This window comes from Lactiplantibacillus daoliensis, from assembly GCF_005405005.1.
GTDB lineage: Bacteria > Bacillota > Bacilli > Lactobacillales > Lactobacillaceae > Lactiplantibacillus > Lactiplantibacillus daoliensis.
The window spans coordinates 1-41,136 of record NZ_BJDH01000007.1 but is presented as its reverse complement, the minus strand read 5'-3'; the positions used below and the strand labels follow the sequence as shown (position 1 = coordinate 41,136).

At 44.1% G+C, this 41,136-nt stretch carries 31 protein-coding genes and 1 riboswitch; of the genes, 27 read left to right on the top strand and 4 right to left on the bottom strand.

The features are described 5' to 3' along the window. From FFM64_RS09680 to FFM64_RS09665, 4 genes are all read left to right on the top strand, one after another. A partial coding sequence (locus FFM64_RS09680) for an LPXTG cell wall anchor domain-containing protein (RefSeq protein ID WP_137607816.1) occupies positions 1-1,431 on the top strand: 1,431 nt, incomplete at its 5' end. Positions 1,432-2,119: 688 nt separating this feature from the next. Then, the gene (locus FFM64_RS09675) at positions 2,120-3,397 is read left to right on the top strand and encodes a UDP-N-acetylglucosamine 1-carboxyvinyltransferase (protein ID WP_137607815.1); all 1,278 of its coding nucleotides are present in this window, start codon (positions 2,120-2,122) and stop codon (positions 3,395-3,397) included. Between the two features lie 181 nt (positions 3,398-3,578). Next, positions 3,579-4,877 (top strand): transcription termination factor Rho, encoded by a 1,299-nt coding sequence (rho, locus tag FFM64_RS09670; RefSeq protein ID WP_137607814.1) that lies wholly within the window; start codon positions 3,579-3,581, stop codon positions 4,875-4,877. 136 nt (positions 4,878-5,013) lie between these two features. After that, entirely contained in the window at positions 5,014-5,259 is a 246-nt protein-coding gene (locus tag FFM64_RS09665) for a type B 50S ribosomal protein L31 (protein ID WP_137607813.1), read from the top strand. A 67-nt stretch (positions 5,260-5,326) separates the two neighbouring features. Here FFM64_RS09665 and FFM64_RS09660 read toward each other — a convergent pair whose 3' ends face one another. Beyond that, complete coding sequence (locus tag FFM64_RS09660) at positions 5,327-6,460, bottom strand: baeRF6 domain-containing protein (protein ID WP_137607812.1); 1,134 nt, start codon at positions 6,458-6,460, stop codon at positions 5,327-5,329. A gap of 196 nt (positions 6,461-6,656) precedes the next feature. On the opposite strand from FFM64_RS09660, the gene FFM64_RS09655 reads away from it, so the two are divergent. From FFM64_RS09655 to FFM64_RS09605, 11 genes are all read left to right on the top strand, one after another. Continuing rightward, entirely contained in the window at positions 6,657-7,361 is a 705-nt protein-coding gene (locus FFM64_RS09655; RefSeq protein ID WP_137607819.1) for a class A sortase, read from the top strand. A gap of 79 nt (positions 7,362-7,440) precedes the next feature. Next, positions 7,441-8,001 carry a LemA family protein gene (locus tag FFM64_RS09650; RefSeq protein ID WP_137607811.1) on the top strand — a complete coding sequence of 187 codons (561 nt, stop codon included), beginning with the start codon at positions 7,441-7,443 and terminating at the stop codon, positions 7,999-8,001. Between the two features lie 11 nt (positions 8,002-8,012). Further along, on the top strand, positions 8,013-8,912 hold the full coding sequence (gene htpX / locus FFM64_RS09645; protein WP_137607810.1) for a zinc metalloprotease HtpX: 900 nt from the start codon (positions 8,013-8,015) through the stop codon (positions 8,910-8,912). A 68-nt stretch (positions 8,913-8,980) separates the two neighbouring features. Then, complete coding sequence (locus tag FFM64_RS09640; RefSeq protein ID WP_137607809.1) at positions 8,981-9,760, top strand: hypothetical protein; 780 nt, start codon at positions 8,981-8,983, stop codon at positions 9,758-9,760. 696 nt (positions 9,761-10,456) lie between these two features. After that, entirely contained in the window at positions 10,457-11,833 is a 1,377-nt protein-coding gene (locus FFM64_RS09635) for a UDP-N-acetylmuramoyl-tripeptide--D-alanyl-D-alanine ligase (RefSeq protein ID WP_137607808.1), read from the top strand. Between the two features lie 269 nt (positions 11,834-12,102). After that, positions 12,103-13,725, top strand: a complete 1,623-nt coding sequence (gene cshA, locus FFM64_RS09630; protein ID WP_137607807.1) for a degradosome RNA helicase CshA — start codon at positions 12,103-12,105, stop codon at positions 13,723-13,725. A gap of 261 nt (positions 13,726-13,986) precedes the next feature. Continuing rightward, complete coding sequence (gene acpS / locus FFM64_RS09625; RefSeq protein ID WP_137607806.1) at positions 13,987-14,349, top strand: holo-ACP synthase; 363 nt, start codon at positions 13,987-13,989, stop codon at positions 14,347-14,349. Continuing rightward, complete coding sequence (alr, locus tag FFM64_RS09620) at positions 14,349-15,476, top strand: alanine racemase (protein ID WP_137607805.1); 1,128 nt, start codon at positions 14,349-14,351, stop codon at positions 15,474-15,476. The genes acpS and alr overlap by 1 nt, the downstream gene beginning before the upstream one ends. 193 nt (positions 15,477-15,669) lie before the next feature. Beyond that, a complete protein-coding gene (locus FFM64_RS09615; RefSeq protein ID WP_137607818.1) occupies positions 15,670-16,062 on the top strand; it encodes a type II toxin-antitoxin system PemK/MazF family toxin in 393 nt (130 codons plus the stop codon). Between the two features lie 341 nt (positions 16,063-16,403). Beyond that, positions 16,404-16,449: riboswitch (PreQ1 riboswitch) on the top strand. A gap of 8 nt (positions 16,450-16,457) precedes the next feature. Then, on the top strand, positions 16,458-16,967 hold the full coding sequence (locus tag FFM64_RS09610; protein WP_137607804.1) for a QueT transporter family protein: 510 nt from the start codon (positions 16,458-16,460) through the stop codon (positions 16,965-16,967). 162 nt (positions 16,968-17,129) lie between these two features. Next, positions 17,130-20,339 carry a BspA family leucine-rich repeat surface protein gene (locus tag FFM64_RS09605; protein ID WP_137607803.1) on the top strand — a complete coding sequence of 1,070 codons (3,210 nt, stop codon included), beginning with the start codon at positions 17,130-17,132 and terminating at the stop codon, positions 20,337-20,339. 85 nt (positions 20,340-20,424) lie between these two features. Here FFM64_RS09605 and cbpA read toward each other — a convergent pair whose 3' ends face one another. The 3 genes from cbpA to FFM64_RS09590 all read right to left on the bottom strand — a co-directional run bounded on the left by cbpA (position 20,425) and on the right by FFM64_RS09590 (position 23,722). Further along, positions 20,425-21,063: a cyclic di-AMP binding protein CbpA gene (gene cbpA, locus FFM64_RS09600; RefSeq protein WP_137607802.1), complete on the bottom strand. Its 639-nt coding sequence runs from the start codon at positions 21,061-21,063 to the stop codon at positions 20,425-20,427. Between the two features lie 152 nt (positions 21,064-21,215). Beyond that, on the bottom strand, positions 21,216-22,610 hold the full coding sequence (locus FFM64_RS09595; RefSeq protein ID WP_137607801.1) for a L,D-transpeptidase family protein: 1,395 nt from the start codon (positions 22,608-22,610) through the stop codon (positions 21,216-21,218). A 149-nt stretch (positions 22,611-22,759) separates the two neighbouring features. Continuing rightward, a complete protein-coding gene (locus FFM64_RS09590; protein WP_137607800.1) occupies positions 22,760-23,722 on the bottom strand; it encodes an L-lactate dehydrogenase in 963 nt (320 codons plus the stop codon). Positions 23,723-24,897: 1,175 nt separating this feature from the next. Between FFM64_RS09590 and pth the strand changes: the two genes are divergently transcribed. From pth to lysS, 12 genes are all read left to right on the top strand, one after another. Further along, a complete protein-coding gene (pth, locus tag FFM64_RS09585; protein ID WP_137607799.1) occupies positions 24,898-25,455 on the top strand; it encodes an aminoacyl-tRNA hydrolase in 558 nt (185 codons plus the stop codon). A gap of 18 nt (positions 25,456-25,473) precedes the next feature. Then, positions 25,474-29,004 carry a transcription-repair coupling factor gene (gene mfd, locus FFM64_RS09580; RefSeq protein WP_137607798.1) on the top strand — a complete coding sequence of 1,177 codons (3,531 nt, stop codon included), beginning with the start codon at positions 25,474-25,476 and terminating at the stop codon, positions 29,002-29,004. A 19-nt stretch (positions 29,005-29,023) separates the two neighbouring features. Next, positions 29,024-30,622, top strand: coding sequence for a polysaccharide biosynthesis protein (locus FFM64_RS09575; protein ID WP_137607797.1), 1,599 nt, complete (start codon positions 29,024-29,026; stop codon positions 30,620-30,622). A gap of 9 nt (positions 30,623-30,631) precedes the next feature. Beyond that, the gene (locus tag FFM64_RS09570; protein ID WP_171000377.1) at positions 30,632-30,913 is read left to right on the top strand and encodes an RNA-binding S4 domain-containing protein; all 282 of its coding nucleotides are present in this window, start codon (positions 30,632-30,634) and stop codon (positions 30,911-30,913) included. Positions 30,914-31,026: 113 nt separating this feature from the next. Continuing rightward, positions 31,027-31,425 carry an FtsB family cell division protein gene (locus tag FFM64_RS09565; protein ID WP_137607795.1) on the top strand — a complete coding sequence of 133 codons (399 nt, stop codon included), beginning with the start codon at positions 31,027-31,029 and terminating at the stop codon, positions 31,423-31,425. Positions 31,426-31,549: 124 nt separating this feature from the next. Then, positions 31,550-32,095: a S1 domain-containing RNA-binding protein gene (locus tag FFM64_RS09560; RefSeq protein ID WP_137607794.1), complete on the top strand. Its 546-nt coding sequence runs from the start codon at positions 31,550-31,552 to the stop codon at positions 32,093-32,095. A gap of 707 nt (positions 32,096-32,802) precedes the next feature. Next, complete coding sequence (gene tilS, locus FFM64_RS09555) at positions 32,803-34,179, top strand: tRNA lysidine(34) synthetase TilS (RefSeq protein ID WP_137607793.1); 1,377 nt, start codon at positions 32,803-32,805, stop codon at positions 34,177-34,179. Further along, positions 34,176-34,718, top strand: coding sequence for a hypoxanthine phosphoribosyltransferase (hpt, locus tag FFM64_RS09550; protein WP_137607792.1), 543 nt, complete (start codon positions 34,176-34,178; stop codon positions 34,716-34,718). The genes tilS and hpt overlap by 4 nt, the downstream gene beginning before the upstream one ends. 96 nt (positions 34,719-34,814) lie before the next feature. Next, positions 34,815-36,992 (top strand): ATP-dependent zinc metalloprotease FtsH, encoded by a 2,178-nt coding sequence (gene ftsH / locus FFM64_RS09545; protein WP_137607791.1) that lies wholly within the window; start codon positions 34,815-34,817, stop codon positions 36,990-36,992. A 92-nt stretch (positions 36,993-37,084) separates the two neighbouring features. After that, entirely contained in the window at positions 37,085-37,972 is an 888-nt protein-coding gene (gene hslO, locus FFM64_RS09540; protein WP_137607790.1) for an Hsp33 family molecular chaperone HslO, read from the top strand. Then, positions 37,965-38,984 (top strand): tRNA dihydrouridine synthase DusB, encoded by a 1,020-nt coding sequence (dusB, locus tag FFM64_RS09535; RefSeq protein WP_137607817.1) that lies wholly within the window; start codon positions 37,965-37,967, stop codon positions 38,982-38,984. Before hslO ends, dusB begins: the two co-directional genes overlap by 8 nt. Positions 38,985-39,089: 105 nt before the next feature. Beyond that, the gene (gene lysS / locus FFM64_RS09530; protein WP_137607789.1) at positions 39,090-40,589 is read left to right on the top strand and encodes a lysine--tRNA ligase; all 1,500 of its coding nucleotides are present in this window, start codon (positions 39,090-39,092) and stop codon (positions 40,587-40,589) included. Positions 40,590-41,136: the final 547 nt, after the last annotated feature.

The following is a 41,136-nucleotide window of genomic DNA, read 5'->3' as shown; positions in this document are numbered from 1 at the left end:
CATGATACGACGAAGACTGATGGTGACACTACTACGACGACAGATGCCAACGGCAATGTTATTAAGGTAGTTAAGCAGTGGCCTGATGATAGTCAGACGACTTATACCTACGATCCAGCTAGTGGGGACCGGACAGTGACGGAACAAAAAGACGGTAAGACAAACGAGCAGTCAATTAAAAAGGGAACCACCAAAGCAACCGTATCTGCTGTAGATGATGCTAAAACCACCGTTAACACTGGACAACCAGGGTCACAACCAACGTTTGAACACGACACGACGCAGACGACGACAGACAAGGCTGGTAACATTACCGCCACGACGAAAGATGATGCCGGCAATGTTATCAATGTCACCAAGAAGTGGACCGATGGGAGTACGACAGCTTACAAGTATGATCCAGCTACTAAGACGCAAACGGTAACGGAACAAAAGGATGGTAATACGGTCGATAAAAAGACTATTAACACTGACAATCCGACGACGGCAACGTTGAAGAGTGGTGATGGGGTTGAAACTATCGTTAATACTGGTCAACCAGGTGCAGAACCAACGTTTGAACACAAGACGACGCAGACCACTACTGATAAGTCTGGCAACGTGACTACTACGACGAAAGATGCCAATGGTAATGTTGTCAAAGTGGTTAAGCAGTGGACCGATGGCGATACGACAACTTATGCTTACGATCCAATCACTGGTAATCAGACTGTGACGGAACAAAAGGATGGTCAAACGGTTGACCAACAGACGATTGATCCCAATACAGCGAAAGCAACATTATCTGCTGGAAAAGGTGTTGAAACGATCGTTAATGCTGGGCAACCCGGTACTGAACCAACTTTTGAACATGACACGACGCAGACAGCAACTGATAAGTCTGGTAACGTCACTGCTACGACGACAGACGCCGATGGCAATGTTGTCAAAGTCGTTAAGCAGTGGACCGATGGTGATACGACGACGTACACTTACGATCCAGCCACTGGTCAACGGACGGTAACGGTACAACGAAATGGTAAGACGGTTGCTCAACAAACAATCGATCCTAATGCTTCGGAAGTCACGTTAGCAGACGGTATCGGTGGTAAAATAATCGTCAAGTTTGATAAAGCTGGGACGGAGCCTTCATTTACACGTCAACTTGCTGCTAAAGCAAGTAGTCAGCAGGTAACGTCACAGAATGATGGTGTAAACCAAGGCAATGGTGTACGTGAGCAGACTTTGGCTCAAGGTACAAACAGTGCACAGTCAGTGGCAAGTGATATTACTGCAACTGGACATGTACAGTCTCAACAGAAGGCGAAGCCAAATCAGCAGCAAACAGAGTTGCCACAAACTGGTCAAAAGAATGAGAGTTTATTGGCCGGAATCGGGGTAGCCTTGTTGGCACTGTTGGCAACACCATTTATTCGGCGTCGCTCACATTAATCTGGTTAATTAAAGATCTGAGAAACGCATAGATAGACTAAAAAGGTCGCCCTGAGTTTAGGGGCGGCCTTTTTGGGTGCTACAATTTTGGTGTTGATGGATTTTTCAGCAATGAAGTGGTCATTTAACGTGGGACACAGAATTTACGTGACTTGCTGGATGGCGAGCTCCCGGTATCTTTCGAGAACCTGTCATCCAGTTTTATTTGGGCGCTGGTTAATCCAGGACAGAACCTATTTCTAGCTACCCTTTCAGGACCGCTCTAAGCATTTTTAAGGCAAATGCTACACTGGCCTGTGGATTGATACTGGAAGCTAAGAGGTCACCTGAGAATGGGCTCATGATCGATTATGGACAAGTGTAATCACGCTGATTCATACCACCATAGCGAAAGTCATCGACGCCGATGACCTTAACCGCATTAACGTCTAAGGAAGCTAAAATTTCTGTCTAACTTTTGGGGCTCACCTCACAATGGTAAATCTTGTAGCCCCCATTTTTTCTTAGGAATAACACTAAAAAGTTGCAGTTTCTTAATGAAAGCGATTAAATTAGATGAGTTATCGATTTTCTGGTTCGAAAAGATTACAGTTTCCTGATATTGGTTGTTTTTTTGCATGACATTCTTTATTATGGTTAATGATTGTATTGTACAGTGTGACACTTATTTAGCGAGGAAAGTTATGTTATGAAAAAAATGATTATCCATGGCGGAAAAAGACTTTCTGGGGAATTAACGATCGGTGGCGCAAAAAATAGTACCGTCGCACTGATTCCTGCTGCGATTCTAGCAGACACTCCGGTCCGATTTGATACGGTTCCGCATATCTTAGACGTTCACAATTTAAAAATTATTTTGGAATCGATGAATGTTCATTCCACTTTTGAAAATGATGTTTTAACAATTGATCCAACCCAAATTATTGAATCTGAATTACCAAGTCGCGCAATTAAAAGCCTGCGTGCATCCTATTACTTTATGGGCGCGTTACTCGGCCGTTTTAACCGGGCAACGGTGACCTTTCCTGGCGGGGACAATATTGGTCCGCGTCCAATCGATCAACACATCAAGGGTTTCAAAGCCCTTGGTGCTAATGTTGTCGAAAAAAACGACTCTGTCTTTATCTCAACTGGTACGGAAGGCCTTCACGGCGCCCGCATCTTTTTAGATGTGGTGTCTGTTGGCGCAACTATTAACATTATCCTAGCTGCCGTCAAAGCACACGGGACGACGACTATCGAGAATGCAGCCAAGGAACCAGAAATTATTGATTTAGCAACTTTCTTGAACAATATGGGCGCTAAAATTCGTGGTGCTGGGACGGATGTTATTCGAATTGAAGGTGTCGAATCACTACGCTCACGGGCAACTCATACGATTATTCCTGATCGAATTGAAACGGGAACTTATTTGTCATTAGCTGCGGCTATTGGTGATGGCATTTTATTGAAAAATGTGATTCCTGAACATATGGAATCCTTCACAGCTAAAATGCTCGAAATGGGTGTCGATTTACAAATCAACGAGGACAGTATTTATGTGCCACGTGTCGGTGAATTGAGTCCAGTTCGGGTCAAAACAATGACTTATCCCGGTTTTGCAACCGACTTACAACAACCGATTACACCATTATTGTTACATGCAAATGGCAATAGTGTTGTCATTGATACGATTTATCCACAACGGACCCAACACGTTGCGCAATTACACAAGATGGGCGCCGATATTCATGTGCAAGATAACCTGATCGTGGTTGGTCATTCTGCACATCTACAAGGGGCTCACGTTGAAGCCGGTGAAATCCGTTCTGGTGCGGCCTTGATGATTGCTGGTTTAGCAGCAAGTGGGACGACTGAAATTTCACGTGCGGACAATATTTTACGCGGCTATGACCGGGTGATTGATAAATTACACACGTTAGGTGCCGATGTCGAAATTGCGACCGACGAACAAGAAAAAGTGTGAAGTCAAACGGGTTGAAGGTGCCTTAACCGCAGCCTTCAGTTTGGCTGAGTACGTTTCGACGAGCTGACAAAATTCCTGCTAATCAAAAAACGTTAGGAAGAACTTTGCAGTTAACCAAAAATTGAGCAGGATTAGACCGGTTTAGCGCTTGCCAATCACAAGCTGAGAAAGAGCAGTGATAATGGAAAAGATTTTAACGATGCACGATCTTGAGCAGAAAACACTCAAGGAAATTTATACCTATGCCCGTGACTACAAGATCCAATATTATTCACAGATGAATAAAAAGGAATTATCGCTGGCAGTTTTACGAGAACAAGACAAAAAACGTGGCTTTGTCCAAATGGAGGGTGTCCTCGAAATTATTGGACAGGAAGGCTACGGTTTTTTGCGGCCGATTAATTATGGCCCTTCACAAGAAGATATTTACATTTCCCAGTCCCAAATTCACCGTTTTGGGTTGCGAAATGGGGATTATGTTGCAGGGCAGGCCCGGCCACCTAAGCCTAATGAACGTTATTATGGCCTGATGCGTGTCGGAACTGTTAATGGCAAAGATCCTAATGAAGCCCGTCAACGGCCCCATTTTCCAGCTTTAACGCCGCTTTATCCGAATCGGCAAATTAAGCTCTCAACGACGCCCCAAACGCTATCGACGCGCTTGATCGATACGTTTGTGCCAATTGGTTTCGGTCAACGGGGCTTGATCGTGGCGCCGCCAAAAGCTGGTAAAACGACATTACTCAAAAATATTGCTAATGGCATTATGACGAACTATCCGGCTGCCAAATTGATCATGTTACTGATTGATGAACGACCCGAAGAAGTTACCGATTTGGAACGGTCGATCAAGGGTGAAGTGGTCAGCTCAACTTTTGATCAACAGCCCCAAAATCATGTTCGGGTGGCGGAATTAGTTTTAGAACGTGCTCGGCGCTTAGTTGAAGATAAGCAAGATGTCATTATTTTGTTGGATTCGATTACTCGGCTGACGCGGGCTTATAATTTAACGATGCCATCGAGTGGCCGGACGCTTTCCGGGGGACTAGATCCAACAGCCTTCTATAAGCCAAAGCGCTTCTTTGGTTCGGCTCGTAATATTGAAGAGGGCGGTAGCCTAACGATTTTAGGCACGGCCCTTGTCGAAACCGGCAGCCGGATGGACGACATGATCTATGAAGAATTTAAAGGAACCGGGAACTCTGAATTGCAGTTATCGCGTGAATTAGCGGAACGGCGGGTCTTTCCAGCTTTAGATTTGAAGCAATCCAGCACCCGAAAAGAAGAGTTATTACTCAGAAAAGCTGCGTTGGAGCCAGTTTGGCAAATTCGTCGCTCGATGGGTGGCAATTCGTTGGAGTATACGGAACAATTATTACAATTTTTGAAGCATTCCAAGACCAATACAGATTTTCTGCATGATTTAGGTAGTTTGAAAATTGGTGGTGGCTCAACCGTACGGCGGAAACCTCGTCGATAAGATTGGGCAGCCAGTTATTGCTAACTGGCAGACTCTTGACGGGCAATTAGCAGATATGATAGAATACAAAGGTTGATTTAAAACAAATGATAATCTCTGTTTCAGCAAATGATTCAGGGCAAAGGAGCGTAATATTATGCAAAAAGGAATCCATCCAGATTACCACCAAGTTGTTTTCCAAGATTCAACAACTGGTTTCAAGTTCATCTCTGGTTCAACAGCAACGTCTGACGAAACTGTTGAATGGGAAGACGGTAACACTTACCCATTAATCCGGGTCGAAGTTACTTCAGACTCACATCCATTCTACACTGGTAAACAAAAGTTCACCAAAGCCGATGGTGCGGTCGATCGTTTCAACAAAAAATACGGTCTCAAATAAGCATCGAATTAAAAAAGCCAGCCGACAATTTGTCGGCTGGCTTTTTTTGAGATAATTTTTCTAGAGTTTAGTAGCGTAGTAACGCTAATGCGGCAGTTTCGGTAGGCATCCGGTCGCTCGGAATAATCCGAATTTGACCTTGTTTGCTCATAACCACGTCGACTAAATCATCGATTAAGTTGTCAGGCAAGGCCATGCCAGTTGTTTGCAAGCCATCTGAGTTCATGGTCCCACTAACTTGAGCATCATCCGCAACAATCAACGTATCGATGCGACCGTGTAAAGCCGGTGTGATCATGTCGAATGGATCGTCGATTGCCAACTGACGTGATTTGGCGTCATCGTAACGTTCCAACAAGATATCCGCTAATTGCGTGTGCCATTTTGTCTGCACGGGTTCCGTTGCTGTCTGAATTTCAGCAGTGGTTAACCCACTCGGTGAGCGGTCGACCATTAGATGTTGTGACAGGTACGGATTTTTGCTGAGTTTGCGATACGTGGCTTGGTTAGTGGGTAAGCCCATTAAAATGAGTGGCCGCTGCGTCGCCTGCGAACATTCGCGAACATACTGGTCAACTTGTAAATAATAGTTCCGTTGATCAACAGCCCGTTCTTCGGCTTTAGCATTATGCCCGTGGTAGTTAACCCCATGCGTTGGACTACTGTTAAAGTTTAAATCACCGCCGCGTTTTTCTTCGCCTAGAGCTTGTTTCATTGTCGCGGGGGCGTCTGCTGGTAAAATGACTTCGACAAAGTCACCTTGACGTTGATGATAGAGAGCCATTGACGTTTCACTGATTGCCAGTAAGTCGAAGTCGAACTGATGCTGACGGTCGGCTAAGATTGGCCGAATTGGCGGCATACTATTAACGCTAACGTGATTTTTCGTTGGAATCTGTAAGTCAAAAATCCGTAGGGTGTCGGCATTTACGATTAGGCCAGTTTGTGGGCCAGTATGTTGCAACCAAAAAGCGTTATCGTTGGTTAAGGTATCTAGTTGCTTTTTAAAGGGAGTAAAATCGGTTTTGGGAAAGTGTTGGGCCAACTGGTTCTCGGCTTCAGTCACGAGTTGCTTGAGTTGCAAGCGGCGGTGCGTTAAGTCGTTTAAAACAGCTTCAGTATTTAGATAGATGGCGATGAATGGTCCAGCATCGCGCTGTTGCATTAATTGGTTAAGATCATTTTTTACCATGATATCCATAGGGTCCAACCTACTTTCTTTAGTTGATAATACTAGCATAACAGGTTCAATTGTATTAATCAATGATTATACTTTGCATAAGTTGTGAATAATTGATAAAAAAGTTGAGTTCGGTACTTTCTTATTCAGCCTAATTAAGGTATATTTACCGTAGACCGCAATTGTTAGAGTGGTTAAGAGTATGGGAGATGGGAAAATGCAGCCGAAACGGCATCCGGCGTTAAAGTGGTTAGGCCGCGTGGTATTTGTGCTTCTGATTGCGTTGTCTTTAGCGTTGATTTTCAATGAACAAATTAAGAGTTGGTTGGTCAGTTCGTATGCGCCAACGGTTACGACGAAGACAGTCGCTAAGAACACCAAGAAAAAAGGTAATTTTGACTTTACAAAGGTCAAGTCGTTAGACTTTCAAACAGTCGCCAAGGCTCGTTTGAATAAAAGCTCAATTAATGTGATTGGGTCCATTTCAATTCCGTCGGTTGATCTGTACTTACCGATTGGCAAAGGGGTTAGCAACGAAACGTTAGCCCTGGCTGCTGGAACGATGAAGGCAGACCAAACGATGGGGACGGGCAATTACACCTTGGCTGGTCATCATATGATTAAACATGGGGCGTTGTTCAGTCCGCTATACTATAAGAGTAAAGTTGGTCAGATGATTTACTTGTCAGATGCCAAAAAGATCTATGCTTACAAGACGAGTGAGCGGACCTTTATTAAAGCGACTGACGTCCAAGTCATTAATGATGTTCCTGGGCAGAAGTTGGTCACACTGATTACCTGTGATAAGACAGGCGCGGGCCGACTGATGATTCAGGGGAAGTACGTGCAACAATGGACTTTTGATCGTGCACCAGCTACTGTTCAAAAATCGTTTACGAGTCACTTTAATAACAAATATTAAATTTTGACGTCTGACAGCGGTTTGTATTATTTCACGTTACAATAGAAGGGTACAAGATTATTAGAGGGGGTCTCACTTGATGGTTGGATTAATTATTATCGCGGTCATCCTGATCTTGGTTGCTATTTATGTCGTTATTTATAACGGCCTGGTCAAGTCACGGATGTATACGCAAGAAGCCTGGAGCCAAATTGACGTCCAATTAAAACGTCGTAATGATTTGATTCCTAATTTGGTTAGCACGGTAAAAGGGTACGCGAAGCATGAAAAGAGTACCTTAGAACAAGTGGTTTCGTTACGTAACCAAATGACTCAGATTCCTAGTGGCGATCATGAACAAGCGATGGCCGTTTCTGATCAATTGACGAGTTCTTTAAAGAGTATCTTTGCTTTAGCTGAAAACTATCCAGATTTGAAGGCTAATCAAGAATTTAGCAAATTAATGGAAGAATTAAGTAACACCGAAAATAAGATTGCTTATTCACGGCAACTCTTCAACTCCAGTGCCGCAAGTTACAACATGAAGTTACAACAATTTCCATCTAACTTGGTTGCTGGTGTTCATCACTTTGAAAAAGTTGAATTCTTGGCCGTTCCAGAAGCAGAAAAAGAAGCACCGAAAGTGACATTCGATGATTAGAGGTTATGCCCATGTTATTTGAGCAAATTGCCCGCAACAAGCGGCACACGGTTTACGTGATGGCCGCTTTTGTCGTGTTAGTGGCTATTATTGGCGCGGCAGTGGGATATGTATTTTTTGATAGTGCGACGGCGGGGCTTGTGATGGCGGTCATTGTTGCACTCGTCTATACCGGTATCATGATTGGTCAGTCGACGGATGTGGTCATGGGGATGAATCATGCGCGTGAGTTGCATTCCGCGGATGATGATCCTGAACTTTGGCATATTGTGGAAGATATGGCTTTAGTTGCCAAAGTTCCAATGCCACGAGTTTTTATCATTGATGATGAGAGCCCGAATGCCTTTGCCACGGGAAATAATCCGGAACATGCCGCGGTTGCAGTCACAACGGGTATCCAGGCACGTTTGAATCGAGAAGAAATGGAAGGCGTCATCGGTCATGAAATGACCCACGTCCGTAATTACGACATTCGACTTCAAACGATTGCGCTGGCGTTGACGGCAGCGATTAGTTTACTGGTCAACTGGGGGCTTAACTCCTTCTGGTGGGGCGGTGGTCGTCGGCGAGATAACGATCGTGACAGTAATGGGAGTATCCAGATTCTCTTAATGCTCTTGTCCGTGATCGTGATTGTGTTGGCACCGTTAGCGGCTAGTTTGGTGCAGATGGCCTTGTCACGTAATCGTGAATATTTAGCCGATGCGGGTGGGGTTGAATTGACTCGGAACCCGAAAGGCTTAATTGATGCATTAACGAAAATTGATGATAGTCAACCCATGCAACAAGCTGATCCCAGCAGTGCAGCCTTATATATTTCGGATCCGTTTAAGGCTAAGAAAACGTGGACGCATCTGTTTGAAACACATCCACCAATGGCTGATCGCATCGCGCGTTTAGAAAAAATGTGATAAAAGCCAGCTATTTGTAAGTGGACGGCTTATAATATAAATAAATAGTTATTGAAAGAGTGAGTCCGGTGCAACGCAGATATATATACGCCAATTTAGAAAAACTTGATAATTTAGTCTTTGCTTATGGCATCGACCAGAGCGATTTTGTGCACGGCGTGAAACGCTTGCCAGAAAACCTAGTTTCACTGGTTGGTGTGGATGATGAGGATCATGCGGTTAACGCGCATACTGGTCTGAATGTCATTAATGACGAGAATGAAATTCGGCGTTATTTGTTACAGACGCATCCACTACCAGTCAAATGGCTAGACTACGATGAAGTCGGGGACCTAGACTTTTTGACTGCTTCGGAAATTGCTGAGTTACTCTACCTTGGGCATATGGATCGCCCGATTCGTTCACCTTTCAATTATAAGTTACGCAATCATTACGTCTTTTTGGAGCAACGTAATGGTGGGATTAAACTTTATTTCTATTATATTTCAGCGTTCAGTCATGTGTTGAGTGCCGCAATCGTACGACATACGTTGGCTGCGTACCGTGGTCGGCGGATGTTTACACGCTCACTGAGGGTGCCAAAAGTGCCGGAAGCCATTCTGAAACAGCTAGTTCGCTTAATGTCGGATGGGTTGTTCATCTATTTTGATCAATCGATGATTCGGCAACGGCAACTATTAGTGCCGGTACACACGGAAATGGCTAATGATGATATCGAAGTCTTCGATCCTGCCCGCACCGATGAGAATCGGCGAACCCACAATGTGGCAACGTTGCAATTCAACTTGGTTTCCGGCGAGTGGGGCTTGCAAGTTCATGATAAGCTGGCTTTTGAAGACCATCTCTAAGTTAAACGTGGGCTTTAATTAAGTTAACTAAAGATTGAAAGTTAAAAATTGCCGCTTCCGGTTGTTGCCGATAACATGCGGACGAGGGACCGGTTCAAGCCTTAGAAACGTCTTGAACCTCGCCCGAAAGCTTTGCCAAAACCGCAAATCTCCCGGGCCGTCCGTGGTGTAAGGCCGGCAAAAGAAACGCCGGTCTAACGCCACCAGCACGTCCGATGCTATCAGCAACAACCTCCAACTAATCAGTAGTTTTGAAGTTGTTTACGCTTAGCGGAGTCAGTCAAAATCAGTGTGCAGTGTCGGCAAGATTAGTCGGCGTTCTTGGCTGACCGATCTTGCGGGGCAATTCAAAGACGTGTTTTGTCGGCTTGGAATTGAGGCGGCAGACCGTACTTCGGCTGGCACCGTCCCCCACAGCACACTGGTTTTGACTGACGGAGCGCTAAATTTGTACCTTTCAAACTTAAACTAAAATACGGTTCGTCATCAGGTTATGTTCAATCAACTTGATGGCGATTTTTTGTGTCGATGAAAGTAAACTCAATTAGGCTCGTCCATAGAGTCTAATGCGCCAAAGTGGTATAATTTCAAATGCGAGTAGCTAAAATTAATCTAGCTATACGAGAAATCTACGACATATTAGTCAGTAATTTGGTAGCCAACAGATGGTTACCACGAATGGAGAGTTTAATTCATATGAAAATGCAAGTTACCGAAATTGCAAAGGCGGTTCAAGCTGATAATGCTGAACAGGCTTGGCCCGATGTTAATGTAACCGGGGTGGCTTTTGATAGTCGACAACTAACGGCCGGCGAATTGTTTATTCCATTAATTGGGGCCAATGATGGTCATCAATTTATTCAAAGTGCCATTGCAAATGGTGCCGTGGCAACACTGTGGGCAAGCGACCATGCTGACAGCGCACCAACTGACCTACCAGTGATTTTAGTGCCGGATACCCTCAAGGCATTACAACAATTGGGACAGTATTATTTGAAGAAAATCAATCCCAAGGTCGTTGCGGTGACTGGGAGTAACGGTAAAACAACGACTAAAGATATGATTGCTAGCGTTTTAAGTACACAATTTAACGTCACCAAAACGCACGCAAACTTCAACAATCAAATCGGTGTGCCGATTACCTTATTGAGTATGGAACCAAATACGGAAGTCGTTGTCGTTGAAATGGGTATGGATCATTTTGGTGAACTGGACTTTTTGAGCCGATTAGTCGAACCCGACGTCGCCGTTATTACGATGATTGGTGAAGCTCACATCGAGTTCTTTGGAACCCGGGACAAAATCGCGGATGCCAAAATGGAAATCATCCATGGCTTGAAAGAAGATGGGACCTTCATCTTTAATGGGGACGAACCATTATTACAAGATCGTAGCGCTACAGTCGAACAACGCAAACGGACTTTTGGGTTAGACGCGACGAACACATTGGCTGGTAGTGATGTTCAAACCAGTCGGGCAAAGACTAGTTTTAAGGCGAACCTTTGGCCAGATGAAACGATTACGATTCCAATGATGGGCGCTTATAATGTCAATAACGCCTTAGCAGCACTGCTAGTTGGTGATACGTTCCACATTCGTCCTGCTGCGGCACAAAAAGCGATTGCTAGCTTTGTGCCAACCGAAAACCGGACCGAATGGTTGACGGGTGCTGATGGTGAAGCGATTTTGAGTGACGTTTATAACTCAAATCCCACCGCAGCTAAGCGCGTTTTAGCAGCATTTTCCGCCGTACCAACGAACGGCAAACGCATTGCTGTCTTGGGTGATATGCTGGAATTAGGTGAACAGGCGGATGAACTACATGCCAGCTTGGCGACCGAATTAGATCCCAGCTTAATCCAAAGTGTTTATTTGAATGGCTCCCACATGGTGGCTTTAGCGAAAGTGTTAGCTGACAAGTATCCTGAAACGGCAATCCATTATTATCCCACCGCTGGGCAACCACAATTAATTGTGGATCTTAAACAAGCCATTGATTCGGATGATGAGGTATTATTAAAGGGAAGTCATGGGATTCATTTAGAGAATGTCTTGGCAGCATTAGAAGTTTAAATAAAAATTTTAATTAATTTTCACTGATTGGTTTGCAAGGCCACTGGTGATTAACTGGGAAGTGGTGACGCTAACAAAAATTAGTGACCCTATTTGTGCCGGTTAACCATCAGGGGTCTTTCTTGCTAATTTAGAATAACCGGTGTATGATAATTCAGTTGTACTATTTGAAAGTCAGGCCGTTGGCTTACATGACAGCGTGTTACGGGGAACGGATTTTTTCCTAGCTATCAGTAATCCCATGGCGTCATCCTTAGGAGGAAACATATTTGAAGTTTACAGAACTAGGCTTATCCGATAGCCTACTTAAAGCAGTTACCCGAGCAGGCTACGAAGAAGCCACCCCAATTCAAGCAGAAACCATTCCAATGGTGCTTGATGGGAAAGACGTGATTGGCCAAGCACAAACCGGTACTGGTAAAACCGCCGCGTTTGCATTGCCAATCCTACAACGTTTGGATTTTGATAATCCTAACATTCAAGCTCTAGTTATTTCACCAACGCGTGAATTAGCCATCCAAACACAGGAAGAAATCTTCCGTTTGGGTAAAGACGAACGGGCGAAAGTCCAAGTCGTCTACGGCGGTTCTGACATCCGTCGTCAAATCAGAAACCTGAAGCAACACCCACAAGTCATTGTTGGGACGCCAGGTCGTTTATTGGATCATATCCGTCGCGGCACGGTCAAATTAGATCATGTTAAGATGTTGGTCTTAGATGAAGCCGATGAAATGTTAGACATGGGATTCTTGGATGATATTGAATCAATTATCAAACAAGTCCCTTCAGAACGGCAAACAATGCTCTTCTCAGCAACGATGCCCCCTGAAATCAAACGTATCGGTGTTCAGTTCATGACTGAACCACATCATGTAAAAATTAAAGCAAAAGAATTGACCGCTGATACAGTTGATCAATACTACGTTAAAGCAAAAGAATTTGAAAAGTTCGATATTATGACACGTTTATTCGATGTTCAGGCACCTGAATTGACGATTGTCTTTGGTCGGACGAAGCGCCGTGTTGACGAATTGTCAAAAGGTCTTGAAGCTCGTGGCTATAATGCCGCTGGGATTCATGGTGACTTGAGTCAACAACGTCGGACGCAAATTATGCGTCAATTCAAGGCTGGCAAGTTAGATATCTTAGTTGCAACCGATGTGGCTGCCCGGGGACTTGATGTTTCTGGTGTGACTCATGTTTACAACTACGATATTCCACAGGATCCAGATAGTTATGTTCATCGTGTTGGCCGTACCGGTCGTGCCGGACATAAAGGGGTCTCATTAACTTTTGTCACACCTAACGAAATGGAATACTTGCGGGTCATCGAAAAGTTGACCAAGAAGCGCATGTTACCATTGAAGCCACCAACAGATGCAGAAGCTTTTGCCGGCCAAATCGCCGCTGCTGAAGCTGATGTTGACACGTTGGTTGCCAAGACTAAGACTGAAAAGTATGCCGAACAAGCTGCTGAATTATTAGCAAAATATGACGCTACTGACTTAGTCGCTGCTTTACTGAATGATTTGACGAAGGACGACGCAACTGCCGTTCCAGTTAAAATCACGCCAGAACGGCCATTACCTCGCCATAAAGGCGGCGGTGGCAATCGTCGTGGCGGTGGTTATCGTGGTGGTAACCGCAACCGTAATCGCAGCAATGGTGGCCGCGGTGGGAGTAGTGACCGTCGAGGCGGTGGCTATTCACACAATGGTCGTAGCCGTGATGATCATCGTAGTAGCGACCGTCGTAATGGCGGTAGCAGTGATCGTAAGAGTGGTGGGTATGGTAGCCGCAGTCGTGAAGACAACCGCAGCAACAACCGTAACCATGATGAAGGCCGCAAGCAAAGTAGCAAACGGAACTTCACCATCCGCACCAACGATTAAGCTAACAAATTGAAAGTACAAACTGGTCTGAGTCTTAGGGGTCAATCAGTTGAAAAGTCGAGCGTCTGCTCGGCTTTTTTTGTACCGTGAGATGCTAAAATTAATTGAGAATATGGTTAAGATGATTGCGTAGTTGGCCAGCTGAGTTGATGACGTTATCACTTTTCATGACGTGGTGAAAAGGTTGCATGTGACAGGCCTGTTATGTCGATGAAAACTGTGGTAAATTGGAAACATCAGTAGTGAAAGGTGGTCCAGTGGATGATTTATGGGACTGGAATTGACTTAACTGAATTATCACGCATTGCGGCCATGTTAAAGGCTGGGTTGAAGCTTCCTAAAAAGGTTTTAACCCCAGCTGAGTTAACTGTTTTTCAGAGCTATGGTCCCAAGCGTCAGGTGGAATTTCTGGCAGGGCGTTTTTCAGCTAAGGAATCATACAGTAAGGCTTTTGGAACTGGCATTGGGGCGCAAGTCGGATTTCAGGACATCGAAATCTTGGACAACGACCTCGGTCGACCGGAAATTACGCGGCAACCCTTTGATGGGAATGCGTGGATTTCTATTTCACATACAGATCAATTAGTAATGACACAAGTTATCTTGGAAAGAGGCAAATCGTGATGGTTGTAATTGGGGAACACCGCCACACACAAGTCAAAATTGACTTGCAGGCAATTAAACACAACATTAATGAAGAAATGACACGGAAAGATCCATTGACTGAACTCTGGGCGGTCGTGAAGGCCAACGGGTATGGTCATGGTATCATCCAAGTCGCCCAAGCAGCGAAACAGGCTGGCGCGACCGGCTTTTGTGTCGCTATTTTAGATGAGGCCTTGGCCTTACGAGCTGCTGGGATCACGGAACCGATTTTGGTTTTAGGAATTACTGAACCAGAATATGCGCCATTGATCGCTGAAAAAAACATCTCGGTGGCGGTCGGGTCACAGGCCTGGTTGGATCAAGCGGCACCAATCTTGGCAGCCAATCAAGTCAGGACACCACTGCACGTGCATTTAGCATTGGATACCGGTATGGGGCGGATTGGCTTTCAAACGCCAGCTGAGCTTGCAGTGGCAGTGAAAACGCTGAGCGTTGCCGGTTCACCATTTGACTTTGAAGGGATTTTCACTCATTTTGCCACTGCCGACCAAGCAGATGATACGTACTTTACGCATCAATTGACGAATTGGAAGGCCTTAATTGCTGTTGTGCCAGAATTACCAAAGTATGTGCATGTTTCTAACTCGGCAACGAGTTTGTGGCATCAAGCTTGCAACGGTAATATGATTCGATTCGGCGTCGCACTATATGGTCTGAACCCATCTGGGACCGAATTAAGTGCGCCCTATCATTTACAACCAGCCTTATCATTGACTGCTGAGCTGTCTTTCGTTAAGAAGTTGGCACGTGGTAAATCTATCAGTTATGGGGCGACCTATACTGCCACTGAAGATGAATGGATTGGCACGGTACCGATTGGTTACGCGGATGGCTATGAACGTCGTTTGCAAGGCTTTCATGTGCTGGTCGATGGCCAGTTTTGTGAAATTGTCGGCCGAGTTTGCATGGATCAGATGATGGTGCGGTTACCACACGAAGTTGCCGTCGGGTCAAAGGTGACCTTGGTCGGGTCAGATGGCGACAACAGTATTTCATTACAATCAGTCGCCGATTATTGCGGGACGATTCATTATGAAATTGCTTGTGGCTTAGCACCACGTTTACCAAGAGTTTATACTGAATAATAACTATTTTTATTGCCTGTTATAGAGATGTTAAAGTCCCGATTACAGGCTTTTTTGGTGGCTTTAACTAATACCGCGGTTGGTAACGGTTGCTAATAGTTGAGCGTTCATGCTATTATTATACTCAAGTATGGTTACAACTAGTGCGAGCAATGGGGAGACTAGTTGGCATAGTAAAAAGGGAGATGAGGCGATGGCCGCGGTTGACATTAAGCGTGGTGATATCTTTTATGCCGATCTTTCACCGGTCGTTGGGTCTGAACAAGGCGGCATGCGGCCAGTGTTAATCGTCCAAAATAATGTCGGCAATCACTACAGTCCGACAGTGATTGTTGCCGCCATTACGGCTAAGGTCCAGAAGGCCAAGATGCCCACGCATGTAAACATCAATGCTGCTCACACCGGGATTGAGAAGAATTCTGTCGTGCTTTTAGAACAAGTTCGCACTATCGATAAGCAACGGCTAAAAGATCGCGTCACGCACTTAGATGAACAAACCATGCAACGAGTTGATAATGCCTTGCAGGTCAGTATCGGACTGACTGATCGTGCGAAACGGCGACCGCGACGCACCATGCAACCTTAGTAATGGGGATAAGTCATTTACATAATTGATTCGTTTCGGTGTGTTTTGCCGAGCACAGCTAACAAACAGCGCCACAGGCCTAATTAGTCAGTTTGACTAGTTGGGGCTGTGGTGTTTTTTGTGGATAAGTTTCTTTTTTAAATGGGGAATTAATGCTTGTTCACAACTAATGGGTATAAATTAGCAGTTGGCGGTTAACAACTCGTCATAATTAGTCGTCGTCTGTGGATAAGATTATTCGCTGGATTAAATTAATCGGCTTATCCACAGGCAATAAGTAAACAGTGACAGATTTGCGACTGAACCGACTGCGTGCTATGATATAAGCCGCTTGTCATTTTCAAAACGTGGTTCGTAACCATCCCACGTTAAAAAAACTAGGAGGCGTTCAGTAGATGACGCAGTCAAAAATTCGGCCGTGGATTATTAATGCTTTAGTCGCGGCTATTTATATCGTGCTATCCGTCGGTCCCGCAGCGTTTAATTTAGCATCGGGAGCGATTCAATTCCGAGTTTCAGAAGGGTTGAATCATTTAGTCGTTTTTAATCGGAAATACATTTGGGGAATTGTTGCCGGGGTTGTTTTATTCGATGCCTTTGGTCCCGGTGCCAGTTTACTTAACGTGGTGTTTGGTGGGGGTCAATCCTTGCTAGCCTTGTTAGTCGTCAGCTGGCTAGGTCCCAAGCTGAAAAAAATTTGGCAACGGATGGTTTTAAACATTATTTTGTTCACGTTGTCGATGTGCATGATTGCTTGGATGCTCATGCTCGTCGGTGGTGCGACTGCCTTTTGGCCAACTTACCTTACGACCGCATTATCAGAATTGATCATTATGTCGATTACGGCACCAATCATGTATGGCTTGAACCGGGTTTTACGGTTTAGCGAACGGATTGGTAAATAGCACTTTAGTATCAGAGCACGTCTATTAAATTGGACGTGCTTTTTTGGCGGCATTAATATAATGATTATCACTGTGACATTTTAGCCGTATAATAGATTCGTAGTTTAACTAAATGGACGTAGCGTTTTAAAAGCGACGCTTGTTGTGAGGGGAAGCTTAACATTGTCAAAAAATGGGACATCAAAGTTGTATTATAAGATGTATAAAAAAGGTCGGTTCTGGGTATTCGCTGGGATATTAGCATTTGGCTGGCAAATCGCTGAGGGGACTGCCGTGCATGCGGATGAAACACCTGTCAACAATGGTAACAGTCAGGTAGCTGTGGCACCGACTGCAGTAGATTCAGATAAAAAGAGTGTGACACTGACTGCTGGAGATAGTACTAATACGAAAGCGCAACCAGATGAAACCGGTCAGTCTGACTCAAAAGTAACGCCGGAAGTTACTGGTAAATCACAAATTAGCACTGATCCTCAAAGTGATGCCGTGACTGGCAAAAGCCAACAACTTGAGAATTCGAAAAATGATAACTTAAATCAGAATGAAGAACAGGCCGATCCGATTGACGTTCAGAATCCATCATCTGAAACTGAAACAAAGGATGCTGGTACGTCTGACACACAAACAGTAAATTCAGATAATCAACAAGAAAAAACTGCGGCAACGTCTAATCAAATCTCTCAAAATCGACAAAAGATGCTGAAGGCGTCTGTTCCCACACCCGAAGTTACGACGATTAAAGGTGTCAATGGCACTGTGAACTGGTCATTCGATACTAGTACTGGTGCGATGACACTTGGTGGTGGAACGATTGGAAGTCCGATATTTTTCTATACTGATGCTAATAATGTGGTACAAATGCTGCAACGAAGTCAAATCAAATCGATGGCTGTTACAAATGAATTATATATTACGGGTAAAAACGGAACTTACAGTGGAAGTATATATATAGGCCTATTTTCATTCTTAACCAATGGCGTTACTGGACTTGATAAAGTTGATGTGAGTCAAGCTACGGATCTTAGCTATATGTTTATGGACAGCACAATGAGCAAGACAGTAGATTTAAATGGCTGGGATGTTCGTAAAGTGACTGAGATGAGGGACATGTTTTCTGGAGCGAAGGGCATTACTGATTTAGAATTGGATGACTGGCAACCAGATTCATTAATTGATCTTTTAGAGACCTTTTCCAGTATGGATGATTTAGTTACACTGAATATTGCAGATTGGAATATGAGTTCAGTATTACAAATCGTGTCACCATTTTCAAACGATAATAAATTGTCAAATTTGGATGTTAGCAAATGGAATGTTAGTAAAGTTACGTCATTCAATCAAGCTTTTTATGCCACACCACAATTGAAAAAGATCGATGTTAGTAAGTGGGATGTTAGCAATGCGACCAATATGGAGGAAATGTTCTTGGACTCAGGTGTCGAATTCCTAGATTTAAGCGGTTGGAATATGAGTAAAGTTCAGGCCACTGATCAAATTATGGGATATGCACCTGGTCAAGTTGACTTTAATATCAAAGAATTAAAAGTTAGTTCTACTTTTAAACTAATACAGATTAACCAAGACTGGTATAGTGATATTGGCCAGGTAACGGAATATCCGTATACAGGCAAGTGGATTAATGAAGACACTGGCGAAGTACTAACATATCTTGAATTAAATGCATTATACGAGAATGGTACTGGTGGCCCGGCAGCAACGTATATTGCCCAAGTTGATGAGAGTGATCGCAGTAAACTCACAGGTCAGGATATTACAATTTATCCAAATGGGGCTTTGAATCTAGCTGCAGGGGTTGCCAGTCTACAAGATTATCAGGGCAGAAATATTTCTCAACAAATAGATGCTAATCAATTGAGCTATGCTGGCAATATTGACTTTTCAACAATTGGTGTTTATCCAATTACATTAATTTATACGAGTAGTCTTGGCAATAAATTTTCAGTTTCAATCAATGTTAATATTGTCAAACATAATAGTACGGCCACTCTAGGTGGACAAGACGTTACAATTGTTTTAGGACCAAGTGCAGAGGATAACGCAGCGATGGTTCAACAAAAAATGAGCTTGTTGGTTGATGGCTTGTCGGATGATGGTCAAAAGTTAGACATGTCTAATTTGGGCTCTGGTAAATTCCAACCTATTTACGAAGGTTACGCTGACGGTCGTCCGGTTACTGGTCCAATTAGTTATATGGAGCCAGCAGTTTTGAAATTTGTTTTTGGTTATTTGAATAACGATGGTGTTTTGTTAACCCATACTAGTTTTCTTACGCTGGCTAAGACCAAGGCAGCCATCAATCTCAAAGAGCCTACGATTGTGGCAGGTCCAACGGCTAAATTGAACTTAGCAGATTACTTTGACAGCCTCGATGATGCTTTAGGTAATCAAATGACTGACGCAAGTGCGGTGACTTTTACTGGCGTTGACCAAGTTGATTTGACTAAAGCTGGTGACTACTCCATCGACGCGGCGTATACTGATTCAGCGAATAATCCAATTACCGCAACCACCACCGTGCATGTCATTAAAAATACGGCAACATTGGAACTCGTTACACCAACACCATTAATCGCAGGTCCAGCGACTAAGTTTGATCCAGCAAGTGTGATTAAAACGGCGGTAACCGCAACTGGGGACGAGATGAGCACGACTAACGGTCTGAAAATTAACAGTCAAGTTGATCCACAAAAAGTTGGGACTTACATGGTGACGGTTAGTTATCAGGATGGTTCTGGTAATAAACTCATAAAATCAGTCACTGTCAACGTTGTACCAACGAAATTAGCCTTAGCAGTTGAACCGACTGTTAATGTGAAATCTGGTCAAAGCTATGATCCGACAACGAGTGTACTCACAGCGCTTGATGCGTTTGGTCAAAACGTATCGGCTGATCAGTTGACTTATACAGGATCTGTTAATACGGCTATTCCAGGCGTTTATCAGTTAAAAATGACTAATCAAGATACCTTTGGCAATACGGTCACGAAGTCAATTACCGTGACGGTTGTTGCTGAAGAAGCTGGCGAGGGTAACTTGTCAACGCCAACACCAGATACGGATACTGGAACTAGTGCTGACACCGTGATGGCCAACCACGATGACCCAATCAGAAATTCAGGTGCTGCTAATGTGTCAACGACCACGTCACAACAGACAACCCGACAACAGTCAGCGATTAAACCAACTGCGATTGCATTGCAATCGCAGTCACAGTCGTCTGCGACCAAGCAGGCTAAAACCACAACTCTGCCACAAACGGATGACCAACGTTCGGCATTATCCTTGTTGGGACTAGGATTGCTCGCAGCCACGGCATTAGTGGGCTTGACGCACAAGCGGCGTCGCGATTAACGTTTGAGGTTTGATAAATTATCGAAATAATAAAAATGGTTGGCAACTCGAATTTGAGCTGCCAGCCATTTTAATTTTCAATCTGTTATTCGGTTTGTAAGTCTTCAACTTCGATGACTTTGAATTGTTTCCGGTTCAAGTTATCGGTAATACGCTTGAGCTTTTCGGTATCGACATCTTCAGGTAAAGTGAAGAGCGTCCGGTGACCCAGTGTACCGTTTTGAACATCTAAAGTCATACAACTTGCGATTGAAGTGTATTTCGTAATGATCTTAGCCATCGCAGCCAAGTCGCCACGTTCACCAATTGAAACGACCGTGAGCACATAACTACCAACATTGACGTTCCAAGATTGTGACAGCATGTCGAGCAAACGGGTATGTGTCAAAATACCATAGAAGTAGCCATGTTCGTCTAATACTGCGATATAAGGTAAATCCTTGATGGAGAAGAAAACGTTATAGAAGGCAGAGTCGACTTGAATCGTCTTGGTCGCATTTTTAAGCAATGAAGTAACGGGTAGTGACATGTCGCCGCCACGCGATTTATGACGATAGATATGCATTTTATAGATATTACCACGGAAGATATGCCCAGTTTCGTCTAAAATCGGTACACAACGGAAGCCAGAATCTTCAAGCACTTGTAAAGCTTCTTCTAAAGTGGCATCGGCGTTCACCGTAGTTAAACGTTCTTTAGGTTTAACGAGAGTTTTTAATAACATAACGAATGATCCCCCAGATTTATTAGTTTGTTTTAATAAATGATACCATAAAATGATAACTGATAGGGACGTTTTATGCGCGGAGTCATGCCTACTAACTAAAAAAGTCAGTGACCGTATTCGGCACACTGACTTTTTAAATTAAATTTAAATTAGAAAATAACCACGGGCGTTCCAACTGGAATCGCATCGTAAACTTTAGCGACTTCGGTTGGTGGGGTGTTCACGCAGCCGTGCGAACCATGGGTCTTATACCAGGTGCCACCGTACTGTTTTTGCCAAGGCGAATCGTGAATCCCTTGACCAGTATCACCGAAAGGCATCCAATAGGCGACCGGTTGCGCATAGTCGGAGCCATCATCATTGTCACCCTTTAAGGTACTGTTACGTTGTTTACTCCAAACGCTCCAAACACCGGTAGTTGTTTCGTGTTGACCAGGTTTCCCAGTGACAACATCCGTTGAAACCTTAACTTGGCCGTCAACGTAAACCCACATGTGTTGGGCCTGCTTATCGACTTCAATATAGGTGGATCCAATATCTTGCCGATTGTTATGGTAGCCAGAGCCAGTCGTCACTGGGGAACGATTGAAGTCTTTCCCAGCGAGGACGTCTTTAGACAACGCCTTGGTTTCATCGGCAGATTTGATGGTCCAACCGTAGAGACCGCCATCAATTTTGACGTCACCACGTTGCGTACTTTTAAAGGTACGAGTCGTATGATAGGTATGATACTTATCATTCAACTGGTCAACGTAAGTCTTGACGGCTACTTGGTCCAAACTGACTTTACCAGCCTTATCAACCTTGAGCCAACTCAAAATCGTATCGTGTGGAATTTGAAATTTATTCCCATTGATATTGTATGTGGCTTTTTCGCTCGCATATTTTTGCGTACGCTTTTTAGCCGTCTTTAGGTTTTGGCTAGTACTAGTAACAGTTGGTGTCACATAAGCCTTTTTCAGATCAATGTTTGTTTGACCGGTATCAATGGCTTGAGCAACCGTTTGCTTGAGCTTCGCCTGACTGATTTCAGTTCCTTGAATTTCTTTTTTGATTTCAACGTGATCGTTCAAATAAACTAATTTTGCATTCTCAGTCGACGTCCGCTTGGTTTGCGTCGTTGTTTTGGTAATGTTGGCTAACAACTTGGACATGTTAGCTTGACTGACATGTAGTTGACCGATGCTAGCTGTTTTTGAGCGACTGGCAGATTGCATTAAGGCTAATGGCCAGCGCCAGTAATTCTGTTGGTGAACTAACTGAGTCAGTTCTTTTTTGGTATTAACGGTGATTCCAGCCGACTTACTCGTAAATGAATAGCGCGTTTGGCCGTTTTCTGTGACGTGATAGGTCCGATGTTCGAGTACATGACTAACTTTAGGTGCGGCTTGCGTCGCAGTTTGACCGCTGACGTTGATGCCAGCAACTTGAGTATTGGAAAGAAAGGTTTGCTGATGCTGCCAAACTAAACTGGTGGCAATATAACCGATGGCGAGTAGTCCAACGATCCCCCCAGCAATGCTTAGGCCGCGTTTGTGTTCCATGTGAATTGCCCCCGAGAAATGTGTCGTAATAATCTCACCTTATTACACTTTCATGTTAAGTGCAAATGCTAGGCTGGCTATAGGGGTGGTTGCACAAAAAAGCACTTACCAGTAGTTACCAGTAAGTGCTCGCAATCATTTAAGCAAGTTTATTTGTTTTCTAGGGCAGCTAAGCCGTCGTTAAGCACCTTTTTCAAGGTTGCGGCAGAGTCTTGCATCTTTTGTAATTCATCAGCTGAAAGTGGTGATTCAATGATTTGCTTCAAACCACTAGCACCAATAACGGCTGGTGTTCCGATGTAGATATCGTTCAAGCCATATTGACCGTCCATATAAGCGCCAACTGGTAAGACAGCATTTTCATCCCGCAAGATTGCTTTGGAGATGCGCATTAACGCTGTCCCGATACCGTAGAAAGTTGCACCCTTTAAGTTGATGATGTCGTAAGCTTTGTTACGAACGCCATCTTCAAGTTTAGCTAAGTCTTCGTCAGAAACGCCTTGTTCCTTGGCGATGTCCTTAACTGGGCGTGTCCCGATCGTCGCAGTTGAGTAAGCGGCAAATTCAGAGTCACCATGTTCACCCATGATATAAGCATCAACGGAACGAGGGTCCACGTTAAATTGCTTACCAAGCGCCACACGTAACCGAGATGAATCGAGGGAAGTTCCGGAACCAATCACACGTTCCTTTGGAAAACCTGAGAACTTCCAAGTAGCATAAGTTAAAATGTCGACTGGGTTAGCGGCAACTAAGAAAATGCCGTTAAAGCCAGAGTCAACGACTGGTTTAACAATTGAAGATAAAATGTTTAAGTTCTTATTTACTAAGTCTAAACGTGATTCGCCTGGTTTTTGAGGTGCACCAGCAGTAATCACAACTAAGTCGGCGTCTTTGCAATCAGCATATTCGCCTGAGTAAATCTTTTTGGGAGCGGTGAAAGCTTGGGCGTCTTCAAGATCTAGGGCATCACCCTTAGTCCGATCTTTAACAACATCGACAATTACAAATTCTTCAGCAATTCCTTGTTGTGCCATGGCGAAAGCGTAACTAGAACCAACGGCGCCGTCTCCAACTAACACAACTTTTTGATGATTTGGCATGCTTGACAAAATAAGTCATCCTCTCATAACGAAAATTTGTTTTTCAACGATTTGAGTATACCATGACTATCCCTGTTAAGTCGCTAAAACGGCTGTGCTTTTAATGGAAGTATCATTAAGCTTACCAAGGCTTGAAACGTGCATTTTATTGGACGCAATTTGTGTTTGATGAGAACTGTTAGATAGTGAGTAGTTTGCCGCCTACCGGTCGCGTTCATTTAGGGCTAGAACGTGGTGGGCTGTTTTCGAGCCAAAAAGCGGTCTCGAAAGCCAGCCTTTTACTAACTAGCCAGAAGCCCACCGCCTGCTAAGTAAAATTTCACCACTGAGCCCTAAATGAGCGCGACCTCACGGCTATACTAGCTGTTCAATTGTTTGGAATGTTTAAACCATCAGTGTCATAACTTCTTGTTGTGTAACCACTCTGAAGCTAGTAAGAACAAAAGTAAATTTTTGTGTGCTTTATCAATTCTGAGCGCAGATAAAGTGATTTCTGCGGCTTAATCGTAATTTCAAAGTCGAAGTTTCACGGTTAGTAAATAAAGCCCTGTTCTATCTAAGCGTAAAAAATGACTCTTTTTCTTGCTAGGGAGTTAAGTGCAGGGTTTATGATGAATACATCAATTAATGAAGCAAGTAAGTGTCCATGAATCGAAAAGGTGTCTCAAATTTAATTGGCGTGATTCCACCAATCAAACGTGATAAAAATGGTTATCGGGAAATCGTCATCCAACGGGCAGCATAAATTTGTGTCCAACAAAGAGGGCTCACTTCAACCAGATGCTTTTTTATAAAGTCCATTTTCCGCAAATTGCAACTTTTAGTTGTGCTATCAATATTTAGTGTTTTATTCCAGCTTCAAAATAGTTCAGGTAACATAGCCGTGAGGTCCAGCCCTAAACGACCCGACCGGTAGGCGGCAATTAAGCGCAATCTGCTAGTCCACAAACCGCATACCAACAGGCGCTTCAAATAGGCATTGCAGGCCGGTTTGTGGTATACTGGTTGAACTAAAAATGTGATTTCCACGCTCCAGCGTCAGTCAGACCAATCGGAGCGGAAAGTTATTGTCACATCTAAAACTAAAAACGTTAATTAATCGTGCAAGTAATGCTGCCGAATCAGTTTGACTCTGGTTCGGCCTGTTTTGCATGTCAACGAGACTATGGGAGTTATCACTTAAAATGAAAATGATTGTTGGATTAGGAAATATTGGACAAAAGTATGCGCAGACACGACATAATGTTGGGTTCATGGTTGTTGATGAAATTGCCGCTAAGTTAAATGCGGACTTTAAAACAAGTAAATTTGAAGCCGAAGTGGCGACTGCCTTTGTAGATGGTGAAAAGCTTTTGATTGTAAAGCCATCGACTTATATGAATGAGTCCGGTCGTGCGGTTGGGCCTTTGATGGCGTATTACAATATTGAACCGGCCGATCTATTGGTGGTTCATGATGATCTGGATCTGCCATTGGGCAAAGTGCGTTTAAAACAGAAAGGGTCCGCTGGTGGTCATAATGGGATTAAGAGTATCATCGCCCACGTTGGTGATCAGCAGTTTAAGCGGGTCAAAGTGGGCATTGAACATCCTCAAAAGATGAGTGTTGTCGATTATGTCTTGGGCAAGTTCACACCGGCACAGTTGCCACTTTTTAATGATGCAAAAATAACCGCGGTGGCGGCCATCGAAGCTTGGATCGCGACTGACGATTTTGCTGCCTTGATGAATCAATATAACTGATAGGAGGAAAAAGTCGCTATGGATATTGAAGCGATTGTTGAACAAACGCCAGATTTTCAGACGATCTTAGCCGGCATTAGCCCGGCAAGTCGTCAGTTAATTACGGGGTTAAACGGCTCAGCCCGCACCGTTTATGTGAGTGCCTTATTCCGCCAACTCAAGCATTCCTTATTGATTGTGACGGATAATCTCTTTCATGCGAGCCAAATGGTCGATGATTTAAGCGGTTTGTTAGCTGAAGATCAAGTCTTTTTGTTTCCGGCCGAAGAAATGGTCGCGTCAGAAATTGCGACGAGTTCCCCAGAGTATCGCTCACAACGGGTGCAAGCGCTGAACGCATTACTCAGTGATCAACCAGCGATTGTGGTGACGTCGGTTTCTGGTGCCCGGCGCTTTTTGCCGCCAGTTGACCAGTTTAAAGCCGCCCGCTTGCCGTTAACCGTTGGCAATGATGTTGATTTAGAAAAATTACAAGTTCAGTTACACGATATGGGCTATATCAAAGAAAAATTAGTAGCTCGTCCGGGTGACTTTGCGGTTCGGGGGTCAATTGTCGATATTTATCCGTTAGATGCAGATTATCCAATTCGATTAGATCTGTTTGATACGGAAATCGATACCTTGAAGTATTTTGATCCGGAAACCCAACGGTCGGTCGATAATCTTGAGACGTTTACTGTTTTGCCAGCCACGGATTTCATTTTGACACAGGCGATGATGACTGCTGGGGCCGAACGATTGACGAAGGCGATGGCAGCTGAGTCTAAAAAGCTTAAGGCACCGGATCGACAAACGTTGGCCGATAATTTAGCTCAGCCATTAGCTGATATGCAAAAAGGGCTCATTGGGAACGATTTACTGTTATACGGTGAATATTTCTATAGTAGTAAAACGAGTATTTTTGATTACGTGCAAGCGGATGGCGTGGTGATTTTTGATGAATACTCACGCATCTTAGATAGTGAACAACAGTTACTTCAAGGAGAAGCTGATTGGATTACGGATCAGTTAGCGCATCATAAAGTTTTATCGACTGCCAACTACGGGAATGATATGCGGGACCTGTTGAAGGCCGACGACCATGCCCAGATCCTCGTTTCGCTTTTTCAAAAAGGAATTGGTAACGTGCGGCTCGCACAGATTACAGCGGTGCGAACACGACCAATGCAAGAATTTTTTGGCCAATTACCAGCTTTGAAAACGGAACTAGATCGCTGGCATAAACTGAAACAGACTGTTGTTTTGATGGTGTCGGAAGCTGAACGGTTAACCAAGGTTAGCAATACGCTGGATGACTTCGAGATCGAAGCCATCATGACGAAAGCGGAGAATCTGCAACCGGGAGCCGTTCAAATTGTTCAAGGCACTTTGCAAAATGGGTTTGAATTTCCAGATGGACATTTAGTCATTGTGACCGAACAGGAAATGTTCAAGAAAGTTGCTAAAAAGCGACCGCGCCGGCAGACCTTAGCGAATGCGGAACGGCTGAAAAGTTATACTGACCTCAAACCAGGGGACTTTGTCGTCCATGTGAACCATGGGATTGGGAAATATGTGGGTATGCAGACGATGGAAGTCGACGGTGTCCATCAAGATTACATCACCATTGCTTACCAAAATAATGCGAAGATTTTCATTCCAGTGACCCAGTTAAATCTGGTTCAAAAGTACGTTTCTTCAGAGTCTAAGACGCCACACATTAACAAATTGGGCGGGACTGAATGGACGAAGGCTAAACGAAAAGTTGCCGCTAAGATTGAAGATATTGCGGATGAACTGGTTGAGCTATACGCGCAACGTGAAGCAGAGAAAGGCTTCCCATTTCCACCGGACGACAGCTATCAGCATGATTTTGACAATGAATTCCCATATCCTGAAACACCGGATCAGTTGCGGAGTATTGACGAAATTAAGCATGATATGGAACGGCCGAAACCAATGGATCGGTTGCTGGTTGGTGATGTCGGTTATGGGAAAACGGAAGTGGCTTTACGAGCTGCGTTTAAAGCCATTGAAGCTGGTAAGCAGGTCGCTTTTTTAGTGCCGACCACGATTTTGGCACAACAACATTACGAAACGATGCTCAATCGGTTTGAAGGTTATCCGGTGAATGTTGGGATGTTGTCGCGTTTCCGGACTGGCAAGGAAATGAAGGAGACTGTTAAACAGCTGGCGGATGGCGATATTGATATTGTCGTTGGGACCCACCGCTTGTTATCCAAAGATGTGAAATTTGCGGATCTCGGTCTGCTAATCATCGATGAAGAACAACGATTTGGTGTGAAGCATAAGGAACGGCTAAAGGAAATGAAAGCCAGCGTGGACGTCTTAACTTTGACCGCCACACCAATTCCAAGAACGTTACACATGTCGATGTTGGGTGTCCGGGATTTATCAGTCATCGAAACGCCACCAACTAACCGTTATCCGATTCAGACCTATGTCATGGAACAGAATTTCGGGGTCGTTAAAGAAGGTATTGAGCGTGAGATGCAACGGAATGGGCAGGTCTTCTATCTGCATAATCGCGTGCATGATATTGAAAAAGTTGTGGCGCAGATTAAGGACTTGGTTCCTGATGCCGCGGTTGCGCATATTGATGGGCAAATGCCAGAGTCACAATTAGAAGGTATTTTATACGACTTTATTCGTGGTGAGTATGATGTCTTGGTGACGACGACGATTATTGAAACCGGGGTCGATATTCCAAATGTGAACACGTTATTTGTTGAAAATGCGGATCATATGGGCCTATCGCAGCTGTATCAATTACGAGGTCGAATTGGTCGTAGTAGTCGTGTCGCTTATTCATACTTCACGTATCAACAAAATAAAGTGTTGACCGAAGTCGGTGAAAAACGGCTGCAAGCGATTAAGGACTTTACTGAATTGGGTTCTGGTTTCAAGATTGCGATGCGCGATCTATCCATTCGTGGTGCTGGGAACTTATTGGGTAAACAACAACACGGTTTTATTGATTCAGTTGGGTACGATTTATATACGCAAATGTTATCTGAAGCTGTGGCTAAGAAACGTGGTAAGCAAGCAAAAGTCAAAACAGATGCCACGATTGAGTTGGGTATTGAAGCTTATTTACCAACCACCTATATTGAAGATGAACGTCAAAAAATTGAAATCTACAAGCGGATTCGCCAGTTGGAAAATAATGATCAGTTCTTGGAAGTTCAAGCTGATTTAATTGACCGTTTCGGGGATTATCCGGCCGAAGTTGCTGGTTTATTGGCGGTTGGTAAGCTAAAACTCTTAGCGGATGAAGCCTTAATTGAGAAAATTCAACGTTTAGACAGTGATCTCCATTTGACCTTGTCGAAGCAGGGGACCGCCAAGCTAGATACTAAAGATATCTTTAAGGCATTGGCAAAAACGAAATTACGAGCGACAGTTGGTATTGATGATGATAAAATGAAGGTTAAATTAGTGATTCAGCCGAAAATGTCCGAGTCAGCTTGGTTAGAACAGCTGACGTTATTCGTACAACAGTTGGGCGCCGTCTTGGCACCAGCCGAAACGGCGACACCGAGTAAGTAATCGGTAGAAGGGAATTGTTATGCCAAAAGATCACCTGAACACCATGTTTCGGGGGGCTTTGATACTTTCAATTTCGTCGTTAGTGGCGAAGATTTTAAGTGCGGTCTACCGGATTCCATTTCAAAATATGGTGGGCAATACCGGCTTTTACGTTTATCAGCAGATTTATCCCATTTACGGGATTGGCATGACTTTTGCATTGAACGGTTTTCCAACGTTTATTTCTAAACTAGTTGCGGAACAGCCAGATGAGACCAGCAAGTCATTAGTCACGCGACGAGCATTTCACATTCTAAGTGTGTTGTCGTTAATCATCTTTTTGGTGCTTCAGTTGGGTGCCAACTGGATTGCCTTGCGGATGGGCGATATTAAATTAGCACCTATTATTGGCGCCGTTGCCTGGATGTTTGTGTTTATGCCATGGCTAGCGACCGGTCGGGGATATTATCAAGGTAATTTCTTGATGGGGCCAACCGCCGTTTCGCAGTTAATCGAACAAACGGTACGAGTCGGTGTGATTATCATGGCCGCTTATTTCAGTCTTAATCGCGGGTGGGACGATTACCACATGGGTGCTTGGGCCATGAGCTCAGCCCCAATTGCGGCCGTCTGCTCGTCGTTGATTTTTGTGAGCTTTGGGTTACATCATTTATTGGCGCCAGCACCGGTTGCGACCCATCCGTTACCGAGCTATCGCAAATTAGCGCATCGTTTCATTGTTGAAGGTGGCACGTTATGTCTCGTGGCAGCGGTGGTCATCTTGTTACAGTTAGTCGATTCATTTTCAGTTATGCGCGGGCTGGTACGGCAAGGCTTACCAATTGAAATCGCCAAATCGATCAAAGGGGTCTATGACCGTGGCCAACCGTTAGTCCAACTAGGACTAGTGGTCGCAACCTCATTTTCCGCAACGCTATTACCAGCTTTGACCAATGCGTTAGCCAAACGACAAGTGATTGAGTTTAAACGTCATACCCGGGCCATGGTGCATGTTAGTTTGGCCTTATCGATGGCGGCGACGGTTGGACTAGTCGCTTTAATGCCACAAATTAACCGGCTGCTATTTGGTTCGATGGAAGGCACAACCGCGTTACGAGTTTACGTTTTTAGTATTCTCTTTGCAGCATTGATCACAACGTATACTAGTGTCCTACAGAGTTTGGATCAGTATACGGCGATGATCGTTGGGATTATCGCGGGCTTAGTGACTAAGGTTGGTCTTAATTATTTAATGGTCGTCCACTTTGGCATCAACGGGGCTAGTTTAACGACGGTGGCCAGTTTAGGTGTGATGTTTGCAATCATGTGGGTTGGCTCACCAGAAGATTTACAACAAGTTTTATTAGAGAGTGGTTATTTAGTTAAATTGGTTTCTGTCAGTGGCATCATGGGGGTGGCCGTCTTATTGACGAGTCATGAAATCCAAGCACTAGTGGGTCCCGTTTTGGCCACAGATCGGCGGATGGCGGGTTTAATTACATTAGTCGGTGTGATTGTCGGCGTTTTAGTGTTTGTCGTGGGCGCCATCGCGGTTCGGTTGTTTACGATTCGGGAGTGGTTGGTTTTACCCTATGGTAAGCGAGTGATGAAGTCAGTTTTAAAAGGAAAGGAACACTAAATTATGAGTATGCGTTTAGATAAATTTTTGAAGGTTTCACGTATTATCAAACGGCGGACAGTTGCCAAGGAAATCGCCGACAAAGGTCGGATTCAAATCAATGGTAAAGTTGCCAAGTCTTCCAGTAGTGTGAGTGTCGGTGACGAATTAATTATTGGTTTTGGGAATAAGACCTTAACGATTAAAATCAATCAATTGTTGGAAACAACGAAGAAAAACGACGCTGAATTAATGTATGATATTGTCAGCGAAGATTACAAGACTGATTATCGTCAGCCATTCAGTGATTAATTAGTTCATTAGAATGACCATAAACATTGGTCTAATCATCATGATGTCGTTTACACCATCGGTTGAAGTTGTTATAATTTAGTCAACACAATTTGAAAGGACTGGCACAGAACATGACAAATGGGTCACGTAATAATGTTAAACACTTGAATAATGATTATTCGCGACAAAAAGCGTCTGACCTGCAAGGCTATGGTGAACGAATTAGCCAAGTTCGGCGGCGACGCTTCATCTTAATCGTGGCCATTTTTGGAGCGTTACTATTATTTTTTGGGTGTCAGTTGATCAATACGCGTGCAAACCTAAGTCAAGTCAATCATCAAGTTGCGACGAGTCAAGTTAATTTGAAACAGGAACAGCGAAAAAATGCCAAGCTCAATAGCCAAATCAAGCAGCTCAATAATGAGGACTATCTCCAGAAATTATTGCGGTCGAAGTATGATTATACGAAGCGTGGCGAAACGGTCTATAGCTTACCAAATGACAACGCGTCAGATGTAACTGCTAATTAATCAATCTTTAGCAAGGTTATTTGAAGGTAGACCATTTTCGATAGGACCCGTGAGAATTTAACTCAACATTTCACAAAGTATGCTATACTAAAACCATTATTTCATAGGAGGAACAACTTTTTTTATGGCAATTGAAGTAGGTACGAAAGTCACTGGTAAAGTTTCTGGGATCACTAATTTTGGTGCGTTCGTGAACCTGGGTAACAATCAAACGGGGCTGGTGCACATCAGTGAAGTTTCCGATGGATTTGTTAAAGACATCCATGATGTTTTGAGTGTTGGCGATGAAGTGACCGTCAAAGTGTTAACTGTTGGCAATGATGGTAAAATCGGTTTGTCCATTCGGAAAGCCGTTGATCATCCTCAAGGTGAACACGAACATGACCATCATAATAGTCATCAAGGTGGCAATGGTCGTCCAAGCAATAATCATGGTCGTTCTGATCATAATGAACACCAAAGCAATGGTGGTGGCAACCATCGTTCAAACAATTTCCATAGTCGTGGCGGTAACGGCGGTGGCCGTTTCCAATCACGGCAACATGAGCCTAAGAAGGATGACTTTGATTCATTGATGTCTGGCTTCTTAAAGGATAGTGAAGATCGCCTAGCAACCTTGAAGCGTAATACTGAAGGTAAGCGTGGCGGCCGTGGTGGTCGTCGGAGCTAAGTGTGAAGCTACTCGCCATTTAATTTAGTTAAATTCAAGCACCCGTGCGAGACTATTGTGGTCTGTGCGGGTGTTTTTTTAGTTTAAGAACTAAAGGTTGCAAGACTTAAAAACATCACAAATGTCACATTACCAGTAACCATGACGTCTAAAGTAGACTTGCCAAAGTTCAGCACTCCGTCTGTCAAAATCGGTGTGCTGTGGGGGACGGTGCCAGCCAAAGGACGGTCTGGCACCTCAATTCAAAGCCGACGAAACACGTCTTTGAATTGCCCCGCGAGATTAGTCAACTAAGAACGCTGACTAATCTCGCCGACACTGCACACCGATTTTGACTGACTCCGCCAAGATAAATAACTGATTTATCCAAAAAAGGGGCACTGATTAGTTGGAGACTGTTACTGATGGCATCGGACGTGCAGGTGGCGTTTGACCGGCGTTTTTTTCCGGTCTTACACCACGGACGGTTCGGGAAATTTACGGGTTTGGCAAAGCTTCCGGGCGAGGGTCAAGACGTTTCCAAGGCTTGAACCGGTCTCTCGTCCGCATGTTATCAGCAACAATCGGAAGCGGCAGTCATCGACTAGTTTTGACTAAGTAATTTGTGACCAGCGAATAGATTGAGTGACTGAATTCAGTGTCTTACGCCACACGGTCGTAGAATCATATTTAAAATGAAATTAATTTAATGAAGGGGGCTGCTACCAATGACGCTAATCCAACGATTTAATCGGGCTTTAGCACAACAGAATTTATTATCACCAGATCAGACAATTGTTGTTGCTGTTTCGACCGGTGTGGATTCAATGGTGCTACTGGACTTGTTACAACGAGTGCCCGTACAGCAACGGCCTCAAATTTTGGTGGCACATGTCAATCATCATTTACGCGCACAGTCGGCCGAAGAAGCGGCATTCTTAACAGACTATTGTGCGACCCGCTCAATCAGCCTAAAAATAGCCGAGTGGTCAGCTGATCAGCATCCCCAAAATGGTGTTGAAGCTGCCGGTCGTCAGTTTCGATATGATTTTTTTGCCAAGGTCATGGCAACGTCTGGGGCGACAGCGGTGTTAACTGGCCATCATGCGAATGATCAGGCAGAAACCTATTTAATGAAACTGGCCCGTGGCGGTGATCTGGCACAATTACGAGGAATCCAAGCGAGTCGCCCTTTCCAGACGGGGCAGTTAGTTCGACCGTTATTGACGTTTTCAAAACAACAGTTACGCGACTACGCGTCCGAACATCAATTAACGTTCTATGAAGACGTTACTAATCAGGATGTGACGCTAACGCGGAATCGGTTGCGACAACGGGTCGTCCCAGAATTAATGCAAGTTAATCCGGAATTCTTAAGTCATGTTGCGACCTATGAACAACAGTTGTCAACGCTGCTTAGCGCTAAAGCACAGATGGTTGCGACCTTGTTACCAACTGTTCAAGTGCAGCAACAATTGGATTTGCAACAGTTGTCAAAGCTGCCCAGTCAATGGCGGTTACCGGTGTTGCAAGCGTGGCTGCAAAAGCACACCCGGCAGTTAGTTAGTGAAACCAAGCTAGTGCCAACTTATCATTGGGCCATCAACTCACAATCAGCTTCAAGCCGTCTGCCACTGACGGCGACACTTGAATTGGTGAAAGCCGCCGGTATGCTTGCTGTTTTACCTGTTAAAAAAAGGGTCAAAAAGTTAAGGCCCAGTGAAAAAATTATGGTAGACTTAGACCAATGGCAGAAAATTACTGCGACCCAATCAGTGGGTGTTTTTAGGACATCGCCAACTGTTGCTAGTCAGCCGTTTCCATTACTGAATAGTGACATGCCGCTGGTTTTACGACCGTGGCAACCTGGTGATCAGTTAAAGTTGAAGCACGGTGGGCAACAATTAGTTCGCCGGGTTTTAATTGATCAAAAGGTTCCGCGGTCTGAACGTACGGCCGTGCAGGTCTTAGTGAATGCTCACGGAACGGTGTTGTGGTTAGTGGGTCATAAGTTTAGTTACCGCGATCCGAACATTGCTAGGGCACAAACAGTATTTTTAGCCTTAAAACATACGGAGTTGAAAGGAGTACATCTGAAACGATGAACAACGACATTGAACGAGTACTTTATAGTCGCGAGGATATCCATCAGGTTGCGCAGAAATTGGGTCAGGAATTAACAGCGGAATATGCTGATAAAAATCCATTAATTATTTGTGTACTCAAGGGTGCCGTCTTATTTACTACGGATATTATCCGGGAAATGGATGTTTACGCAGACTTAGACTTTATTAATTTATCCAGTTACGGGAACGAAACCATTTCAAGTGGGGAAGTCCAATTAACGAAGGATTTAGATGATGATGTTGAAGGTCGCGATGTCTTGGTGATTGAAGACATTATTGATACTGGTCGGACCTTGAAGTTTATGGTAGATCTGTTGAAGCGGCGCAACGTTAAGTCGGTCAAAGTCTGTACCTTGTTGGATAAACCAGCTGGTCGACTAGTTGATATTAAGGCTGATTATATCGGATTTGAAGTGCCAAATGAATTTGTGGTCGGTTACGGTTTGGATTATGCCGAACGCTATCGGAACCTGCCTTACGTTGGAATTTTGAAGCCAGCAATTTACGAGCATAAATAATTGGTCAATGATAGTCAAATGTGCTATTATTTAGACTATCGAAGAATAGTACCGTGCTTTTAATAGGTTATAAAAGTTTCGATGAAGGAGGCACATATGAACAACAACAACAATCGACGTAATGGACTCTTTCGTAATAGCTTATTTTATATTTTGATCTTTCTAAGCTTAATGGGGATTATTTACTTCTTCTTTGGAAATAATTCCGGCTCACAAACCCAAAATATCCGCTATAGCGAATTTGTCACGCAATTAGACAAGGATAACGTCAAAAACGTTAGTATCCAGCCTAGTGGCGGCGTCTACAAGGTGACTGGTCAATACCGGAAAGCACAAAAAGTTTCTTCAACAAATGCCTTGGGAATTAGCAGTTCGTCAAGTAAGACGACATCTTTCTCAACCACAATGTTGGAAAACAACTCAACGGTGGATCAGGTTTCCAAGTTGGCTGCCAAGAAAAACGTTAAATTAACGGCGAAAGCTGAAGAATCTAGCGGGATCTGGGTCACGTTATTGATGTATATCGCACCATTGATCTTATTTGTGTTCCTATTCTATATGATGATGGGACAATCAGGTCAAGGCGGCGGGAACAACCGTGTGATGAACTTTGGTAAAACTAAGGCAAAACCTGCCGATAGTAAGCAAAACAAAGTTCGTTTCTCAGATGTTGCCGGTGAAGAAGAAGAAAAACAAGAATTGGTCGAAGTTGTCGAATTCTTGAAAGATCCGCGTAAGTTTGTTTCCTTAGGCGCGCGGATTCCATCGGGTGTCTTGCTCGAGGGGCCTCCGGGTACTGGTAAAACGTTATTGGCCAAGGCGGTCGCTGGTGAAGCGGGCGTGCCATTCTTCTCAATCTCTGGTTCAGACTTCGTTGAAATGTTCGTCGGGGTCGGGGCTAGTCGTGTTCGGGACTTGTTTGAACAAGCCAAGAAGAATGCCCCATCAATCATCTTTATTGATGAAATTGATGCGGTTGGTCGGCAACGTGGTAACGGTATGGGCGGCGGTCATGATGAACGTGAACAAACCTTAAACCAATTATTGGTTGAAATGGATGGGTTTACGGGTAACGAAGGTGTTATCGTCATGGCAGCTACCAACCGTTCCGATGTTTTGGATCCTGCCTTGCTACGTCCAGGTCGTTTTGACCGGAAGATCTTAGTTGGTCGTCCAGACGTTAAGGGTCGGGAAGCCATTTTGAAAGTCCATGCTAAGAACAAGCCTTTAGCAGCGGATGTTGATTTGAAAGAAATTGCTAAGCAAACGCCTGGGTTCGTTGGGGCTGATTTGGAAAACTTATTGAACGAAGCGGCTTTACTCGCTGCTCGTCGTAATAAGAAACAAGTCGAAGCGTCGGACTTGGATGAAGCGGAAGACCGGGTTATCGCCGGGCCAGCTAAACACGATCGGGTTGTCAGCAAGCATGAACGGGAAACCGTGGCTTACCATGAAGCTGGACATACGATTGTTGGGTTAGTCTTGAACGATGCGCGGGTCGTGCATAAAGTTACGATCGTGCCACGGGGTCGTGCTGGCGGTTACGCCATCATGTTGCCACGTGAAGATCAAATGTTGATGTCAAAACGTGATGCCAAGGAACAGATGGCTGGTTTAATGGGTGGTCGTGCAGCTGAAGAAGTCATCTTCGACGCACAATCATCCGGTGCTTCTAATGACTTCGAACAAGCAACTCAAATTGCGCGTGCGATGGTTACTCAATATGGGATGAGTGAAAAACTTGGCCCAGTTGAATTAGAAAATGCCAACCAGCAAGCTGCTTATCAACAAGGCATGGGCGCTAGCGCCTTTTCACAACATACGGCTCAATTGATTGATGACGAAGTTCGTCGTTTGGCCGAGGAAGCTCACCAAACTGCAACCGACATTATTCAGTCACACCGTGAACAACATAAGTTAATCGCGGAAGCCTTGCTGAAGTATGAAACGTTGGATGAAAAGCAGATTCTCAGCTTATTTAACACTGGGAAGATGCCTGAGAAGACTGGCAGTGAATTTCCTAGCGAAAAAGCTGCCTCCTTCGAAGAATCTAAACGTGAATTGGAACGCCGTGAAGCTGAAAAGCAAGCAGACGCCCAAGCAACTAATACGGATGCAACTAGTGAAACCACTTTCCCAAGTGAATCTGCTGCTGGTTCTGAAGCAACTTCAATCGCAACGAGCGAAGCTGACTCAGCCACAAGTGCAACGAGCGCGGCAAGTGAAGCCGATAGTGCAGCGTCATCAGCTGATGATTCTGACAGTCAAGCTTAATAAGAAATCACGAAAAGAGCTGAGACTTTGTCTCGGCTCTTTTTATGCGTTATGATTAATCGAAAGTTTAAAACAGAGATAGGAGCATATTGATGGCAGATTATTTAGTTAAAAGTGTGGCCGGCAACGAAATGTTTCGGGCGTATGCGGTGAATGCGACGGATATTGTTGCTGAAGCTCAACGTCGACATGATACTTGGAGTGCCGCGTCAGCTGCGTTAGGTCGGAGCTTGGTTGGGACGTTATTGTTAGCTTCTTCCATTTTAAAGGGGGATGAACAGCTAACTGTCAAGATTAATGGTGATGGTCCCGTTGGTGGGATCGTGGTTGATGGTAATGCTAAGGGGACAGTTAAAGGGTATCTTCAAAATCCGCACGTCCATTTACCGTTGAATGAAAAGCATAAAATTGATGTTAAGGCCGCAGTTGGGTCCAATGGTTTCTTAGCAGTCACTAAGTCTCAAGGTGTCGGTGATCCATTTACCGGACAAGTGCCGTTGGTTTCAGGTGAACTAGGCGAAGACTTTACCTACTATCTTGCACAATCCGAACAGATTCCATCAGCGGTTGGCTTGTCGGTATTTGTTAATGAAGATAATACGATTGGTGTGGCTGGGGGATTCTTAGTCCAAGTGCTACCAAATGCGACGGATGAAGCGATTAGTTCATTAGAAGGTAAACTGAAAGACTTACCATTAGTGTCGCAATTGTTACGAGATGGTAAGACACCAGAAGACATTTTGAATTTGCTGTTTGATGGCGATGTGAAAGTGCTTGATAAGATGCCAGTGGCTTTCAAGTGTGACTGTTCGAAGGAACGGTTTGCTGAATCTTTGATGGCATTACCCAAGCATGAAGTGCAAGCAATGATCGATGAAGATCACGGGGCAGAAGCCGTTTGTCATTTTTGTGGTGATAAGTATCAATTCTCTGTAGCGGAATTACAAGCTGTTCTGAGCCGTTCACATGGCGATGCGTAAGCAACTCAGTAGCTCGTGGCAAATTGGTGATGTGACGATTCCTAATCGAGTCGTCGTCGCACCAATGGCTGGAGTAACTAATGCGGCCTTTCGACTCATTTGCAAAAACTTTGGGGCGGGACTAGTTGTTTGTGAGATGATTTCCGATAAGGGGATTATGTATCAGAACCAGAAGACCCTTCGGATGTTGTTTGTGGATCCTAAAGAGCACCCAATGAGCATCCAGATTTATGGCGGAACTAAGGAAACCCTAGTTCAGGCTGCCCAATTTGTCGATCAACAGACTGCCGCCGATATCATTGATATTAATATGGGGTGTCCGGTGAATAAGGTCACTAAGACGGATGCTGGGGCAAAATGGCTGTTGGATCCTGACAAAGTTTATGAGATGGTCGCAGCGGTTACGGCGGCTGTACGTAAGCCAGTTACTGTTAAGATGCGAACTGGCTGGGACCAAGACCATTTATATGCCGTTAAGAATGCTTTAGCTGCTGAACGTGCGGGAGCTGCGGCAATTGCGATGCATGGGCGGACACGACAACAGTTGTATCGTGGTACTGCCGATTGGGATACGTTGAAGCGCGTTGCGGATGCCTTGACCATCCCATTGATGGGTAATGGTGATGTGCGGACCCCCGAAGATGCGGCACGTATGCTGACGGAGGTTGGTGCAACGGCAGTCATGATGGGTCGTGCTGTGCAAGGTAATCCCTGGATTTTGACGCAAACGACACATTATTTAGCGACTGGTGACCTATTACCGGTACCCTCGCCAATGGACAAACTGGCAGTTGCCAAGTCACATTTACAACGGCTGGTGGTGTTAAAGGGTGAACATCAAGGTTGCCAAGAATTTCGGGAACAGGTGCCATACTATTTAAAAGGAATCCCACGTTCAACTCGAACGAAGGTTGCGTTGATGTCGGCGACGACGCTTTGCAAAATGGTGACGTTGATTGATGATTTCAGTGAGCAGTTGGCAACTTATTTTGCGAGTCGACCGGTAAAGTGAAGAATTCACTTGCTTTTTTACGCACTGATTGTCAAAATTAACATGTAGTAGTTGTTTAGCGATATTTCATTAAGAAATAGGCTAACTGGAAATGGAGGAACACTAGTGGCACGACAAGAACAAACGATGAACGACCAACTTAAGGTTCGTCGTGAAAAAATGGATGAATTACGTGAAGAAGGCATTGATCCCTTTGGTCATCGCTTTGAACGTACTGATTTGGCAGAAGACTTAGTTGCTAAGTACGGTGAGATGGACAAGGATGATTTGGATGCTAAAAAGGTCACTGCAACCATTGCTGGTCGGATGTTGGCTAAGCGTGGTAAAGGGAAAGTTGGTTTTGCTGACCTTTGGGACCGTTCTGGCAAGATGCAATTATACGTGCGTAAGGATGTTGTGGGCGAAGACGTCTATCACATTTTCAAACGCTCTGATATTGGGGACTTTCTAGGGATTACTGGTGAAGTCTTTAAAACCGATTCTGGTGAATTGACCATTAAGGCAACGGATGTCACTTTCCTATCGAAGGCACTCCGGCCATTACCAGATAAATTCCACGGCTTACAAAATGTTGAACAAATCTATCGTCAACGTTATTTGGATTTGATATCAAATCGGGATAGCTTTGATCGATTCTTGAAGCGGACTAAGATCATTTCAGCTATTCGTCATCATTTGGATAGTGATGATTTTATCGAAGTTGAAACGCCAATGCTTCATAATCAAGCGGGTGGTGCGTCAGCGCGACCATTTATTACACATCATAATGCCTTGAACATCGATCTTTACTTGCGAATTGCTTTGGAATTACATTTAAAGCGGCTAATCGTCGGTGGGATGGAAAAGGTCTACGAAATTGGACGTGTTTTCCGGAATGAAGGGATGGACCGTGAACACAACCCTGAGTTTACGATGCTAGAAAGCTATGTTGCCTATTTTGACTTCCATGATGTTATGGATGAAACTGAAGGAATCTTCAAGGCAGCTGCTAAAGCGGTGACTGATGATGGTATTATCACTTATCATGGTCAAACTGTTGATTTAAACAAGCCATTCAAACGCGTACACATGGTTGATGCCATCAAGGCCCAGACTGGGATTGATTTCTGGCAACCAATGTCACTTGAAGATGCTCGGAAGCTAGCGGATGAACATCATGTTAAGTATGAATCATACTGGAAGGTTGGCCACATCATTAATGCCTTCTTTGAAGAATTTGTAGAAGATACATTGAATGAACCGACTTTTATTTATGGTCATCCAGTCGAAATCTCACCATTAGCTAAGAAAAATGAAGAAGACCCTCGCTTTACTGACCGCTTTGAATTATTCATCCTTGGGAATGAATATGCGAATGCCTTCAGTGAATTGAACGATCCAATTGATCAACGGCAACGGTTTGAGGCCCAAGCGGCTGAACGGACTGCTGGTAATGATGAAGCGGAACATATTGATGAAGACTTCGTTGAAGCTTTGGAATATGGGATGCCGCCAACTGGTGGACTTGGTATCGGGATTGATCGCTTAGTTATGTTAATGACTGATGCTGATTCGATTCGTGACGTTTTGTTATTCCCAACGATGCGTCCAGAAGAAGATAAATAAACAATTTAAAAACCGATTTGAGATTAGGCAACTAATTTCAAATCGGTTTTTTACTGCAGTTTTAGGCGGCTCGCGAGTGTTTATAGTTGATTATTGTCGCTTAAAGCAACTTTTTTGAAAAAAGTTGATAAATTTTAAAACGAACATTGTTTTGATTGATGAATGGTATTATCCATGGTTGTGGCTTTAATAAAACTAAAACCCGATTATTATCGTCGGAATTATTAGCGAAAAAAGGTTATTTCCGTACATTAATAAAATGCCAATGTAGACATGACAATATTGACTGGTTCTTTTTGCAATTTAAGGCTTGCAATCTGCCTGGATAATTGGTAAATTAGTATACGTTGTTGAGGCGCACAAAGCGGTTAGCCGCAAGCCTTCAATCGAAAATCATTTATAAAAAGTTGTTGACAAGTTGTTATCAACTTGGTATGATGATTAAGTTGCGTTGAGGTAATCAACCAACGAATTAGACCTTTGAAAACTGAACAAAGTTTCGACAAATCAAATGTGTAGGGTCTAGCAATCTTCGAGATTGTTAGCA

What these genes read in the sequence shown, in the direction of transcription:
- FFM64_RS09675 (WP_137607815.1), top strand. Translation starts at nt 2,120, where the DNA reads ATGAAAAAAATGATTATCCATGGCGGAAAAAGACTTTCTGGGGAATTA.
- rho (WP_137607814.1), top strand. Translation starts at nt 3,579, where the DNA reads ATGGAAAAGATTTTAACGATGCACGATCTTGAGCAGAAAACACTCAAG.
- FFM64_RS09665 (WP_137607813.1), top strand. Translation starts at nt 5,014, where the DNA reads ATGCAAAAAGGAATCCATCCAGATTACCACCAAGTTGTTTTCCAAGAT.
- FFM64_RS09660 (WP_137607812.1), bottom strand. Translation starts at nt 6,460, where the DNA reads ATGGATATCATGGTAAAAAATGATCTTAACCAATTAATGCAACAGCGC.
- FFM64_RS09655 (WP_137607819.1), top strand. Translation starts at nt 6,657, where the DNA reads ATGCAGCCGAAACGGCATCCGGCGTTAAAGTGGTTAGGCCGCGTGGTA.
- FFM64_RS09650 (WP_137607811.1), top strand. Translation starts at nt 7,441, where the DNA reads ATGGTTGGATTAATTATTATCGCGGTCATCCTGATCTTGGTTGCTATT.
- htpX (WP_137607810.1), top strand. Translation starts at nt 8,013, where the DNA reads ATGTTATTTGAGCAAATTGCCCGCAACAAGCGGCACACGGTTTACGTG.
- FFM64_RS09635 (WP_137607808.1), top strand. Translation starts at nt 10,457, where the DNA reads ATGAAAATGCAAGTTACCGAAATTGCAAAGGCGGTTCAAGCTGATAAT.
- acpS (WP_137607806.1), top strand. Translation starts at nt 13,987, where the DNA reads ATGATTTATGGGACTGGAATTGACTTAACTGAATTATCACGCATTGCG.
- alr (WP_137607805.1), top strand. Translation starts at nt 14,349, where the DNA reads ATGGTTGTAATTGGGGAACACCGCCACACACAAGTCAAAATTGACTTG.
- FFM64_RS09615 (WP_137607818.1), top strand. Translation starts at nt 15,670, where the DNA reads ATGGCCGCGGTTGACATTAAGCGTGGTGATATCTTTTATGCCGATCTT.
- FFM64_RS09610 (WP_137607804.1), top strand. Translation starts at nt 16,458, where the DNA reads ATGACGCAGTCAAAAATTCGGCCGTGGATTATTAATGCTTTAGTCGCG.
- cbpA (WP_137607802.1), bottom strand. Translation starts at nt 21,063, where the DNA reads ATGTTATTAAAAACTCTCGTTAAACCTAAAGAACGTTTAACTACGGTG.
- FFM64_RS09595 (WP_137607801.1), bottom strand. Translation starts at nt 22,610, where the DNA reads ATGGAACACAAACGCGGCCTAAGCATTGCTGGGGGGATCGTTGGACTA.
- pth (WP_137607799.1), top strand. Translation starts at nt 24,898, where the DNA reads ATGAAAATGATTGTTGGATTAGGAAATATTGGACAAAAGTATGCGCAG.
- mfd (WP_137607798.1), top strand. Translation starts at nt 25,474, where the DNA reads ATGGATATTGAAGCGATTGTTGAACAAACGCCAGATTTTCAGACGATC.
- FFM64_RS09575 (WP_137607797.1), top strand. Translation starts at nt 29,024, where the DNA reads ATGCCAAAAGATCACCTGAACACCATGTTTCGGGGGGCTTTGATACTT.
- FFM64_RS09570 (WP_171000377.1), top strand. Translation starts at nt 30,632, where the DNA reads ATGCGTTTAGATAAATTTTTGAAGGTTTCACGTATTATCAAACGGCGG.
- FFM64_RS09565 (WP_137607795.1), top strand. Translation starts at nt 31,027, where the DNA reads ATGACAAATGGGTCACGTAATAATGTTAAACACTTGAATAATGATTAT.
- FFM64_RS09560 (WP_137607794.1), top strand. Translation starts at nt 31,550, where the DNA reads ATGGCAATTGAAGTAGGTACGAAAGTCACTGGTAAAGTTTCTGGGATC.
- tilS (WP_137607793.1), top strand. Translation starts at nt 32,803, where the DNA reads ATGACGCTAATCCAACGATTTAATCGGGCTTTAGCACAACAGAATTTA.
- hpt (WP_137607792.1), top strand. Translation starts at nt 34,176, where the DNA reads ATGAACAACGACATTGAACGAGTACTTTATAGTCGCGAGGATATCCAT.
- ftsH (WP_137607791.1), top strand. Translation starts at nt 34,815, where the DNA reads ATGAACAACAACAACAATCGACGTAATGGACTCTTTCGTAATAGCTTA.
- hslO (WP_137607790.1), top strand. Translation starts at nt 37,085, where the DNA reads ATGGCAGATTATTTAGTTAAAAGTGTGGCCGGCAACGAAATGTTTCGG.
- dusB (WP_137607817.1), top strand. Translation starts at nt 37,965, where the DNA reads ATGCGTAAGCAACTCAGTAGCTCGTGGCAAATTGGTGATGTGACGATT.